This is a genomic window from Haladaptatus halobius (genome assembly GCF_020618475.1).
Taxonomy (GTDB): domain Archaea; phylum Halobacteriota; class Halobacteria; order Halobacteriales; family Haladaptataceae; genus Haladaptatus; species Haladaptatus halobius.
On the sequence record NZ_CP085335.1, the window covers coordinates 2,456,521 to 2,510,663 of the forward strand.

The following is a 54,143-nucleotide window of genomic DNA, read 5'->3' on the forward strand; positions in this document are numbered from 1 at the left end:
TCGCGGCGACGCGACGCACCTCCCGTTTCCCGACGACTCCATCGACGGCGTGGTATTCGACGCGCCGTACGGCAGACAGTCGAAGATCGCCAACCTCGAACTGGACGACCTCGTCGCGGGGGCGCTCGCGGAAGCGCACCGCGTCGCGCCTCGCGCGGTGGTCGTCGGCGACCGCTCGTGGACGGACGAAGCGCGCGAGGTGGGCTGGCGCGTCGAACACGAGTTCGAGCGCCGGGTGCATCGGTCGCTGACGCGGTACGTCGCGGTGCTCTCTCGATAGCGGATTTCCGAATCGCGTACATCTTTTATCCCCGGCGCGAATCCACGCCCATGGAACAGTATCTCTCGCTCGTGGACGACGTGCTTCGGGAGGGGCGGTACAAGCCCAACCGAACCGGCGTGGACACGATTTCGACGTTCAGCCAGCACTACGAGGTCGACCTTCGGGAGGGCTTTCCCCTCTTGACGACGAAGCGGATGGACGGCTTTCGCTGGGACTCAATGCTCCACGAACTCCTCTGGTATCTCTCCGGCGAGGAACACGTCCGCAATCTGCGCGAGAAGACCGGCATCTGGAACGAGTGGGCCGACGAAGAGGGGAACCTCGACACCGCCTACGGTCGCTTCTGGCGGCGGTTCCCGGTGCCCGAGGAGGGGTTGCCGGGCGAATCGTGGCCCGAGGACGGCCACCGCTGGATGAACGACGAGGGAACCTTCGACCAGATCCAGTACGTCGTTGACGGCCTCCGCGAGAATCCGAACTCGCGGCGGTTCGTCGTCTCGGCGTGGCATCCGGCGAACGCCGCCGTCTCGACGCTTCCGCCCTGCCACTACACCTTCGTGGTGAACGTACAGGGTGAGACGTTGAACCTCCACCTCACACAGCGCTCGGGCGACGTGGCGCTCGGCATCCCCTTCAACGTCGCGGCGTACGCCCTGCTGGCGACCGTCCTCGCACGTCAGACCGGCTTCGAAGTCGGGAAGTTCGCCCACACCATCGTGGACGCCCACATCTACTGCGGCGAGGGCGAGCGCGGCGAGTGGTACCGCGACAACCTCGTCGACCTGCAAGCGCGGCTGGCCGACGTGAGCGCGAAGTCGGAGTTCGAGGAAGTGTGCGGGTGGCTCGAATCGACCTCCCCCACCGAGGACGAGGAGGGCTTCGACCACGTCCCCGGCCTGCTCACACAACTTTCGCGCGAACCGAAGTCGCCGCCCGAAATCGAAATTTCGGCGAATTCGCTCTCCGAGTTGACCTACGACGACATCGCCCTCCGGGAGTACGACGCACACCCCGGACTTCGCTTTCGGGTGGCCGAGTAATGCGACTCGTCCTCGTCGCCGCGGTCGCGGCGAACGGCGTCATCGGACGGGACGGCGACATGCCGTGGCACTACGCCGAGGACTTGCGCCACTTCAAGGAGACGACGATGGGCCACCCCGTCGTCATGGGACGAGCGACCTACGAGAGCATCGCGGCGCGAATCGACGGCCCGCTGCCGGGTCGGACGAATATCGTGCTCAGTAGGTCGATCCCGAATCTTCCGGAGGAGGTCGTGCTCGTTCACGGCGTCGACGAAGCGATCGAGGTTGCGGCGGAGTTGGACGACACCGCCTTCGTCGTCGGCGGTGCGACGATCTACGAGCAGTTCTTTCCGCACGCAGACGAGATGATTCTCACCGAAATTCGCGAGGAGCACGAGGGGGATACGGAGTTCCCGGAGTGGGACGCGGACGAATGGCGAGAAGTCGAACGAGACGGGCGCGGAGCGTTCGATTTCGTGCGGTACGAGCGTCGCTGATCAGGCGCTACTTCGTCGCCACTGGATTTTCGGGTTGGCCCACGCGACCAGCGCGCCGACGAGCAGTGCGATCAGCCACGTGCCTATCGCGGTCGATTGGTTCGCGGTCACGCTTTCGACACCGAAAACCATCCACAGGACGACCGTGGCAATCCAACTGACGATACCAAACGCCCAGACCTGCTGGTACGAAACCGGAAGTCGGTCGGTGGCGACGAGGACGCCGACGACGAGTCCCGGCAAACACCAGAGGAGAGCAACCTGCCAGAGGGCGGGACTCTCGACGAGGAGAGGCGTGAACACGCTGAGCGGAAGCGAGAGCATCAGAATGCTTCCGACGACGATGCCGATCTGTTCGAGGCGGCGGGGGAGGGACATACCGAGAGGTCGTCACTGCGTAGAATAAGCCTTCTGTTGACTACCCCGGCGGCGCGGGCGGCCCGAGCGCGACGAGATACGCGATGCCGCCGATGACGACGCTCGCCAGAAAGCTGACGACGACGTGAACTACGGTGACGAAGCCCGCGGTGCGCCACTTCAGTCGGTAGACGACGTGGAAGATGGTGAGGTCGAGCACGAGCGCCAGTAGAAGCACGACGGGCGGAAAGTACCGCTGGAGGAGAAAGGGGAGCGCCGCGACGGGCAGGCCGACCGCCAGCGCGTGCGTGAACGGTACGCTTCCGAGGACGTTTCGCGCGGCGACGTGGCCCGTCAGCGTGAGAAAGGCCGCAAGGAGGAGATACGTTCCGACGATAGGCGTCAGTTCACCCAGCAGTGGCATGGACGAGAATCGGAAACGAGGCAGCTTGTGCGTGGCGATGTCATTCCGGTGGGACGGAGCCGGCCGAGTCGGTCGGAATCGAACGCAGTGCGCGCCGAAGCGCACAGACTCGAAAGGAGAGAAGAGACGAGTTACTCCAGCAGACCGAGTTCTTCGAGACGCGAGACGATCTTGTCGACCGCTTGCTCCGCGTCCTCGGGTTTCTTGCCGCCCGTGATGACGAGCTTACCGGAGCCGAACAGCAGTGCGACGACTTCGGGTTCGTCGAGACGGTAGACGAGTCCGGGGAATTGCTCGGGCTCGTACTCGATGTTCTCCAGACCGAGGCCGATAGCGATAGCGTTGAGATTGAGATTGCGGCCGAGGTCGGCGCTGGTGACGATGTTCTGGACGACGATCTCGGGATCCTCGTTGACTTCGATGTTCAGCTCGCGCAGCTTGTCGAAGACGATTTCGAGGCTCTCGTGAACGTCGGCGGTACTCTTCGCACCGGTACAGACGATCTTTCCGGAACGGAAGATGAGTGCGGCCGATTTGGGATTCTGGGTACGGTAGACGAGTCCGGGGAACTGCTCGGGGTCGTAATCCGCGCCCTCCAAGTCCATAGCGACACTCTGAAGGTCGAGTTCCTGCCCGATGCCCGTCGAGGCGACCACGTTTTCAATGTTGATGGTTTCCTTGGGGTCGGTCATAGCGCGACTTAAATGTCGTATTTAAGGTTTATAAAGGTTGGTAGTCTCTGCTGACACGACTCGGACGACCTTTATGAGCACTCTCGGGACGGAATCGCGATGTCGGAGTTTCGTTGGTCGGTTCATCGTGATAGGGTAGCGGTCACCATCGTCCGTATCAGAAAAGCACCACGGACGGCGGTAAACCACCGAGAAACTCCGCTTGGTTGTCTTAGAGCTACCCGATGGATAGTCGCTCCCTCGACAGAGCTACGTCGCTACGTCGAACCGACGAGCAAAGGCCGCCGTAACCAGACCCAGCGAGAGGACGCCGAGAGCGAGGTGAACGACGACTGCGACGCTCACTCCTTTTTCCGCGCTGACGACAGCGGCCTTCATTGGCCAGTAAAGCGGATCGATACCGGCAACGTACTCCATCGGTTCGGGAAGGACGGGAATAGCGAGCGCAGGGAGGACGACTACGAGCCCGAGCAGTTTGTTGATAGCCAGCCCTTCGATGGAATCCCGTGCGAGGCTCGCAAAGAGGAACGTGACGGCAGGCCCCGCCAACGCCGCGATCAGCGCGACGCTGCCGACGGCAAGCGGCGGGACGTCGACCAAGCCGAACAGGGCGACCGACAGCACCACGCCGACCACGCCGAGTAGGTAGGCGGACAGTCCACGATAACGGAGGTAGCCACTGCGAGTGAGCGGAGAAGCGACCAGCGCCGACAGCGTCCCCTGTTCACGATCTTCGAGGACGAAAAAGCCGACGACGAATCCGTAGATGTACGGCGGGAACGCGACGAGGAAGGCGAGTGCGACTGGAAAGTACGCTGAGAGGTCGAGACCGGGGACGTACCGACGGTCGGCCACGGGTAGAACCAGGCGAGCGAAGACCCCCAACGCGAGTGGGCCGGTCGCGGCGAGGAGGAGGATCGGATCTCGAACCCAATTCCGGGTATCGGCGAGCGCCATTCCGCCGATAGAACCGCCCCGTTCGGTCACCCACGACGTGAGTCGATTCGGTTCATGGGCGGAAGCAGCCGGACGTTTCCCGCCACCTTGCACGACGTGGTACCGGAATTGGCGGCGAGCAAGGACGTACGCGACGGCGTTCCCGAGTCCCAGATAGACGAGGGCGTAGGTGACCGTCGCTAGCCTATGCCCACTGAACGCGCCTTCGACGAGGACGAGCGTCGGCTGGATCGGGAGGAGGTAGTATACCGGCGTCTCGAAGACGCCGAGATACCCGGCGAGCGGTGCATAGAGGATCGTCCCGTAGAGCACCGCGCTGAAGAAGTAGCGGTTTATCGTATCGAACCGAGCAACGGCGGCGATACCGACGAGAACGAACAACGACGCGGTCGGCGCGACTCCCGCGAGCAGCAGTGCGAAGTCGACCCCCGTGGGATGCACGAAGGCGACGACCACCGTCGACGCGAGCGCGGCGAGCGCCGTCAGGGAGATCGTCTTCGAAACGATGTATCCGCGAATGCCGAGTGGCGTGACGACGAGCGCATCGAGTACACCTTCCCGCTTCTCGATCAGGACGAGCGCCCCGATAAAGTAGAAGCCGAGAACGGCGGTATCGGTGACGACGACGAGGACGAGCGCAGGCTCCACGAGGTCGGCCGGGAGGTTGCCGAGGATGAGGAGGTAAAAGAGCGTCACCACCGCGTAGACCGCGTAAAACCCGTAGCGAACCTGTATCCAGATGTCCCACGAGAGCATCGAACGGAGCGTCGGTACCGCCCTCCCGATGGTTCGTATCATACGAGTGGCTCGCCGGTTACTTCGAGGAAAACATCTTCGAGCGTCGCCTCCTCGGTGTGGATGGTCTCGACACGCTCCTCGGCGATGATGCGTCTGAAGCCGGCGGCGGCGACGAGATCGTCGAGCGCGAAGCGTTCCGCGACCACCGTACCGTCGCGGCGATAGGTGACGCGAAGGGTTCGTGAGCCGTATTCGCGTTTTAAGGCGCTCGGGGTGTCGACGATCGGCATCCGACCGTCTACGAGGAAGGCTACACGGTCACAGAGCTGGTCGGCGACGGTCATATCGTGCGTCGTCAAGAAAATCGTCTTTCCTTCACCGGCGAGTGAAGCGATCGTGTCCTTGACGATCTTCGCGTTCCCCGGATCGATGCCGCTCGTCGGTTCGTCGAGAAAGAAGAGTTCCGGATCGTGCAGTAGCGCACGGACGAAGTTGAGGCGCATCTGCATCCCTTTCGAGTAGGCTCTGACGGGTCGGTCGATGGCGTCTCCAAGACCGACGAGGGACAGAAGTTCCTCGTCGTCCCTGATCTCGCCTTCGTGGAGCGAGGCGAACAGGGCCAGATTTTCGCGTCCGGTGAGCTTCAAGTAATGGTTCGGCGATTCGCCGGAGACGCCGATACGGTCGTAGTACTCCCCGTTCCACTCCCGGACTTCGCGGTCAAACACCCGGACAGAGCCATCGTAGTTGTCGAGGAGTCCCGTGAGAACGTTCTGGGTCGTGCTCTTGCCCGCGCCACTCGGCCCGAGGAAGCCAAACACTTCCCCCGCCTCGACTTCGAAGTCGAGGCCGTGCAGCGTAGGCGTCTGAGACCCCGGATACGAGAAATAGAGGTCTCGCACGGAGATCATCGTGTTCACCGATTGAGCCGGAGTCCTTAAAAAGGTAGATTGTGTCGGGTGGTTTCGACGGAGCCCGCAGGCCGAAATTGCGCAGACCTTAACAGTACGCCGCCCCAATCGACCGATAATGACCGATAATCGAAGTCACAGGTTCTCGGAAGGGGAAGGCTTCGGCGACCCGTACGACGAGTTCGACTTAGACCCGCCCGAACTGGAAGTGAATCCGGACGAGGTCGACCCCGTCGATTCCCGCGTCGTCACCGATATGTTAGATCGGCAGGCGATTCCGCGCGACCGCGTGTCCGTCGCAGACCTCGTGGAAGTCGGCCTGAGCTACATGCAGATAAACCGCTTCGAGCAGGCGACCGAGACGTTCGAGCGCGCGGCGCGCTACGCCGAGGAAGATTCGCTCGAAGCGCAGGAAGCGTGGGTGAACAAAGGTGCGGCGCACGGCCAACTTGAAGAGTGGGACGAGGCCATCGGCGCGTATCAGGAAGCCCTGCGAATCGACGACGACAGCGAACACGCCGCCACCGCGGAGACGAATCTTGCCTACGCCCTCTGGGAGTCCGGCCAGAGCGAACAGGCGCTCGAACACTCCGAGCGCGCGGTCGAGATCGACCAGCGATTCCCGCAGGCGTGGTTTAATCGCGGCTTCTTCCTGCTTGAACGCGGCCTCGCGGAAGACGCCCTAAACTGTCTCGACAACGCGATTCGGCTCGGATTCAGGAACGCGCAGGTCGTCGAGGAGAAGGCGCGCGCGCTGGAAGAACTGGGCGAGGACGAGGAAGCGGAGCAACTCGCAGAGGAAGCCGAGGAGATGCGCAAGCAGGCGGAGCAAGAGCTGGTCCAGGAATGATCCTCAGGGAGCGCGAGACGCAGGAAGGGTTGTTGGTCGCCGTCTGCGACGACGACGTGCTCGGCGAGACGTTCGAGGCGGAGAACGTGTCGCTCACCGTCACCGAGGAGTTCTACGGCGGTGACGAGGTGGACGAGAACGAGGTCGTGGCTAGCCTCGCGCGCGCTAGCGTGGCGAACATCGTCGGCACAGAATCCGTGGCGCTCGCGGTCGAGGAGGGATTCGTGGACGAAGCGAACGTCCTCGACCTCGACTCGACCCGGCACGCGCAGTTCCTGCGGATGTAGTCTTCGCCGAACCGAATTCAGCGAAGGTAGGGTACGAGCACGGTACCTACGATCGGTTCGGATGAGTGAGATGGTACAGCAGTTCGTACTCGCCGACGCTCCGTTCGTCTTCGAGGGTCTCTTTCATCACTTCCTTGTGTTCCCGGTCTATCTCGTGCGTCGAGTTTTCGAAGGCCTCGTACGCCCGCCGCGCGTCTTCCGACTCCATGTAGTAGACCAGAAAGTCGCCATCGTTCGTTTGCTCGATGAAGGCGGACTCGCTGTACATTCCTTCGCTCTCGTACGTCTCGACGGCCTCGTCCTCGCGCCTTCGAATCTCGGCCATCCACTCCTTCAGCCGCCGCGTCTTTCCCCTTTTGATTTTCTGTTTCATCATCACGACGTCGACCATGACCGAGGGGACTGGAACGAGCCGTATATAGATACTGATCTGACAGAAAACGCGCCGAACGGTGACGAAGCGCATATCGGTATCGGAACCACCGACTCGGTACGCACGGTTTCTGCGGACGTCGCTAATCGAGGAGCGCCGGGACGTTCACCGCGACCAGACAGAGCAGCGACCCGACCGCGACGCCGCCGCCTACGGTCGCTAATCCGGTATCGAACGCGACCGCGAGTAAGGCGTGGAACGCACCGACGAACGCGAGGCCGATGAAGAGTAGACTCGCACCGAGTCGCCGTTTCGAGACCATACGAACGCGAGGGGCTGGAGCGCCTTAAGCCGCGTTGCCCCGGACGTAACCGGAACCGGTTTCGCTCGTCTCGTCGGACCGAAGGAGTGTTTTGACTCGAACACCAAGCGAATGGTAATGGAAACTCAACAGACAGATGCGCTGGACGTGGAGCGCATTCGGAGAGACTTCCCGATTCTCCAGCGTGAGTTCGACGGAGCGCAGTTGGTGTATCTCGACAACGCGGCGACGACACAGACGCCGGAACAGGTCGTCGAAACCATCTGTGACTACTACCGGAACTACAACGCGAACGTCCACCGCGGCATCCACCACCTGAGCCAGGAAGCGTCCATCGCCTACGAGGAGGCTCACGACCGCCTCGCCGAATTCGTCGGCGCGAGCGGTGGGCGCGAGGAGATGGTGTTCACGAAGAACACGACCGAATCCGAGAACCTCGTCGCCTACGCGTGGGGCCTCGAAGAACTCGGCCCCAGCGACGAAGTCGTCCTGACCGAGATGGAACACCACGCATCGCTCGTGACGTGGCAACAGATCGGCAAGAAGACCGGTGCGGACGTGAAGTACATCCCCGTCGACGAGCAGGGGTATCTCGACATGGACGCCGCGGCGGAGCTGATCACCGACGACACGAAGATGGTGAGCGCGGTTCACGTCTCGAACACCCTCGGGACGATCAACCCCGTCCGGGAACTGGCCGACCTCGCGCACGACCACGACGCCTACATCTTCGTTGACGGCGCGCAGGCGGTGCCGAACCGCCCCGTCGACGTCGAAGCCATCGACGCCGACTTCTACGCCTTCTCCGGGCACAAGATGGCCGGGCCGACCGGAATCGGCTGCCTGTACGGCAAGAGACACCTCCTGGAGGAGATGGAGCCGTACCTCTACGGCGGTTCCATGATTCGCAAGGTGACCTACGAGGATTCGACGTGGGAAGATCTGCCGTGGAAGTTCGAGGCCGGGACGCCGGTCATCGAGCAGGGCGTCGCGCTCGCCGCCGCGGTGGATTATCTGGAGGATATCAGCATGGAGCGCATCCAGCGCCACGAGGAGCAACTGACCGAGTACGCCTACGACCGCCTGATCGAGGAGGGCGACGTGGACATCTACGGACCGCCGGGCGACGACCGGGGCGGCCTCGTCTCGTTCAACGTCGACGGCGTCCACGCCCACGACCTCTCCAGCATCGTGAACGACCACGCCGTCGCCATCCGGGCGGGCGACCACTGCACGCAACCGCTCCACGACAAACTCGGCGTCGCGGCCTCGGCGCGGGCGTCGTTCTACCTCTACAACACCCGCGAGGAAGTCGATAAGCTGGTCGAGGCGGTCGACGACGCCCGGCAGCTGTTCGCGCAGTAACGCTCCGTCCAGCTCGATTCATCGTCTTTTTTCGGATATTGATTCGTCGTCGACTCTTCGTCCTCCCGGCGGACGATGGACGAGCGAAGCCCTCGCTTCGCTCTGCGTGTTCGGTCACGATTCGAACACTTTTTATCGCCGACGGAGTTGGTACGAAACGAATGACGAACCGAGGGTTGGTCGAAGCGGTTCGCAGCCGAGCGAAGACCTACTTCGAAGACGTCGCCCCCACCCACGACTGGCACCACGTCCGGCGAGTCGCTACGCTCGCGGAGACCCTCGCCGCGGAGTACGATGCGGACGAAACTGTCCTCTTTGTCGCAGTGTGGCTCCACGACATCGGGCGAGGGCGGGAAGACCGAGGGGAAATCGACGACCACGCCGAGTGGGGTGCGAGGGAAGCGAAGCGAATTCTCGCCGATTTTGACCCCGCCCGCGAAACCGTCGAAGCCGTCCAACACTGCGTCCGGGCGCACCGCTTCTCGAACGACGTGGAACCCGAGACGCTGGAGGCGAGGCTGCTCTCCGACGCCGACAACTTGGACGCCCTCGGCGCGGTTGGAATCGCGCGGAACTTCTGCTACAGCGGCGAACACGGCAAGCCGTTGCACGACCCCGACCGACCGATAGAAACGGACGACACCGCAGCCGGTTCGACCGCCGTCAACCACTTCCACAAGAAGATACTCCGGATTCCGAAGCGGATGCACACCGACGCAGGCCGGAAACTGGCCGACGAGCGCCGGGCGTTCGTCGAGCCGTTCGTCGACCGTTTCGAGCGTGAAGCGACCGGGGAGCGCTGACGGAGCCGCCGACGAGACCTGAAAACTTTTCAGCTCTCCAGCGGACGACGTTCTATGGACTCCGACGAACGAGCTATCGCCCCGGAGGAGGCGTTCTCCCTCCTCGGGAACGACACCCGAATCGGCATCGTTCGGGCACTCTGGGAGGCCGACGAACCCCTGTCGTTCTCCGAACTTCACGACCGGGTCGGACTCCGCGATAGCGGCCAGTTCAACTACCACCTGAACAAGCTCGTCGGGCTGTTCGTCCGGCAGAAAAACGGGAAGTACGAGCTTCCGTTCGCCGGGCATCGGGTCATCGGCGCGATTCTCTCCGGAACGTACACCCACACGGGGTATCCACGACGTTCGAACTCGATACACGGTGTATCGAGTGTGGCGGGACGCTGGAGGCCGAATACGAGGAGGAGATGGTCACGGTTCGCTGTCCCCTCCTGTGACGAACGCCGGTCGACGTTCGGATTTCCGCCGGGAGCCTTCGAGGGTCGAAACGTCGAAGACCTCCCTAGAACATTCGAGCGGTGGCTCCGCAACGCGTTCTCGGTCATGGCCGACGGAATCTGCCCGAACTGCTCGGGACGCACGGTCGGGTCGCTCGTCACCGACTCGGAACACCTCGACGACGACCAAGCGGCCAGAGTCGAGTTCGTCTGCGAACGCTGCGGCGATTACGCGTCCGGCAACGTCGGAACGTATCTCCTCCAGCATCCGGCGGTCGTCGCGTTCCACTACGACCACGGCATCGACCTCGGCCGGGATTCCGCGTGGGAACTCGAATGGCTCGGCGAAGACGACGCCCGAATCGTCTTGGACGATCCCCTGTTGGTCGAGTACACCGTCGAACTCGGCGGCGACGAACTCGAACTAACGGTCGACAGCGGCCTGAACGACGCCGTCGAAGAGATGTAGACAACCGAACAGAAGCGCGTTTCGGCTGGCGACTTTACAGAAGTGTATTTCTGATAACATATATTCGGGGCGGATACCTGTTCCTTTCCATGCACTCCGTATTCAGAAATCGGGCGTTCGCCCGCCTCTTCGCGGGGCGGTTGATAACGAACGCGGGCGACAGCGTCTACACCGTCGCGGCGATGTGGCTCGCGTTCGAACTCGGCGGGTCGTCGTTCTACGCCGGACTGGCGGGCTTTCTGACCATGCTCCCGCAGACCCTCCAATTTCTCGTGGGGCCGTTCGTCGACCGCTGGCAGCTTCGCCGAATCCTGGTTGCAACGCAGGTCGCACAAGGGATACTTGTCCTCTCCATCCCGCTCGCCGCCGCGACGGGCCGGCTCTCGGTCTGGGTCGTGCTCGTCGTGATGCCCGTCGTCTCGCTCTTAAACCAGTTCGTCTATCCGGCACAACAGGCCGCGCTCCCTCGAATCGTCGAGAAAGAAGAACTCGTCGAGGCCAACTCGGCGTTCTCGTTCGCCTATCAGGGCGTCGACTTCGTCTTCACCGCACTCGGCGGCGTCCTCGTCGCGTTGGTCGGCGCGGTGTCGCTCTACCTCATTGACTCGGTAACGTTCGCCACCGCCGCGCTCGTCTTCCTCACCGTTCGCGTCCCCCCGGCCGAGAAACCGGACGGCGGAGACGAGAGCGTCACCTCCGCCGTGGACGACTATCTCACCCGACTTCGGGAGGGAGTCCGCTACGTTCGCGGGTCGGTACTCGTCTGGTTGCTCGCCGCTAGCCTCGTCGTCAACTGCACCGTCGGCATCATGATGTCCGTACTCCCGGCCTACGCGAACGCGAACGGCGGCCCCGACGCCTACGGGTTCATGCTGGCCGCCGTCGTCGGCGGGCTGCTCGTCGGGTCGCTCGCGGCGACGCCGCTGAAACGGTTCTCGCTCGCCGGCCTGAGCGTCGCCGGGTTCGCCTTCGGCGGGGTCGTGTGGCTCGCCGCGGTCGCAGTCGGCTGGTTCCCGGCGACGGTGGGGCTGTTCTTCGTCGCGTGGATTCCGGTCGGCGCGACGAACGTCATCTTCGCCGCGATGATACAGTCCGTCGTCTCCGAAGACTTCATGGGGCGCGTGGCGTCCGTGAACGCCAGCGCCTCCGCGGGCGCGATGCCCATCGGGGCGCTCCTCGGCGGTGTCGCAGGCGACGCCGTCGGAAGCGGGGTGGTCGTGACCAGCGCGGGGTTCGGTTTTATCTTCCTCTCGCTGTACTGGCTGGCACACCCCTTGCTCCGCGGCCTGTCGGCGGTCGAGGACATCGAAGGCGAGCGATACGGACTGGCCCGCCCGACGCGAGCCGAATCGTCGGAATCCTTTTAGGCCGGACTCACCTACTCCGATTCAACTATGAGCATGGGTTCGGACATGTACCGGCAGCAGATTCTCGACCACTACCGGAATCCGCGCAACTACGGTGAGCTCAGTGAGCCGAGTTTCACCCACGAAGGAGTCAATCCATCCTGCGGCGACGAGCTCGAATTCGACGTGGTGCTCGAAGACGACGGCGAAACCGTCGAGCGCGTCGCGTTCCGGGGTGACGGCTGTGCCATCAGTCAGGCCAGCGCGAGCATGCTCTCCCAGAAGCTTCCCGGGATGACGCTCGCCGAAGTCGATTCGATGGACAGGGACGACGTCATCGACATGCTCGGGGTGGAGATCAGCCCGATGCGAGTGAAATGTGCGGTGCTCGCCGAGAAGGTCGTCCAGGACGGCGCGGAGATATACGAAGGGGAAAAGGAACTCGACCGAACGACGACCGAAGAGTAGGTCTCGAATCTCGATAAATGTCGTTTCAATGCGGCTCTCTTCTCGTTCACTACCCTCTCGACTAGAGTGGCAAGTCCGTCACTAGCCGGCGAGGTCGTAGTAGTCGGCGAACACCTCGACCGTCGCCTTCGAGAGGGCGAGGATTATCGGCCCGACGAACAGTCCGATAGCGCCGAAGAGGTACGCCGCGCCGAACACCCCGACGAGGACGGTGGCCGAGTGGAGCGAGGACGCCCGGTCGATGACGAGCGCCCGCAGGTAATCGTCGGTGGCCGCGACGACGGTCATCCCGTAGACCACCAACAACACCGCCGCGAGCGGCCGACTGAGCGTCAACAAGTAGACGGTCGCACCGCCCAACACGGGCGCGACGCCGATTATCGGAACCATCGCCAGAAACATCATCACCACCGTCCAGAAGACGGCGTTCGGAACGCCCGCGACGAAGAGGCCGATTCCGGATACGAACCCCTGTACGATGGCGACGAAGACGTGCCCCTTCAACACCGCCCACGTCGCGTCCTCGGCTTCCACGTACAGTTCGTCCTGAACGGGTCGCGCGAGCGGCGTGACGCGCTTCGCCCACCGCACGAACTCATCGCCGTCCTTGAGGAGGTAGTAGAGGAGAAACAGGAGTAGGAGAAGCCCGAGAACGGCGTGCAGGCCGGAGCGCACGAACCGCGAAGTCCGGTCGGTCGCCGCGGAGGCGAGTCGGTCGAGGAGCCGGCTCACCACCGTACCGATCTGGATTTCGAGACCGAGTCTGCGCCGGAGCAGTTCTTCGAGCGGTCGAAACGCCGGTAGCTCCTGCGTCGAGGTCGGGACGTTGCCGACCTGTTCCAGCGCGGTTCGGAGGAACAGTCCGTCGGAACAACGACGAGCGCGACCGAACAACAGACGAGCGCGAACGCCGCCACGCGCTGGCCGACGACGGGGGCGAGCCGTCGCTGTGCCGGATAGAGAACGAAGCCCAGTAACATCGCCGCGAGAACGTAGCTCAGAAACGGTTCGACGATGAGAACGGATAGCGCGACGAGGATACTCGTGAGTACGACGGCGAAGCCGGTACGAGCGCGCATATCCCACGGCTAGGGCCTGTCGGCGAAAAGGCTGCGGGCCGGTTCGTCGGTCGCCGTCTATTCGGGCTTCAGCCCGCCGTCCTGCACTCGCATGACCGCCTCGCCGTCTGCGAGGTTCGGCGCGTCCACGAGGCGGACGATACGCTTGTCGCCCTTCGACTTGCGGAGGTACATCCGGAACGTCGATTTGTGACCGAGGATGTTGCCACCGATAGGCTGGGTCGGGTCGCCGAAGAACGAATCGGGGTTGGAGGAGACCTGATTCGTCACGACCATGGCGGTGTTGTAGAGGTTGCCGACCTTGTCCAAGTCGTGGAGGTGTTTGTTGAGCTTCTGCTGGCGCTCTGCGAGCTGTCCACGACCGACGTACTCGGCGCGGAAGTGCGCCGTGAGGCTGTCTACGCAGAGGAGACGGACGGGCCACTCGCTCTCTTCGTGCTCTCCGGCGAGCTCTTGAGCCTTCTCCGCGAGGAGCATCTGGTGGTTGGAGTTGAACGCCTTGGCGACGTGAATTTTGTCGAGGAAGTCGTCGATGAGTTCGTCCATCGCTCCGTCGTCGTCGGGCGAACCTTCGATCTCGCGGTCGTCCATCGCGGCCTGAATGGCCTCCTCCGGAAGTCCGCGAACCATATCGTCGATGCGCTCCGGGCGGAACGTGTCTTCGCTGTCGATGAAGATGCTGCTACCGCCGAGACCGCCCTGCTCGCGGGGGAGTTGGACGTTCACCGCGAGCTGGTGGGTGACCTGCGACTTCCCGGCACCGAACTCGCCGTACACCTCCGTGATGGACTGCGTCTCGACGCCGCCGCCGAGCAGTTCATCCACCTCGTCTATCTGCCAGCTGAGTTTGCCGATTCGCTCGCGCCGTTCGAGCACCTGCGAGCCAGTTTCGAAGCCGCCGATGTCGGCTTCCTTTCGCGCGGCTTGGATGATATCCGCGGCGGTGCTCTCGCCCACGTCGGCGGTGTTGCCGAGTTCGCCGGGGCTGGCGACCGCGAGACTCTGGTAAGAGTCGAATCCTGCGTCGTTGAGCTTTTCTGCCGTCGCCGGGCCGACGCCCGGCAGTGCTTCGAGGTCTACGTCTGCCATCGTAGTCGCTCATTGTGCTCCCCATCATATAAACCTCCGTTAACACCAGAGTGAAAGTGAAAAGGGGTAGACGAGAGCGAGTGCTCGAATCGAAATGGAAGGGTTTAGATACGAAGACGCAGCGGCATGCGAACTACTCCCACGGGTGTTCGCCGGAGCGGTCGGGCCAGAGGGGATACCAATACTCCTTGTCGGACTCTATTTCGAGTTCTCCGTCTAGATTACTCTCCAGTTTGAACTCCGCGGAGGAGTCGCGGTCGTGGTCGGACTTCGGCGCGAAGGGATAGTACGCCCCTCTGCGGAACGAGTACACCCAGTAGACGTAGTTTCCGTCGCGCCGAAATCCGAAGAGCGCGGCGAGTAGGCGCGACCCGTAGCCCTCCTCGACGAACGTATCCGCGGCGAAGTGGAGGCTGGTCACGAGGTCTTCGAAATCGTCGTCTTCGAGAACGACCCACGAGTAGCCGTGGTCGTCCTCGTACGCCCGCGCCTCCGTTCCGGTTTCCTCCTTCCCGGCTTCGAGGATGGCGTGCACCTCGTCCACCGCTCCGCGGAAGTCCGTGCTGTCGACCTGCGAGAAACAGAGAGCGGCCATCCCGACCGGTTCGTATCCGAGGTCGGCCTCCATCGTGATGTAGGCCGTGCTCATGCCAAAGAGGTCTTCGGGGTCGGCGTCCCGTCCGGCGTCCGTTTCGGCGCGAATCCCGAGCACTTCGCGGAGTCCGTCCAGCAGTCCCATATCGAGGGATACGAGCGCGAGAAGAAAAAGGGGGACGATAGCTAACCGCCACTCGATAAAGCGAGTCGAGCGCGAGAAGAAAAAGCGACGAAGTGAACGTTACCGTCGGGAAAAAGCCGCGAGCACGACCCGGTCGCGCTCGCGTGGACTATCCGCACGTGGTCGCAGGCCGTACGAACGGGATAAGTTCTGGTCTTCGTCGTGAGAGCCTCATCGAAGCGTCCGGAAAGATGATTTCACACGGTATCTTCGAGCCTTTCAGCGACGTCGTGAAATTTCCACAAGCCGGAAAAGAGGCACTCAAGTCGGCATCTGAGCCATCCGCTGAAACCAAAATTACTACCATTAGCGAAAGCGTTTGGCTTTGTTGAATCTCTCGACGAACTACCGTTTTGAGCCGATGCGGTCGTGTGTATTCAGTCGAGAGGCGGTGTATTCAGCGTCAGAACCGACACCTCTGATGGTCGCTGAAACGGGCGTCCGCTGGAAAGGGAGTCCGAGGAAGTACAGTCCCGGTTCCTCGTCTACCACGCCCCGATCGTGAATCGGATAGTCGTTCGCGTTGAAAGCCAGTCCCGGTAGATCGATCCACTCGAATTTGGGTCGGAACCCCGTCGCCCAGACCACCGCATCCACGTCAAGGACGTGTCCATCTTCGAGGCGCGGTTTCCCGTCTGTTACGCCCTCCGTCCGGGCCACTCGTTCGACGCCGCTCTGACGGATGTCGGCAGGCGTGAGACGGATCAGTGGGTCACCGCGTCCCTGACTGCGTTCTTTTATCTTCTGACCGATCCACGTATCAACAGTGAATACGCTACCGAACAGCCACCAGAAGAGTCGGGAGTTGAATACGTCGGAAGGGATGTGACCAGTGTCGCGACCTGACAGCCAAGTACGACGACCAGCGCCAGCAAGCTCGACAGCAATCTCGGCTCCCGAATTCCCGGCACCGACGACGAGGACATCACCAGCGGGGAGCCAGTCGGGGCTCTGGTAGCGACTTGAGTGGAACCGAGCGATCGAGGGGTCAAGTTCTTCAGCGAATTCGGGAATATGCGGATGCTGAAACGGCCCCGTCGCCACGACAACATTGGTTGCAGTCAACCGATTAGATCTAGTTTCTAGCACGTAGCGGTCGTCGCTCCGAGTGAGTGACTCAACTTTCGTATCGAGGCGCACCGGGAGATCGAGTTCGGCGGCATACGTCTCTAAGTAGTTGGCCATCTCGTCCTTCGTCGGGAAGTAGTCGTCGAGTGCTGGGAACGATAGCCCCGGCAGACTGCTGTTCCGGGCCGAGGTGAACAATCGTAACGAATCCCATCGATTGCGCCACGTATCTCCGATGCGTTCGCTGGCCTCCAGGATGAAGAAGTTGCGCTTTTGTTCCGCCAAGTAGTATCCCATGGATAGACCAGCCTGCCCGCCGCCGATTACGACGGTATCGAAATCCGGTGAAGATTCACTTTCCATGTGCAGCCTTACTCCGTCAAAAAGGTGCGCTCTTGTGAAGAACCTTTAGTGGTTGTGATAACGGAGCGTGCGCTATCTCACGAGAACCACGGGTCGATCCGATGACTATGTGCTGACTAAACTCCGACCGATCTATCTCGATGATGAAATCGACAGACTACTTGCCATCAACAAGTGCTTCACAAAGCAGCAGAAACGTGCGGTGGCTGACGAGGCGACCTCGTTCGCCGAAGAAGGCGTTCGGTTCAAGGCCTGTCGAAGTGGCACGGAGAAGTTCAACTTCCTCACCGACGACTTCCTTTCGGGCGTCGGAACGGTTCCGGCGGTCGGCGGCGAACTCGCGAAATTACAGGCCAACGGGTACACCTACGTCGGGACGCCTTAGAAGGACTCCATCTCGCGCTCCAGATCGCGGAGTCGCTCGACCCGGCGTTCGGTGCTCGGGTGCGTGCTGAACAGTTTCCCGATGAACCCGCTCCTGATGGGGATGATGAAGAAGGCGTTCATCTCCGCCTCCTCGCGCAGGTCTTCTTTCGGAACCTTATCCATCCGACCGTCGATGGTCATCAGCGCCGAGGCGAGCGCCGAGGGCTTGCCGGTGATGGTCGCCCCGCCCCGATCCGCGGCGAACTCGCGGTAGCGCGAGAGCGCCCGGATGAGGATGTAGCTGACGATCCAGACGACGAGCGACGCGAGGATGGCGACCCAGATGGGTGCCTGATTGCGCCGGTCTCCGCCGCCGAACAGCCAGCCCCAGCGGACGACCAGGAAGGCGATGGTCGAGAGGAACGACGCGATGGTCATCACCATCATGTCGCGGTTCTTGACGTGCGCGAGTTCGTGGGCGATGACGCCCTCCAGTTCCTCCTGATTTAGCGTCTGCAACAGTCCGGTCGTCACGCAGACCGCGGCCTTCTTCTGCGAGCGTCCGGTGGCGAAGGCGTTCGGAACCCGCTGGTCGGACACGGCCACCTTCGGCTTCGGCAGGTCGGCCTGCTGGGAGAGGCGGCCGACCATGGCGTGGAGTTGCGGATACTCCTCCTCGCTCACTTCCTTCGCGCCCATGCTCCACAGGGTGAGCCGGTCGCTGAAGAAGAACTGGCCGAGCGAGAATCCGCCCATGATCAACAGGATAAACAGGAATTTCACTCCGACAGCCCACAACACGCCGATAAACACGATGTACAGCGCGAACAGCAGGAACATCGTCAGGCCCATCCTGGCTCGAAGTCCCCAGTCTGCTTTCCACTTCATGCCCCAATCTAGGCATTCCGACCGTTTATAAGTATTCGTCGTACATGCGAGAAAGTAGCACGCCCGGCGAACGAAAAAGATTCGGGTCGTCCCAATCTTGTTGTTCAAATCTGGATGAAAATGCGACGGAGAGACGCCAACGCCGTCGAAGCAGATGATTCCTCCTCCGGCGAGCCAGAATGTTTACCCACGAACGCGGAGTACGAGCGACCATGTTCGTAGACGAACCAGCGAGGGTACGGCGATGACCGAGACGGTTCTCGTCGCCGGGAGTCTCGACCGGACCGCCCGGTGGCTCGCGGTTCATCTCGCCGAACAGGGGTGGGACGTGACCTGCGTCGGTCTCTCCCAAACGGAACGGGAACTCGAAGAGTATCGGGGGCTTTCGTTTCGCACCGCCGACCTGACCGAACAGGTCGAGATGGCGGACGTCGTTTCGAGCGAAGATCCCGACGCGGTCGTCCACTGGACGCCCCTCCCGTCGCCGGAGCGCCACGCCGGGATGCGCGTCTTCGAGAACAACGTCATCAGCGCGTACAACGTTCTCACCGCGGCGGGTCGGGCGAACGCCCGCGTCGCGTGGGCGTCGAGCGAGAGCGCGTACGGCTTCCCGCTCTCCGGAGCGCCGTCGCTTCCGGAGTACCTACCGCTGGACGAATCGTATCCGCTTCGTCCGGAAGACCCGTACGGCACGTCGAAGGTCGTCGGCGAAGAAATCGGCAGGATGGTGGCTCGCCGGTACGACGTTCCCGTCGCGTCGATTCGCGCGTCGTGGGTGCAGTTCCCCGGAAAGTATGACTGTCTCGACGCCCGTAGTGACCTCGCGGCCGGAGCCGGTAACTTCTGGTCGTACGTGGACGTCCGGGACGTTGCGACCGCGATCGAGTGCGCCATCACGGCGCAGTTCGACGGCCACGAACCGTTTCTCGTCGGCGCGGAAGACAACTACCTCGACCGACCCATCGAGGGCGCCCTCCGCGATTTCTTCGGCGGACTCCCCGACGAGTGCCGAGTCTCGGGGAGCGATTCGGCGCTCTCGACCGAGAAGATTCGGTCGATGCTGGGGTGGCGACCGACCAACTCGTGGCGCGACTCGATGGACGAGAGCGAATCCATTCTCGCGTGAGCGTTCTACAGGTTTAAAAGTGAGAACGCCCTACGCCCGGTAATGACCGAGTCTCGGGAGTTCTGCCCGAACTGTGGTGATCCGCTCTCGGTGGACACCACGGAAAGGGACTATCCGGCGTCCGCGTCCCGCCGAGAGCGAAAGCTCTGTGACGCCTGTTACTTCGACCGATTCGACCTCGTGGACGCCCCGGAGCGTATCGAAGTCCGAGTGTGCGCTCAGTGCGGTGCGGTGTATCGAGGGCGGCGCTGGGTGGATATCGGCGCCCGCGACTACACCGACGTCGCCATCGAGGAGGTGAGCGAGTCGCTCGGGGTTCACGTTGACGCCGAGGACGTGTCGTGGCAGGTCGAACCCGAGCAAGTAGACCAGAACACCATCCGGATGCACTGTTACTTCTCGGGCGTCGTCCGCGGAACGCTCGTGGAAGAAGAGCTGGTCGTCCCCGTCAGAATCTCCCGACAGACCTGCACCCGGTGCGGTCGCATCGCGGGAGACTACTACGCGAGCATCGTCCAAGTTCGAGGTGTCGACCGAACGCCGACGCCGGAAGAAGAGCAGCGCGCACGCGAGATAGCGAACGAAATCGTCGCTGACATGGAGGCGACCGGCGATCGAAACGCCTTCGTCACCGAGATGGACGAGACGCCGGACGGTCTGAACATCAAGGTCTCGACCAACAACATCGGCAAGAAGATATCCAACAAACTGGTCGAAGAGTTCGGCGGCAACGTCTCCGACTCCGAGACGCTCGTCACGGAGGACGAAGACGGCAATGAAGTGTACCGCGTCACCTACGCCGTCCGTCTCCCGCCGTTCACGCCCGGCGACATCATCGACCCGGACGACGACGGGGGGCCAGTGCTCGTCCGGAGCGTGCGGGGGAATCTGAAAGGCAGACGAATCACGACCGGCGAGGAGTACGAAGCCCAGTTCGAGGACGGTCACGCCCCCGACACTCGGAAGCTTGGCACCGTCGAAGACGGCCAAGAGACCACCCTCGTGACGGTGGAAGACGAACACGCGGTGCAGGTGCTCGACCCGGAGACGTTCCGGACGAAGACGATAGCCCGACCCTCGTACATGGACGAGGACGCCGAGACGGTTCCGGTGTTCAAGAGCCGAACCGGACTCTACGTGGTGCCCGATGCGTGACCTCGCCGCGGTGGTCGAGAAATCGCGGGCCGAGGACGCCATCGACGACCTCATCTCGGAAGGCGTCTACGACGACTCACGAAAGGTGTGCGAACACGACGAAGAGACGGTCGAACTCCCCGTAACCCGGAAACCGAAGACGACGCCAGTTCTCGACGTTATCGAGCAGGACACCCCGGAGCGTCGGCGTCCGGATCTCGAAGCTCACCTCCGAGCGCGAGGGTGGTCGGACGACGAACTCGCTCGCGCGCCGAACTCGTGGGCCGTCGTCGGAAGCGTGGTGCTCGTGCAGTTCGGCGACTGTCCCCGGCGAGAGGAGGTCGGCGAGGCGCTCCTCGAACTACACAGCGAGGCCGACACGGTTCTCGCCCGCGGCGGCATCTCGGGCGAACACCGCGAACCGGAGGTGACGGTCGTCGCGGGATCGGGCGACACCGAGACCGTCCACACCGAGCACGGGACGAAGTACGCCCTCGACCTGCGAGAAGTGATGTTCGCCCCCGGCAACCAGCGCGAACGCGCCCGGATGGGGGAAATGGTCGACCCTGACGAGCGCGTCCTCGACATGTTCGCCGGAATCGGCTACTTCACGCTCCCGATGGCCCGCGCGGGTGCGCAGGTGACGGCGGTCGAACGTAACCCGACCGCGTTTCGGTTCCTCCTCGAAAACGCCGTATTGAACGACGTGACCGACCGAATCGACGCGTATCGAGCCGACTGTCGAGACGTGGATGCGAGCGCCGAGCGCGTCGTCATGGGCTACTACGAGGCGCACGAGTACCTCGATACCGCGATGGCGGCGCTGGAATCAAGTGGCGTCCTTCACGTGCACGAGACGGCGCCGGAAAACCAGCTCTGGGAGCGGCCTATCGAACGAATTCGGGATGCGGTCGGCGACCGTGGACGCGAAATCGAAATCCTCGACAGAAGACGCGTCAAGAGCCACAGCGAGGGCGTCTGGCACGTGGTCGTGGATGCGCGAGTCGAGTGACCGAAGATTTATCTCCCTCGAACGATCGTCTTTCGTATGGAAAATCTCCGACAAAAGCTGATTTCGCTGTTTTTCGTCCTGTTGATGCTGAGTTCGGCGGTCGCTTACACCGTCACTCTGCTCTGAGCCAGTAGCCGGCAGACCACCCCGCCTCACCGCCGTCGTAAGTCAGCCGCCACCAGCGGTAGCCCTCGGTATCGACCGGGCAGTCGGTGATGGTTCCCGTCGTCCCCTCCGGAACGACGGCGAGCCGTTCTCCGCCGGGGTCGGCTCTGACGCTCAAATCGGAAGTGGTCTTCGCGGATGAACCGGCGTCGAACCGTGCGTAGAGCACGTCATCCGCCGGAACCCAATTGGGAGTTCCGTCGAAGTCGAGTTTGTACCATTGCGTGCCACCGCGAACGAGGACGCTTCCGGTGGCGGTACCGACCGCTCCCGCAGTCACGTCCGCGGTTTCGGCGCGCTCGTCCGGCCCGTGGCGAACTGCACCGTCGGCGAGCACGCCGGGTTCGACGTCCCATCGGCGGACGAAGCCCTCGTAACGCCCCCAATTCCACATCGACCCCGGGTCGATGTGGCCGCTGATACCGCCGGGTTTCGAGCAGTCGTTGGGGTTCGGAATCTGGTCGTGACCGATGATGCCGCCCTCACCGCCCGTGGCGTCGCAGGGTGCGATGTCGTAGCGCCGGACGCGCTTCGGAAAGTCGAACTCGGTGGCGGCCCAGCGGACGATCTTGGCGGAGACCGCGTAGAGCGTATCGGAAAAGTGCGTCTCGTCGACCCACCCCGAATGTTCGATGCCCAGCGAGTGCTGGTTGTACGGCCAGATTCCGGCGTGCCAGCCGATATCTTCCTCGGCCAGCATCTGCGTGAGTTCGCCCGTGCGATGATCCGCGACGTAGTGCACGCTCACGTTCGCGTCCGGGTTTTGGAACCAGTCGACCGTCCAGTCGGCTTCGCCTTGTGCGACGTGGACAACGAACCATCGGACGTCGAGGTCGGACTCGCGCTCCGCCTCGCTGTAGTTGGATTCGACCGCCGGTGCCCATCGCATCCCCGGTTTCGTCGCCGGGAGTCACGTCGATTTGCTCGCGCTCGTCTAGCCGGAGAAAGCACCTGCGCCCGCGATACCGCCGATGACCTTGAGAATCGTCCGTCTCGTTTCGCTTAGTTCGTTCTGATTCCGGTTGTTGAAGGAATAAATTAGACACCTATTATGGTCGATTTATCGTCCGAACCGTCTACTCCGTCTCCCACACGTCCGCCATCGGACTCTTCCGGTCGCGCGAGCGTCGCGTCTGCGTACGCTCGCGCGTGCCCGACCGGCCGCCACCGCCATCGTCTCGACCGCCACCACCTCCCCTCCTACCACCGCCCGCACCTCCGGCACTGTCGGGGTCGAACTCCGGCAGGTCGGGGTGTGCCATCCCGTCCACCTGTTCTGCGAACCAGTCGGGCATGTCGGTGCGCGCGCGGTCGAACAGTTGGAGGAGGCTGGCGTCGGCGAGGTAGGTCGCGCCGTAGTCGTCAGGAGAGCGAATTACCCTCCCGCAAGCCTGGATGACGGTGCGGAGCGCGGCCCGGTAGTACCACGCCCACTGGCCGTTTTCGAGGCGGTAGGCGACCCGCGAATCGCTGGTGTTCAGGAACGGAGCCTTACAAAGCACCTGCCAGCGCGCGAGATCGCCTTTCAGGTCGAGTGCTTCCTCCATCTTCACCGAGAGGAACACGTCGGGGTCGTCGCTGGCTTTCCACGCTTCGAGGTCGGCGTCGCGGGAGTCGCGTTCGTGGGCGCGCACGCGGTCGCTGACGCCGAACTCGCGGAGTTTCTCGGCGAGTTGCTGCTGGATGTGATAGGAGTGAGCGTGAACGATACCTTTCTCGTCCGGGTGAGTCTGCATGACTCGGACGACAGTTCGCGCGATCTTCGGCAGGGTCTCCTCGCGGTGCTCGTAGGTCATCTTCCCCTGCGTCACGTCGTACAGCGGGCGATTCTCGACGGGGAAGGTGTGGCCCACGTCCACCAGCGCGACGCGGTCGGGGTCAAGACCGACCTGCCGACAGAAAGCCTCTTTGTTCAGGATGGTGGCGGAGAGGAGCGCGAACTTGTTTCCGCGCTCCCAGACGGTATGGGCGAGGTACCGTTCGGGATTCATCGGCTTGATGGTGATGGTGCCACCCTCCCCGTCGGGTTGGTCGACCACCCACTCCGTCGCGCTGTCGGGGTTGCGGTAATCCTCCACGAACCAGTCCAACTCGGAGACGAGTTCCTGGAACCGGTCGCGCCGGGCCGCCTCCGGCGCGGTGAGTTCCGGCTTGGCGATGAGGTCGTCTTTTCGACGCTTGCAGGTTCCTGCGAGGCGTTCGGCGTACTCCACCGCCCTGTCCAGTCCGGTCATCTCGGGAATCTTCAGGTCGTCCCAGATGGGCACCGTGCGGGGGTTCAGGTCGATGGTCGCGTACATCTCCGCCCACTCCGCGAGGCCGTGGGCTTCGTCGACGACGACCACGTCGCGCTTGCGGAACACCTCCGACCCAGCGGTTCGCATGAAGTAGGCGAGCGTCATCGCCGCGATTTCACGGTTGCTGGCGATGGCGCGGTCGGAGAAGTACGGACAGCGATGTTTCACCGAGCAGTCGTACCCCTTCTCGCGGGCGCAGGGCGCTCTATCGACGGGGGTGTCGTGCTCGCCCGGCAGGATACAGGAGTAGTTTCGCTTCCCGCGGATGATCTTCAGGTCGTTCAACAGACTGTCGCTCGCCACGTCGTCCAGTTGGGACACCTGCGGCGTCGTGTAGTACGCCCCCGTCGCGTCGCTCGGCGCGGCCTCGTCCACGCTGCAGGCACACCCCGCGATGGAGCGCGCGAGCAGGGACTTGCCGCTTCCCGTCGGCGCGCGCACCAGCACCACGTCGTTGCCGCTCTCGAAGGCTTCTCGAATATCTCCGAGGGCTTCTCGCTGGTTGCCGCGAAAGGAGGGCGCGAGGAACTCGTCTATAATCCGCTCGGGGTTCACTGTTGGCCCAACGGCGAGGAGGGGCGTAAAACCTGCCGATCTCGTGCAGAACTCTCCTACGCCTCGCCGCCGAGTTCCTCCACGTCCTCCTCCGTCGGATAGTCCGGCAACCGCTCGATACAGCTATAGCAGAGGAAGTGTTCGGTCCCGTCCTCGAACTCCAGCGTCATCCCGCCCGACGACCGCGGATTCGTGTTCCAGAGGTTGGCGATGCCGCCCGCAATGGGCACCGCCGCCCCGCAGCCGTCGCACTCTTCGGTGGCCATGCGTCCCTGTTGTCGTTTGGGGGAGAAAGAACGTTCGGGCGGCTACGCGGTGTGAGAACTGAGATGTATTGGTTTTGTACTTGAACCTACTGTAAACGCATTTCGGGAATCCCCTACTACGATTCCGTCGACCCTGACGTGATAGAGTTCCAGAAAGCTCCCACCGGTCGCGGTCGCTCAGCGACATCTTAGCTCAGCTCACCGCGTTCGCACGGAAAGAGCTTCGCTCTTCCCTGGTCTCGTTCGCTCCTCCGTCGCTCACGAGAACCTCACCGACTAGCTGTCATGGGCGCGTGAAGGTGCGCCCTGCGGGCGCACCCGCGCGAGGGACGAGTGAGCGTAGGGAGCGAGGTGAGGAGCGCAGCGCGGGACGCGAGTCGAGACAGCGGGGGCTTTCGAGGACAACGCTACTGCGGCAACTCATCTATCTCAATATACCGAAGAAGAACGAAATCAAATGCCTGGATTTGCGCGTCTCAGTACGACTGACTGGTGTGCAGACTGCCGGAGGCGTCGTAGACGTAGACGGTGTCGCCGCCGTTGTTCCACACGGCCGAACCGGTGCGAGCCCAGTAGAGGTCGGTCTGAGTGTCCGACCCCGTTCCGGAGTGGAGCGTCACCTGCGCGCCAGGAGCGAGGGTGAAGCCGCTCGGGAAGTCGTAATTTTTCTGGACTTCGTCTTGCACGTACCAGCCGGTCAAGTCGAGGTCGGCATCGCCCGTATTCTCGAAGACGACGTACTCGTCGTTCAGGTTGTTCGTGTCGTCTCCCGACGCGTCCGCGTGAATCTGGGCGACGGAGAGCGATCCGCTTCCGCGGCCCCCGCTGCCGGAACCGCCGTAGGCGTCGAAGAGCGGGAATGACGTGTCGAAGGCCGTGGTCGACAGAATCGCCGAATCGCCGTTGACGTTGTTCGAACCGTCGGTCACTTGGTCGCCGTTGAGTCGTAGGTCGGTGCCGAGCGCGGACGCGAGGTCGTTCAAGTTCGTGCGCGCGCTCGACGGTGCGGTGCCGGCGCCGACGAGAACGACCGCGCCGCCGTCCGCGACGAAGGAGTTGAGCGCGTCGGTCTCCGCCTGCGTGAACGCCGAGACGGGCGTCGTGACGATGACCGCTCGCCAGGTAGAGAGGTCGAAGGTGTCAAGGTCATTCGACTGCTCGAAGGAGAGGCCGACGCCTTCGAGGAATCGCTGGTAGTAGGCGGCGTCGTCATTCGAGAGCGAGTAGCTCGCGTCGAACTGACCGTGGCCGCCGTCGATGAGCACGTCGCCCGTCGTATCAGTGAGGTAATCGACGAGGTTCGTCAGGAAGACGAAATTCTCGTACCCCGACGTGTCGACCGCGAAGCCCTCGGTCTTCTCGTAACTCTCGTCGATGAGGGGACTCCCGACCATCGCCACGTTCGCCGATTCGTCCACCGCCGCCAGCGGGATGTCGCCGCCGTAGGTGTAGCCGCCGCTCTGCGTGGCCGTGCTCTCGGCGTACACCGGAACGCGGGAGTCGGCGACCGCGCCCGAGGACGTGCGGACGCTCGCCGTCGTCGGGAAGAACAGGTCGTCCACCGCGCGGTTGCGGATCTCCGTGGAGTTCTCGGGGTCGCACGCTCCCCAGACGTTGGTGCCGTTCGCGCGTGCGGCGTCCTCCGCCGACCAGAAGCTGTCGTGGTGCGTGAACCCGGAGCCGTAGACGCGGGCGTAGCCGTCCCGCACCGCGTTGCGGTTGTAGAACTCGTCGCGCGAACCGTCGCCGTCGGCGTCGTAGTGGATGTAGCCGAGCACCCGACCGTAGGCGTCGCGCACAGGTTCGTTCTGGTCGAAGGAGAGTTCGACCGTCTTCCCGCCGAGTTCGCCCTGCGCGTAGGTGGTCGCGTTCGAGCCCCACGTTCCGAGGTAGTCCATCGACTCGATGCCTTCCCACTCTTCGGGGCGCTCCGCCGAACTGTTCGCCGACTTCTCGGGCGTGTCGATGCCGAGGATGCGAATGCTCTCGGTCGAGCCGTCGCTGAATTGCACGTCCACGGTGTCACCGTCGGTGACCGAGGTCACGTCCACAGTGTAGGTCTTGCTCTTGTCGAGACCCAGGCCGACGCGATTCGCGAAGTAATCGAATGACATGTTGAACTGATCGGTGATAGGTTTGTAGTCGGCTCCGCCGTTGTTCGACGCGTCGAGAACCTCGTCGTCGTTGAACCGGAACGCCAGTTCGAGGTAGCCCACGACGTCGTTCAGGTTGGCCGTCTCGTCGTAGTCGCCGTAGTCGGACTGACTGTGGAGGAACAGGGAACCGCCACCGGCGACGAAGTCGCCGAGGTCGCGCAGCTCATCGTTGCTAAAGGCGGTGGACGGCGAGGTTATGACCGCCGCGTCGGCGTTCGCGAGGTCGTTCGAGAGATCGGTCGTCACCGTGACGGTATAGCCGTTATTCTCGGCGTAGCTCTCGAAGTTCGAGAACTTGGAGAGGGTGTAGTACTGGCCGTGACCCTCGTCCCAGAGGACGGTTCCGGAGCCGCCGAGTTCGTCGTCCCAGACGTTTAGGACGAACTCCTCGTTGCCCTGCTGCCAGTTGGAACCGTCCTCGACGAGCGTCGAGCCGAATGCGACGACGTTCCAGTCGGCGACGACGAGCGGAATTGCAGTACCACCGCCGTAGAGCGTCGCGTCACCGTTACCGTCGCCGTCGTTGTTCGTGGCGGTGTCCTCGGCCCAGACGGCGACGACAGAGCTGTCGGTCAGTTCGCCGTACGTGTAGTCGAGAAAACTCGACGTCGAGTAACACTCGAGCGGCGAAATTTGGCCCGAAGCGGCCCGTACGTTGGAGCTTACGGTCGCGGTGATGGAACCCGTGGCCGTCGCGGCTGCGAGTGCGGACAGGAATGTGCGTCTTCGCATCGTCTGAAGATAACCGCCATTACGACATGAATTATTCTATTATACCGTCGTACATTACGCGTTCGCGTACTTATGTCTATATACGAATAAATACATCAACACTGTCAGAATCATATCTCGTCGTCGGGGTCGTGTTCGTCGGCCATTCGACCGGCCTCGTTTGCGTATCGTTCCCGCGTCTCCTCGTCGTCCACCGGACCTAACTGCTCCGGCGACACGTCGAGCGCGGCGAGCGTCGGGCGAGCCGACCCGGTGAAACTCGGGAGGGCGCGCTCTTTCCGGAAATACCGCGTTCCGTCGGGCGTCGCGTAAACGAGGATGATGAGGTTCTGCTCGTCGTCCGAGTAGGTTCGCTCGACCAGCCAGACGCGCACGCTGTCGTCCATATCCGTAGTCGTGGGCAGAGGGTCATAATTCCCGCCGCACCGTTTATGCCACTCGATTCCCTACGACTGACGCCATGGAGGTGAACTGCGAGGGGTGTGCCGGTTGCTGTATCGACTGGCGCACCATCGCACCGGAAGCCTCGGAGCACGAGCGCCGAGGGTCGCGCAAACCACTGGACAACGCCTACAATCTCGTCCCGCTCACCCGCGGCGACGCCCGAGCCTTTCTCGACGCCGGGCTCGCCGACGCCCTGACGCCGCGGCTCTGGGAGGACGAGTCGGGCGTCGAGGTAGACGGCGTCGAACTGGCCGCTATCGAGGGCAAGCCCGCCTTCTTCCTCGGACTCCGCAAACCGCCGAAACCGGTCGCACCCTTCGGAACCGACGACGCGGACGATTCCAGCGACTCCGACGCCGTCGTCCCGACGTGGCTCCCGACGTGCGCCTTTCTCGACCCGGAGACGCTTCAGTGTCGGATTCACGACGAAGCGGTGTATCCGACGGAGTGTGCGGAGTATCCGGGCCACAACCTCAAACTCGGCCAGCAGACCGAGTGCGAACGGGTCGAAGCGGCCTTCGGCGGCGACCGCCTGCTGGACGACGAACCGCCGCGCGCGCTCTCGGGGCTCCTCCTCGGCCCACAAGCGATCGGCGAGAAGGTCTTCGTCTATCCCGACCCCGACGAACTGGAGGGAGTCGTCGGTCGCCTGCTCGCGGATGAGTTGACCGACGACGACCGCGCTCGGTTCGTCGCCGCCGCTATCGCCGGGCGACCCGGAACGACGGGCACCGACCGCGAAACGTACGATGACGCGTTGGTGAAAGCGCGCGCGGCGGACTCGTGGGTCGGACGAGCCATCGCCGAGTGGGAGGCGATGGCGGCGGACGACGAGCCGAACCCGTCGGTAGCGAAGCGAGTCGAGGAAGAACGCGGCGCACCACCCACCCCCGGTTGGTGAGTACGTACGAAAACGGCCGAGCTACTGGGACTTTATCTTCTCGAACTGCTTGAGCAGGTCTTCCGCCGAGTCGCCGGAGTCGTACTCCACAGTCCCGTGATAATCCGAGCGTACGTCGTCGAAACTCGCGTCTACGGTACTGTTCTTACGTTCACGGCGCTCGTGCTCATCTTCGTCATAGGCACCCATTGACATGACAACCACACTCATACTTGGCGGCAATCGGTTATTAATGTAACGGATATTCACATCATTCGACTGAGTTGGAAAATCGTCAGACGGAGGCAACGACGCCGTAACACCGCTTGCACAACACGTAAACGCTCACGGTTACTACCGTTCCGCGTGGCAAGCCCGCTCCGCTTTCGCCGCTCTCTGGAGCGGTGGAACGACGACCGCATCACCTCCCAGCTGTACGCGCACCTCGATTCGAAACTCGGTGCGCGTTCGACGACGCCGCATTACATGGAACCGAACGACTTCGACGCGGTTCGGTTCGAGATGGACAACGGCGACGTGGCGCTGTTCGCGTGGGACGACGACCGTGCGTTCTGGCTCGGAAACACCGAAACGCCGCCCGCTCTCTGGCGCACGACGAAGTACACGTTCGACGAGGTGCCGTATCCGGTCGCCCGATGGGGCCAACGCGAACTGCTCGCCGACCTCTCCGTCGAATCCCCGTGGTTAGCCGAGTACGATTACCTCTCGTGGTTCTTCCTGCCGGTTCTCTTCTCGAAAGACGGTAGGGAGACGTCGCGCACGTTCTTCCGCGAACACGCCGCCGGATTTCCGGACGCGACGCGCGACGAGGCGCTCTCGTTCTACGAGCGATTCCTCCGCACCGGCGCGCTGGACGACTACCGCTACACGATGGCTTCGAAACTCGGCACCAGCAAGTACGTCGACGAAACCCGCATGAGTGCTGCGATGAGCGAGTTCACCGTCGGGAAGGTGTTGGTAGACGCGGGCTACGAACTCGAACCCGAGATAGAGGTGACGACCGGACACTCCCTCGATTACCGCGCCAAACCGCCCGATGGCGGCCAGTCTCCGCTCGTCGAAGTCACGCGACCGAAACCCCCCACGCGCAGAGCCGCGGACACGCCCGTCGCCGCCGTGCGCGAGACGGCGGCGACGAAATCGACCGGTCAACTGCGCGAACACGGCGGCGGCGCGGTGCTGTTCGTGGACTGCTCCGGCTTCCGAGACGACGAGTGGTCGGCGGTCGTCGGTGAGCGACCGGGCGTCCGCCATCGACCTGCGGTCGTCTTTCGTGCTCGGCCCGCCGGACGCATCGAAGCGTACAGAAAAGGGTCGGTGCCGCTATCGCTGAACCGAGCGGTCGAGTGGGTTTAGAACGACACTTGCTTCGGACCGACCGTTCCCATCGTCGTCGGGTCGCGGTCGCTGTAATGACGGCGACCGATGGCTTTGTGACTCAGACCGCAGTACATCGCCTCGCGGGCCTCTTGCGGCGACTCGTACGTCTCACCCCCCACGCGACCGAACACGTCGCCGAGCGTCTCGGTTCCGTTCGGGAGATCGATTTCATAGTCGCCGTGGGCGGCGATCAGCTGCTCGGTGTCGGTCGGATACTGGTGCTCGTCGAGCAACTGGTCTGCTTTCTTGAGGGTCATCACGGATAGTCAAACAGCAAAGTTCATTATAAACTTTGTCGGCAAGGGATTACCACGAATATAAGGATGTACAATCAGTATAATCCGGGTACCGCAAATTCCTTCCTGCCGCGCGTCCGAACGAGCGTATGAGCGTCTTCGCGGATCTTCACGTCCACACGACCAACTCCGACGGAGCGATGGAGTTGGATGAAGTTCCCTCCACCGCGCGGGCCGCGGACGTGTCGGTCGTCGCCGTCACCGACCACGACCGGTTGCATCCCGACCTGCCGACGCCCGTCACGTCCATCGAGGGCGTGACGCTCGTTCACGGTATCGAACTTCGGGTCGAAGCGCCCAACGGGCAGCACGTCGACCTGCTCGGGTACGGCGTCTATCCGACACCCGACCTCGCGGACGAACTGGAGCGACTGCAAGCCGACCGCGTCGAGCGCGGCCGGGCCATCATCGACTGCGTCGAAGACCGACTCGGTATCGACCTCGACCTTGAATCGCGCGAGGGACTCGGTCGGCCGCACATCGCACGGGCCATCGACGACCATCCGGACACGGAGTACGATTTCGGGGGCGCGTTCGCCGACCTCATCGGCACCGAGAAACCGTGTTACGTCGCCCGCGACGTGCCGAGCTTCGACCGGGGGGTCGAACTGCTCTCCGAAGCGAGCGGACTCGTCGGATTGGCACACCCCTATCGGTACGACGACCCGAGTGCAGCGCTCGAACTGACGGCCGAACTCGACGCTGTGGAACGATACTATCCCTACGGGCGCGAGGTAGATTCGCGTCCCATCGAGCGCGCTATCGCCGACCACGGTCTCGTCCCGACCGGCGGAAGCGACGCACACGACGACGAGTTGGGGCAGGCGGGACTCTCGAAGGCCGAGTATCGTCACTTCCGAAGCGCGGTGACGCTCTGAACGCAGGGTTCAATTCAATGGAGACCGTAATCCCGCGTATGCGGTGTCACTACTGTGACCGAAAAGCGTCGTTCGCGCCCGAACTGGGCGGCGTGCAGGTCGGCCTCTGCGACACTCACTTCCGCGAACGCTTCGAAGACCTCGCGGAGTCGGAGGCGCTGGCGTCCCTGCGACAGAAACTGGACATCGACCGACCGGACTAATTTTCGAGTTTTGCGGTGAACGTCACGTCCTCGTAGCGATAGCGAGCGTCGTCGCCGAGTGCGGCGAGCGCATCGGCGATGGAGTCCGGGTCGGCCCGGACGCGCACCGTCCCAACGCCGTCGCAGAAGAGGTAGGCGAGGCCCGTTCGGAGCGTCGTCGTGAGGTCGTCCGTGTCGAGCGAGGCGGGGCGGTCGGTCGGGGCGGATTCGCGCGCGAGCACCAGTGCTGCACCGCCACCGGCGACGGTGAAGACGGTGAGCACGTCCCCGTCGTGGTCGGTGCCGAGGACGCCTTCCGGCTCGAAAGGCATCGGAGTCTCCCCGAGGTCGAGCGGAAGTACGTCGTCTCTTTGCTCCGTCTCGGGACTCACAGCCACCACCTTGAAACGTGTCGTCGGAGATTACGGGGGTTCATACCACACTATTGGAGCGGGGATATGAATAAATTCGAGGGTAGAACAAAGAGTGATTTTCGTTACCGACGTTCAGACGCGACCGGCGTCCACGTCGATAGCGTCGACCGGACACACGTCCACGCAGAGCATGCAGTCGATGCACTGCGCCTCGTTGGCCGGATCCGCCTTCTCTTCGCTCTCGGGGTGACCGGGGGAGTCCACCCACTCGAACACGTCCACGGGACAGTCTTCCAGACAGGCTCCGTCGGCGATGCAGATGTCGAAGTCCACTGCGACGTGCGTGCCGTGGATACCGAGCTGCTCTGGTTCGTCGACCGGCCCCCAGACGTCGTGGCCCTCGTGCTCGTCTACTTTCTCGCGGTTCTCAGTGAATTGTGGGTCAATAGCCATCGGTCGTCCACCTGTCCGAAACAACGTGGGAGGGGTACTTAAATCCCCGTTCTGAACTTAAGTGTTCACCTTGACCGAGTTTTTTTAGGTTAGGCTAAAAACGAGTAGGAGCGGCCCGGAGACGCGGGTTCCCGCTTTTCGACCGGCAAAGGGTTTAAATAACAGCTCGCTGTCAGCGGGTAGTTTTACGTCGATTCCTTGCAGAGAAGCCACATGGAGAAAGTTACCATCGAAACGGTCGATGCGCGAATGAGTGCCGCCGACGTGCGACGGGAACTCTCGAAACCCCTCGGCGCCGATAACGTGGCAATCAACTACTACGAACTCGCGCCGGGCGAGAGCTTCGCGTTCGGCTACCACGCCCACGAAGAGCAAGAGGAGGTGTTCTACGTCCAATCCGGCACCGCGACGTTCGAGACGGACGACGGGGAGGTGACGGTCGGGGCGGGCGAGCTCGTCCGGTTCGCACCGGGCGAGTTTCAGCAGGGTGTGAACGAGGGCGACGAGCGCGTCGTCGCGAGAGAGCGAACTGGTGGAGATGCGCCGCGAGTGTTCGGACTGCGGCAGGCGACCCCCGAACACAATCGAGATGACCGAGGACAGGGACACGCTCGTAACGCTGTGTATCGAGTGCGGAGCCGAAACCGGACAGTTCGACTGAGTTCGGTGATCGAGTCGGGGGTGGTTTTTCGGTCTTCCGACGCAGGAATGCGTGTGGAGAAAGTCGCCGTCGAGGAAGTCGAACGGTTCGTGAGCGCGGCGTCGCGCTGGCAGTCGGCGCATCGTAGGAGAGCGAGCGGGGCGAGCGCCTGCGCGACTGCCCCGAGTGCGGCGAACGCGACACTGGATGCGAATGGCCGACGACGAGGATATCATCGAGGTGTACCGTCTCTCCTGCGAGACGGTGACCAGAACGATGGAGTGACGAGAAACCGACGATACGCTGCGCCCGAGTTCCACCCGAAACGATACCCTTCGCCCGCGAAAACCAGTTGCACGCGAAACGGAACTCCCGGAAAACCAATTCGTAACTTCTCCACCCGAAAGGGAGGGGTTCGACAACGAGTCACAAAGTCACCGCCACCGTCGGGATACGCGTCCGAGGAGAGGTCGTTTCAACTCGCAAATCGAAACGGGCGAGTTCGCGCCGGATATGGATTCGACGGGGTAACTCGAACCCCCCTCGTTTCATCTGCACGAGAAGATCCGGCGATACGGGTCGGGAGTTCGAACCGAGGGCGACGGGGGTAGCAAGTCGGATTCGACCGCCGGACGGATCAACCGACGAGATCGCTCCGTCCCGAAATCTACCCGCGTTCGTCCGCGACACCGACCTTTTTCGCCCTTCCGCTCCTCGGTGGCGACATGACAGGGATTCCGTCACCCGGACTGGGCACTTCCGGCAACGATGATTTCGAGCGATGCGCCGAGACCGTCCAAACCGCGCTCAAACTGGGCTACCGACACGTCGATACGGCGCAGATGTACGAGAACGAGGCGGCGGTCGGCACGGGCATCGCTCGCGCCGACGTACCCCGCCGCGAGGTGTTTCTCGCGACGAAAATCCTCCCCGATAACCTCGCGCACGACGACGCGCTCGCAACCGCGGTCGAGAGCCTCGACCGACTCGGCGTGGAGTATGTCGATCTGCTCTACGTCCACTGGCCCATGCGCGCCTACGACGCCGCGGACACGCTTCCAGCCTTCGACCGCCTCTGCGACGAAGGAAAAACCCGCAACGTCGCGGTGAGCAACTTCACGCCCGACCTGCTGGACGAAGCACGGGAGGTTCTCGACGCGCCCGTCGTCGCCAACCAAGTCGAGATGCACCCGCTCTTTCAGCAGGCGGAACTCCGGTCTTACGCCGAAGAACACGACATCGTGCTCGTCGCGTACGCGCCTCTCATGAGGGGCGACGCCGACGACGTGCCCGAACTCTGCGAGATAGCCGAGAAACACGACGCGACGCCGACGCAGGTCAGTCTCGCGTGGCTCCACCGGAAGGAGAACGTCATCCCCATCCCGAAATCCACGGGCGAAGACCACCTTCGAGAGAATCTCGCCGTCCCCGAACTCGATCCCGAGGACGTGGCGGCGATCGACGCTTTCGACCGCGAAGAGCGCCTCGTCAACCCGAACGAGGCCCCGTGGAATCGATAACGTCGCCACGGGTTGTTCGACCGATCAGGGACGCCACTGCGCCGTCCACGAACCGGTTCCGTCGCTCCCCTTCCATTCGACCGCGAGGTCGCTCGCGGAGCGGTCGGCGGAGATGCCGTAGGCTAACCAGCCGCTGTTGCTCCCGCCGGGTTCGACCTCTCGACGTCCAAACCGCTCTAACTCGTACCGGCCGTGTTCCTTGGCGATATCGGCGGGTGCTTCCCGTCTATCGCCGACAAGCAGACGGAAGCTATCCGCTTTCGGTAGTGGTTGGCCCATCCGGAATCGGTTTTCGGCGTAAAGGGTGACGAACGCCCACTGTCGACCGCTACTGGCGTTCACGTCTACCTTCCGACCGTTCTCCCGGACGTACTGGTAGTTGTCCGTCAGAACGATATCTCGAACCGTGACCGCCATCTCCATCGGACTGATGTACGTTTCGCCGACCGAGAGACGTTCGCCGACGAATTCGACGGTGAACGCCTTCCCGAGGTTCGCTATCCGATAGGTCACCGTGGCGACGTACGGGTAGGAGAGTTTCGTCGACCACGTCGTCGTCTTTCCCGGTTCGATCTCCTTCGTCTCGATGGTGCCGGACTGTTGGGAACCTCCTCCGCTCCCCTCCACCCGAATCGGCGACCGAAACGCTGCTGGACTGCGACCGCGGTTCTCGACGGTGAGTTCGAGCGTGAACTGCTCGCCCATGGTGACTCGGTCGGGCACGTTCGCCGAGACGAGTTCGAAGCCGCTCTTCGTGGTCGTCCCGCCCTCCCCGGCGGCTTTCCCCCCGTTCGAGGTCGTCTCACCCGACCCCTTCGTCTTCGTCTTCGGAACCTCCCCATTTCCGCTATCTTTCGGTCCGGAACCGGCACAACCCGCCAAGACCCCCCCGACGAGCACTGCTCCGGACGCCGTCAGAAATCTTCTACGGCGCATGGGTAATTTATCTACGAATAAGTAAATAAAGTCTCTGTAAGACGTTCGTTTCCTGATATCTACGGTATGCGTTCCGACCGGTGGTCGGTGGATGGTGATTCCCGCTACCGAAATCATGCACCGTCGATGCCGAAGAAACGTGCCGTCGGTTCGAAGAGGGTATCCGAATCGGTCACCTAGCGAGCGTGTGTCCCGACATTCGCCCCGACTCGTGTACGACGACGACTGCGGTTTCTGCACGTGGTCCGCGGAGTACGCCGACGCCCACGGCGACTTCGAACTCGTGGGCTTCTCGGAACTCACGCCCGACCAGCGCGCTCGCCTTCCCTCGGAGTACGAGCAGTGCGCTCACCTCCTCACCGACGACCGGGTGTACTCCTGCGGCGAGGCGACCGAAGAGGTGCTCGCACAACTCGACTCCCCGGAACGCTCCGCCGTCGCGCTGTTCCGTCTTCTGCCTGATTCGACCCGCGCCCGCATCCGCGAACACATCTACCGCTGGGCCGCCGACCGGCGCGCGTGGTGGGGGAAATTCCGCAGTCGATAGATTCGGCTACAACACCGCTACAGCGATTCGACGATGTCCCCGACTCGAATCGCACCGTCTTCCACGATGGCGGCGCGAAGCCCGCCGCGATGCACTAGCGCGGAGAGCGTCCCCTCCTGCGTCAGCGACTCCAGATGCGAGCACGGTTCGCAGAGTTCGACACCCTCGCAGACCGCCTCCCCGACCCTGAACCGCTCGCCGACGAGGTGGTTCAGAGCGACGTCGCGGGTCGTCACGTTCCGCCGATGGACACCCGGTTCCAGCGAGATGCCGGACTCCCGCTCGATGGCGGAGAGCGTCTCGGATTCGATGAGCGTGATGTCGTCGCCCGAGAACGTCCCCTGGTCGCTGAAGTAGCGGTCGCCGCGAAGGCCTCGTCCCGCGACCGCTTCGACTTCCTTGACCGCCTCCGTCCGGGCTTCCGCTTCCCGCGCGACGTGAATCGCCTCGACTTCGCCGGTTCCGACCATGCATCCCGGTTGCCGGCCGTCGTTATAAAATCGCGGACGGTGGCGGTTTGGTCAGCGGTCGTCGCTACCATTCCTCCTGCAGCGAGTGGATGGTATTGTACACGTAATCTCGGAAGAAAGCCGCCGTTCGGGCCGCTTCCTGTCCAGTCTGCTGACGTTGAAGGAAGAGCGACCGAAAGTACGAAACCGTGTTGACCATCCAATACACCTTTCGCCGCCGGTCGAATCCGTCCGGAAGCGAACGAACTGATTCGTAGCCCGCACGAAACGACTCGGCTAGCGCCTCACCCGATCGGTTCGAGCCCGCGAATAGGGGAAGGGCCGTCCGCCAGTAATCGTACTCGCCGAGGGCGGCCAGCGCGTGTTCGAAGTCGATAACGCACGTCACCCCGTCACCGTCGGTTCCCACATGTTCAGGTAGGTAGTTGCCGTGACAGAGAACGGGATCGCCCGCTCCGTCGAACAGGCCCGGATGCTCGCGGACGAACGCGAGCGCGTCGGCGGCCACGTCATCGTAGCCAAACGATTCGAGAAAGTCGCGCCGGTCGGCGAGTTCCTCGCCGACCGTTTCGTGCCACGTCTCGTCGGCGTTGAGCGCGAGGTCACCGTCGTCGTTCTGAAGGAATCCCGTCGCCTCGAAGGCCATTTCGTCGTGAAGCATCGCCATGCCAGCGCCCAAGCGATGGGCGCGCGCTTCGTCGAGCGTCCTGTCCTCGGGAACTCCCTCGTCCCACTCCGCGACGAAGTAGTCGTCCCCGACCGCGAGGACGTGCGGCACCGGAACCGACGTGTTCCTTTCGAGGAACTGCATGGCTCTCGCCTCCATCGCCGGGTCGCCCTCGTCGCTCCTCGTCCGTTTGCAGACCGCGCGTTCGCCGTCCACCCGAACTTCGTGCGTGACGTGCGGCGGTACGTCGTGCAGTTTCCGGACGACTTGGTATCGTTCTACGTGCTGTGCGAGTCTCTCGCGTGCGGCGCGTTCGTCTTCTTTCATGATTTCGTCGCGTCACGTGCGACGACCGGCCGAGACGACGGCCCGGTTCGAGCGCGGGCGCTGTCGCTCCGACCGAAAGGATGGACAGGAAGGAATTCGAGAGAAGTATATTTAAATATTACGTCAGTTCAGTCGTCTATTCGAAGGCGGCAATTCCCGTCAAATCCTGCCCCAAGACGAGCGTGTGGATGTCGTGGGTGCCCTCGTAGGTGTACACCGTCTCCATGTTCGCCATGTGGCGCATCGGCGAGTAGTCCGTCGTGATGCCGTTTCCGCCGAGCATCTCGCGGGCGACGCGGGCTTGGTCGCGGGCCATCCGGACGTTGTTTCGCTTCGCCATCGAGACGTGCTGCGGGCGCATGTCGCCGCGCTCTTTCAGCTCTGCGAGGCGGTGTGCGAGCAATTGCGCGATCGTGATCTGAGTCGCCATCTCGGCCAGTTTCTCCTGTTGGATTTGGAAGCGCGCGATGGGGCCGCCGAACTGGTCGCGCTCCGTGGCGTACTCGCGGGCCGTCTCAAAGCAGTCGCGGGCCGCGCCGACTGCACCCCACGCGATACCGAACCGGGCTTGGGTGAGACACGACAAGGGGCCTTTCATCCCTTCGACGCCCGGAAGCACCGCGTTCTCGGGAACCGAGACGTTCTGGAGACCGATCTCGCCCGTGACGGACGCGCGCAACGAGAGCTTCTCGGTGATCTTGTTCGTCGTCACGCCGTCGCGGTCGGTCTCCACGAGAAAACCACGCACTGGATTATCTTCGGCGGAGCGGTCACGCGCCCAGACGACCGCCACGTCCGCGATGGGCGAGTTGGTGATCCACGTCTTTGACCCGTTGAGCACGTACTCGTCGCCGACCCTTTCGGCGTACGTTTCCATCCCCGACGGGTTCGAGCCGTGTTCGGGTTCAGTGAGGCCGAAACAGCCCACCGCCGTCCCCTCGCCGAGGGCGGGAAGCCACTTTTCTTTCTGCTCCTCGGAGCCGAAGGCGTGGATGGGATACATCACGAGCGCGCCCTGCACGCTCGCCATCGAGCGCAGGCCGGAGTCGCACGCCTCCAACTCCTGCATCAGCAGACCGTAGGCCGTCTCGCTCAGCCCCGGCAGGCCGTACCCGTCGAGGTTCGGCGCGTAGAAGCCGAGTTTCCCCATTTCGGGGATGATATCCTCCGGAAACGTCCCCGCCTCGAAGTGGTCGCCGATGTCGGGCGTGACGTGTTCCTCGACGAACTCGCGGGCGGTGTCCCGCACCATCCGCTCTTCCTGTCCGAGGTCGGCCTCCAGTTCCACGTAATCGAGCATGGGAAACTCTCCGGAGGGGAGGCTAAAAAGCGCTCCTACTCCTGACGCGCAACTGCCGACGACTGGCTTCAATCGTGGATAGAGGACATCGGTTACTACTCCCCGGTCGACAGCGTGGAAGAAGTGCTCTAACGAACCCGTGCTGCAGTCTGCACTAACCGCCTCGCGTCACCGTCCGGAAAATCTCGATCAGTCGTCTTTCGGTACCGCGTCGTCTCGCGCCACCGCGATATCGAGGTACGCGTCCGCCTGTTCGGCGTGAACGCCCTTGTCCACGAGTTCTCGCTCCTCGTCGTACTGGACGAGTCCGGCCATCGCAAGCTTCGGGAGTTGCGTGTGCTGGAGCGACATGGAGACGTTGTGGCGGTGCTCGTCGGAGACGAGGTCGATGGACTTGTCCGTCTCCCACGCGGCGACGGTGTCCACGATATCCGCAAGCGTCACCGGCGTCTCTTCGCTCCGCAGACGGTGGAGGATGTAGCGACTCCGACGGGATGCGAGTGCGTTGAACAGAGCGTCCTGTGAAAGCGGAGGGACGTTGGCACTCGGGCCATCGGGCGAAGCGGAAGCGTGAGACGAGTTCTCATCGTCGGTCGTCCGGTCTGACATGAAGTATCACCACGCCCCCGATGGGGGTGACTCTGGTGGTTAAGTATTCAGGTTATTTATGCCAATGTCGACGGTATACCGTCTCTTCTCCGTCATTTCTCCACGCTGATAACGTGGTCGGTGAAGTTCTCGAAGACGAGTTTCGCTTCGGCGGCCGCGGCGTAGTTCTCGTCGTTGATACCGTCTAACACCCGCTGAAGGTGCTCTTCGGGGAGGTCTTTGCCGAGAGTGACCGCCTCGGCGGTGGCCATATCGTATTCGGGGTGGAACTGCACGCCGAACACATTCTCCTTCCGGAAGGCATGGTTGGAGTAGTCGTTCTCCGCGAGCGACGTCGCCCCCGGCGGGAGTTCGACGACCTCGTCGGAGTGGGTCGTAAACGCGACGAATCGGTCGCCGATACCGTCGAACAGGGGCGACTCGCCGGAGTGTTCGACCTCGCGATAGCCGATCTCGTACTCGCCCATGTCGCGGACTTCGCCGCCGAGAACGTCCGCCAGCAGTTGGTGGCCGTAACAGATACCCAACATGGGCATCCCGGTTTCGGCCGCTTCCCGAACCCACTCTTTGAGCGGCGGAATCCACTCGTCGTCCCAGTAGACCGACGCCCGCGACCCGGAGACGACCGCGGCGTCGAAGTCGAAGTTGTCGGGGAGATGACCGTCGGTGGCGTCGAACTCGACGAGTTCCGCGTCGAGTTCGCGCCGGAAGTTCCGCCGCGTATTTGCGTCGCTATGCGCGGCATTTAAAAACGCGATTCGTGGCCGACTCATTCGTACCACTACTAGTAACTCGAACCGTCAAGTGAGTTTCGCTACCGGGAATTTCGCCCGCGCTTTCGCTCTTCACCTCCGCGTTCCTCCACCGCCGATTTTCGCCTCGTCATCCCTTCTCTACCGCTTCTCGTTTCCGTTTCGGCCGGGCGTCGCTGCCCGGAGAGCACGAGTAGGAGTCCGACGCCGACGCCGCCGCCGAGCAGGAGGTACTTCAGAATCCACTCGCCATCAGGAGCGTCGTCTCTCTCCGCGAGTCTGACGACGTAGTAGTTCCCGCCCCGGCGAACGCGTACCGTTCGTCGGTTCGATACCCGTCGTCGGTGAATTCGATGCTGACTCGCTCGTACCGATACGTCGGTTCGCCGAGGTGGAGTGCACCGACGTACAGCGGACTGAGGAGTAGCAGGACACCGAGCGCGACCGAAATGGTTCCCTTCGCGTCCGAGAATCGTCGTATAGCCCTACATTTTCCACGTCCAATAAATGCTTTCCTCGCCCGACGGCCGGTTTTTCGGATGGCCGTCGTCGAACCGCTCGCCGCTCGCTACCCGCCGAATCGCTTGCGTAGTTCGCCTCGGTCGAGTTCGCCGGTCGCGCGTCGGGGAAGCGAGGCGACCAGTTCGACCGCGCGCGGCACCTCGTGGGGCGCGAGTCGCTCCTCCGCGAACTCTCGGAGTTCGCCGGGCGCGACGTCGCCGACGATCACCGCCTTCGGCGCGGTTCCTCCGGTCTCCGAGGCGGTTTCGATGACGCCCGCCGCCTGAACCCCGGAGTGCGACTCGAGGACGGTTTCTATCGCCTGTGGGTGAACTCGCTCCCCCGCGCTCTCGAACGGTTCGTCTGACCGCCCGACGAAGACGTAGCCCCCGTCCGACTGGCGAAACAGGTCGCCGGTCGGAATCCACTCGCCGAACTCCTCGCCGCCGAGGTAGCCGCTCGCGGCGGCCGGGCTTCGAACGGAGAGTTCGCCCGTCTCGCCTTCGACCCGAACGTCACAGTCGGGGAGCGGTCTGCCGACGCGCTCGTCGCTCGGCGTCCCGCGAAGGACGTTCGGGCCGGTCTCCGGGCGACCGTACGCACGAACGATCGGAATCGGGAACGCCTCGCGCACGTCCGGCGGCACGCGGGCGCGCGTCGCCAGCCAGTCGAGCGACGAGAGCTCCGCGTCGGCGTCCGCGTCGGCCAGTTCGCGGAACTCAGTCGGCCCGGCGTCGAAGCAAGTCACCCCGTGGCGCTCGATGGCGGCTAGCGCGCTCTCAGGGTCGAACGCGCGCCGGAGGACGACGCTCCCGCCGACGGTGAGCAGCGGGAGGACGAACCGAAGCAGGCAGTCGGGAAGCGACAGCGGGAGGGGGGCTAGAGCGCGGTCGTCCCTCCCGAGTCCCCAGCCCGAGACGGCAGCGATGCAGTTCCGTTCGACGGCCCGGCCGGACAGGCGAACAACTTCCGCACCGCCCTCGATGTGAAAGAGGAGGCTATCGTCGCCTCGCTCCGGTTCGACCGGCTCGTAGTCGTCGGGGTCGACGTGCTCGAACTCCTCGAACGAGTTGGTGTCCTCGAAGGGCCGCACGAGGTCTCGTTGCGCTGATTCGTGCACCACCAGTTCGGGGTCAATTCGCTCCACCGGACGCGAGATAGTCGCGGGCGTCAGCCGGTGCGAGACGGGTGCGAACACGCCGCCGACCTGCCGGGTGGCGAACAGCAACACGAGCACTTCGACGCGGTTTCGAGAGACTATGACCACTCGGTCTCCGGACTCGACGCCGAGCGCCGCGAGTCGCCCCGCCGCGGACTCGACCCGCCGGGCGAGTTCGGCGTACGAGACGGTCTCCTCGCCGTCCACGATCGCCGTTCGGTCACTCCAGAGGTCGGCGTATCGCGCCAGTAGCAGCGACATACCTTCTGCTGGAACGTGCACGGTGTTAGCAGTTCTGCACTCGGCGAAGGGTTTCGGAATCGTCAGCGACTCCGTAATCCGGTTCGGTGCTATCATCCTATATAAGATACATTGATAAGCAAGGCGACGTTTGATGTTAGACGATTCCCCACGATGGCCACCAAAGACGAAGACGAGCGCGAACGAGTAGTGGAGGGCGAACAAGCGCCGGAGGATGAACAAGCGTTAGGGGAGTGTGAACGGTGCGGCGAGTCGGTCTTGAGCGTCTACATCGAAAACGGCGTCTGTCCGCAGTGTCGAGGCGAGTGATCGACGAATCGGCGGTACGCCGCGGAACGCTTCTACCCCCAACTCTCATCGGCGAGTTACGAGTATCTTAGCTGCGTTCGTCCGCGTGCGCTTCGAGGAACGCGAGCAGTTCGTCGTTGACCTCCTTCGACCGCTCGACGTGGACGAGGTGCGGAGCATCCTCGAACTCCCGCAGGTCGGCGCGAGGTAACCCCTCGGCCAGCGCCCGGCCACCTTCGACCGGAAACACGCGGTCTGCGGTGCCGTGAAGGACCAGCGTCGGCGTCGTAATCTCGTACAATCGGTCGCTCACGTCGAAGGAATCGACCGCCGCGAACTGTGCTCGCTGAGCGGGCAGCGCCGCGTCGTCCGCGAGTCGCCACTCCACGACCTCCTCCAATCCGGCCTCGAACATCTCGCGGCTCACGACCGGACGAAGCGACTTGCGGAGCGCCTCGGGAGTTTTCTCGGCGAGCAGTCGGTCGCGCACGTCGGGGGACGTCCCGAACCGCGACCCGCCAGGGGACGTGCCGACGAGGGTCAACGTCTTCGCCCGCGAGTGCTTGATGGCGTACCGAAGCGCGATCATCCCGCCCAGTCCCGCGCCGACGAGGTGAGCTTTCCTCGCGCCGTGGTCGGACAGCACCGCGTTCAAATCGCCGGCCATCTCTCCGACCGTGTACGAACCGTCTGGGGCGTCCGAGCGCCCCGTTCCTCGATTGTCCCACACCAGCGACTCGAACGGCCCGGCGACGGCGGCGTGTTGCCAGCCCCACTGCCATGCGCCGTAGCCCACATCACCGACGAAGGCGACCGTGTCGTGACCGGCCGGGCCGTCCACCTCGTAGTAGAGCGAGACACCGTCGTGTTCAACGGATGGCATTCCGGCGAGAGCTACGGGGCGCGGGTGTTTCAAATCGTTCGTTTCGACGCTCTCGAGACGACTCCGCGAGAACCGACGCGACGAGGGCAGTCGGCGTATCTCTCACGTAGGCAAGGGTTTTTGAACTAAGACGCGAATATCCCGTATCGTGTCGACAACGAACGAGTACATGCGGTTCTTTCCCTACGACGCTCCCTACGACAACCAGCAGGAGGCGATGGATCGCATCTACAACGGACTGTCGCGCGGGCAGGACGTGGTCTTCGAAGGTGCCTGCGGGACGGGTAAAACCCTCTCCTCGCTCGTGCCCGCGCTGGAGTACGCCCGTGAGGAGGACAAAACGGTGGTCATAACGACCAACGTCCACCAGCAGATGCGCCAGTTCGTCACGGAAGCGCGCGAGATAACCCGAAAGGAACCCCTGCGCGCCGTCGTCTTCCGAGGGAAGGGGTCGATGTGCCACATCGACGTGGATTATCAGGAGTGTCAGGTGCTCCGGGACAATACCTACGAGGTCGTCGATACGGAGCGCGACAAGCAGGAACTCGAACGGCGCCAGAGCGAACTCCTGGAGGAGATGCAGGAGGGCGATTCTGACGCCGCGGACGCCCGAAGCGCCATCATGGACGAACTCGAGCAGATAGCGGAGGAGGTCGAAAATCTCCGAGAGACCAACATCTGCGAACACTACTACAACAATCTCACGGAAGATACTGGCGAGTTCTATCAGTGGCTCTACGACGACGTGCGCACGCCAGACGACATCTACGAGTACGCCGACCAGCGCACGCTGTGCGGCTACGAACTGCTGAAAGACGGCATGGAAGGCGTCGATCTGGTCGTCTGCAACTACCACCACCTGCTCGACCCGACCATCCGCGAGCAGTTCTTCCGGTGGTTGGGCCGCGACCCGGAGGACGTCATCACCATCTTCGACGAGGCGCACAACATCGAGGGGACGGCCCGCGACCACGCCTCCCGAACGTTGACCGAGAACACCGTCGACAGCGCGCTGGACGAGCTACAGGAGAGCGACGATTTCCGGAGCGAGTCGGGCTACAACGTGCTCGCCGCGTTCCAGCGCGCGCTGAAGACGACCTACGAGGACTCGTTCGGCTTCGGCGAGCGCGAGCAGGTCAACGAGAACTGGCGCGACGTGTCGATCGCGAACGACGACAAGCGCGACGACCTCACCCTCAACTTCCTACAGGAGTACACGGGCAAGGGCATCGACGCGGAACTGGACGACGCGCTGGCGCTCGGCAAGGAACTCGACCAGCAGTACGAGGAAGCGTACAAGGAAGGCACCGCGACGACGCGAAAGGAGTGTCAGACGCTTCGGGCCGCGCAGTTCGTCAAATCCTACATGGACGAGGGGGCCGAACTCGGCCAGTATCCCGTCGTCGCGGTTCGGCGCGACGACAGGACGGACGAGGTGTACGGACGCGCGGAACTCTACACCTGCATCCCGCGGGAAGTGACGAAAGCCCTCTTCGACGAAGTGTACGCGACCGTGTTGATGAGCGCGACGCTCCGTCCGTTCGACGTGTTGTCGGACGTGCTCGGTCTCACCGAACCGGTGACGCTGGCGTACGGACTCCAGTTCCCGGAGGAGAACCGCCGCACCTTCGCCGTCGAGACGCCCGCGCTCTTCGCCAGCGAGCGCGGCAACCCCGAGACGCAGGAGACCATCGCGGGTGTGCTGAGCGACACCGTCCGGTTCACCGCCGGAAACACGCTCGTCTTCTTCCCGAGCTACGCGGAGGCGGAGCGCTACCGCGACCTCGTGGACGCTCGAATCGACGAGAACCTCTACTTCGACGAGGCCGGAACCCCCGTGGAAGAACTCCGCCAGCGGTTCACGGCAGACGACGACGGCGTCCTCTTCACCTCGCTCTGGGGGACGCTGGCGGAAGGCGTGAGCTTCGACGGCGACGACGCGCGAACCGTGGTCGTGGTCGGCGTCCCGTACCCCCATCTCGACGACCGGATGGATGCGGTACAGGACGCCTACGACAGGGTGTTCGCCGACCGCTCCGGGCGGGATTCGGGCTGGGAGTACGCCGTCGAGATTCCGACGATTCGGAAGACGCGACAGGCCCTCGGGCGCGTGATTCGCTCGCCGGAGGATTTCGGGATTCGCGTCCTCCTCGATAAACGCTACACCGCGAACAGCGTCCGGGAGATGGGCAAGTACAGCGTCCGAGAGACGTTCCCACCGGAGGAGCGCGAGGAGATGATAGATATCGTGCCGGAGAAGCTCAAGTTCGCCATGCTGAACTTCTTCACCGACGAGGGGGCGTGGGACGGCGAACCGCCGACGCCCTGAGAACGGTGAGAAGTATCAAGCCGGGAGCGAGATCGTCGCGGCGGGTTCTTCGTAGGTCGCGTCCCAGAGCTGCAGTCGCGTGACGTTCCACGCGACGGGGTCGACGTCGCGCTCGGCGAGTCGCCGGGCCACGTCGAGGCTCCCACCGCGAGCCAGCGTCACGTGCGGGACGTAGTCCTCGCCTTCCAGCCCCTCGATGCGGTCGAATTCAGCGACCAGTTCGCGGTGGAGTGCCCGCAAGCCGGGACTCTCGACGGCGAGGTAGACGACGGGGCCTGCTCCACGAGCGGGATGTTCGAAGTAGTCGAGGCCGGAGATGCGCGCTTCGAACGCCGGTTCGCCGACGAGCGCGGTTCGAACCCGCATCTCCAGTCGGTCGTAGTTGCCGTGGTTGCCGAACCGTTTGACGACGAGCGTGCGCCGGTTGCGCACGGTGTCGAACCGGTGGAGCGATGGTCGCAACTCTTCGGCGAGTCGGGCGACCTCGCCCGGAACGGGAACGTTGAGGCTGTACACCGTTCGTTGTGAGAGACCGAAGGGGTATGAGCGTGACGCTTAGCTTTCGTCGCTACTCCGCGATCCTCGGACGATTCTCACCGACCGGTCGCCGTCGGCGCTCTCGAAACTAATCCACTTCCACTCGAACGGAGACCCTATCGATTCGTTCGTCGGCGGACGGCGTTCGCTAATTCGGATTTCGCCATCGGTCAACCCGTTTCCGGTCTGGTCGCCGATATCCGCGAGGGAGAGGTACGCAATATCGCCGGGTTCGAGCAGTTCCGAAAATTCGATCCTGTCCGCGATGCTCACCGAGTCGTTAGCGACGAACACGATTCCCTTAGCGCCCGCCGAAACGACCGCACTACCGGTGTTTTCGACGGCGATGGTACTGGATTCGTGGATCACGCTCACCCGCGGAACACGGCGAGTCCACTCCGGTTTCGTCGGCGGGGAGTCCGTTTCGGAGAATCGATACGAGAAATCGACCGTGGTCGGCCGGGAATCGGTTATGCGGAGTGTTCCGGAGAGTTCGTGGACGAGTCCTCGTTCGTCGACGAACGCGGTCGCCGAGAGGGACTTCACCCCCGGCAGTTCTGTGTGACTTGCCGCTCTGTACCGATACAGCGTAGTCCCGTTTCGAACCGTCGTTCCGTTCAGACGAAATCCGAACTCGTGAGCACCCGTTCCATCCGGGTATCGTTCTCGATGGGTTCCCAAAACGGATGCGTCGAGTCGGCGACGTAATAGTACTCGTCGTCGTCCCGTAGAACGCGCAACATCGTGGTATCGTTCGTCAGATAGCTCCGATAGGGGGTACCAACTCCGTGCAGCGCCGGTATGTCACCTCGCCCGCGCATTCGAACTCGACCGTCCCCGACGTATGCGACGAGGGTCGAGTTCGCCCACTCCAGTGGGCCGGTGCTGTGATTCGGTCCGATGCGAACCTCCTTCCGGTAATTTGTTTCCGCGAGCGCGGATTCGTGGGAGGAGAGCAGTCGCTCCGCGTCGAATATCCACTCGGTGTTTGCGCCGGGCGGCGGATTCGGCGTCGGCTGGGGATTCGTCTTCGGGTTCGGTGACTGTTCCAGCCACGAGAGATAATCCGCACAGCCCGCGGACACGACGAGGAGGGCGAACAAAAGAGCGGGGAGTCGTCGCATTCCGTAAAGTTTCGGTCGGCAGACGATAAGTTCTAGCCAGCAGAAGCGAATCGTTGGCAACCCTTGCCGCGCCGAAAGCTTTTATACGTCTTACGCCGGAAAGATTCGGTAATGTCGCGGACTCGCGCCACCCGGGTTCTCCCCACGGCGAGCGGCGAGTCCATCTCCTTCTGCCCGCGACGACGACCGGGGCTTTTCTAGCCCCACTAATCCCAATTCCCCCTCGACTCTTCGTTCGTTCAACGCGGCACTCACGTGTTACTAACTGGCCTTTAGTCTACTCTCCGAGTTTATTTCTAATATTATTGAGAAGAATTTAAGTGTGTGGAGTCCGTGGCGATGCGTACATGAAAACGGTTGCACTCGCCTTCTCGGGCGGGCTCGACACGACAGTTTGCGTCCCGCTCCTCGAAGAAGAGTACGGGTACGACGAAGTTATCGGCGTCACGGTCGACGTGGGCCAACCCGAAGCGGAGTTCGCGGAAGCGGAAGAGACGGCGGACGCCCTCGATTTAGAACACTACGTGGTAGACGCCAAAGACGCGTTCGCCGAGCAGTGTCTCGACGCGGTGAAAGCGAACGCGACGTATCAGGGCTACCCGCTCGGAACCGCGCTCGCGCGCCCAGTCATCGCCGAAGCGATACTCGACGTGGCGACGGAGAACGACTGCGGCGCCCTCGCGCACGGATGTACCGGAAAGGGCAACGACCAACTGCGCTTCGAGGCGGTCTGGCGCGCCTCCGACCTCGACGTGGTCGCCCCGGTGCGCGAACTCGGTCTGACCCGCGAGTGGGAGATGGGATACGCCGACGAGCACGACCTACCCGTGCAGGGCGGCAACGAAGGCGTCTGGAGCATCGATACGAACCTCTGGAGTCGCTCCGTGGAGGGCGGCAATCTGGAAGATCCCGGCTACGTCCCGCCGGAGGACATCTACGAGTGGACGGCCTCACCCGACGCGGAAACCGAATTCGTCGAGATCGAGTTCGAATCCGGAACGCCGGTCGCGGTCGACGGCGAATCCTACGAAGCGGTCGAACTCATCGAACACCTGAACGAGCTCGCGGGCGAACACGGCGTCGGCCGCACCGACCTCATGGAAGACCGCATGCTCGGTCTGAAGGTACGCGAGAACTACGAACACCCGGCGGCGACGACCCTCCTCAACGCCCACCAATCCCTCGAAGAGCTGGTACTGACGAAGGAGGAGCGTTCGTTCAAAACCCGGATCGACCAGCAATGGGCGGAGAAAGCCTACGAAGGCCTGCTCTCCGCGCCGCTCGTCGACGCGCTCGACGGCTTCATCGACACCACGCAAGAGAAGGTGACGGGTACGGTGACTATCAAGTTCGAAGGCGGGCAGGCCCGCCCGGTCGGCCGCGAGAGCGACAACGCCGTCTACTCCGAGGACGCCGCCTCATTCAACACCGAGACCGTCGGCGACATCGAACAAGCCGACGCGACGGGTGTGGCGAAGTACCATGGGTTCCAAGTACGCCTCGCAAGCGATGACTGACGCGGATAGTTTCGGCGAAGGTGGTGTTGGAGACGGTAGCAGTAGCGGCGGCGACGTGGTTCGCGGCGACCGCTTCAGCGGCGGCCCCGCTCGCGAGTTCCTCTCGTCGCTCGCAGCGGACGAGCGCATCTTCACGGCCGATCTCGCGGTCGATCGCGCCCACGTCGTGATGCTCGCGGAACGGGGCATCGTGGACGACGAGACGGCGGGCGAGATACTCACCGCACTGAACGTGGTCGAGGTCGACGGACACGATTCGCTCCCCGCGGGCGAAGACGTACACGCCGCAATCGAGACCGCGGTGGTCGAGCAGGTCGGCCCCGATGGCGGGAGGATGCACACCGCCCGGAGCCGAAACGACGAGGTGGCGACCTGCATCCGCTACCGCCTCCGCGAGGACGTCCTCACGGCGCTCGACGAGACGCTCGCGTTCAGGACGACGCTCCTCGACGCCGCGGACGTCCACGCCGAGACGGTGATGCCGGGCTACACCCATCTCCAGCCCGCCCAACCCACGACGGTCGGGCACTTCCTCGCGTCCTACGAGCAGGCGGTCGCGCGCGACACGGCCCGCCTGCTGGACGCTTACGGGCGCGTAAATCGGTGTCCGCTCGGGGCGGCGGCGTTCGCGGGGACGCCCTTCGATATCGACCGCAAGCGCGTCGCGGAACTGCTCGGGTTCGACGCGGTGCTGGGTAACTCGATGGACGCTGCCTCGACCCGCGACTTCCTCGTGGAGACGGTCGCCGCGCTGGCGAATCTCGCAACGACGGCGTCCGGGTTGGCGGAAGACCTCGTCGTCTACTCGAACCGGGGCTTCGTGGAACTCTCGGACGACTACGCCTCCACCTCGTCCATCATGCCCCAGAAGAAGAACCCCGACACCCTCGAACTGGTTCGCGCGGTCGCGGGCGACGCCCACGCCGGACTGTCGGGCCTGCTCTCGACGCTGAAGGGACTGCCCCGGGCATACAACCGCGACCTCCAGCGCGCGACCCCCCACGCGTGGGACGCCGCGGACGCCGTGACGGACGCGGTCGAAGTCGCGGTGGGCGCGGTGGCGACCGCGACGTGGAACGAAAGCGCCCTCGAAGAAGCGTCGAGCGAGGGGTTCTCGACCGCGACCGGCGTGGCCGACCTGCTGGCGATGTCGGGGATTCCGTTCCGGACGGCGCACGAGGTGGTTGCGAAAGCGGGCGAAGCGAACTACGACGCCCTCGACTCGGCCGCGCACGAAATACTCGGCGACTCCTTAGCCGAGTTCGTGTCCCGCGAGGAAGTCGAATCGGCGCTCGACCCGGGGACGAGCGTCGCGATGCGTGATTCGCGCGGCGGTCCGTCCTCCGACGCGATGGTCGAAGGCTTGTCCGACGCGGAGGCGGCGCTCGCCGTCGACGAGGAGTCGGTCGCGGCGCTGTTCGAATCGCTCGATAGCGCGGAAGAACTGCTCCAAAACGAGGTGAACGACTATGCCTGAACTACCGCGACCCCCTCGTGGGGTACTACTTGATTACTGAACTTCGACTCGCGGTGGTCGCCTTCTCACGCGCTTAGACGACGGTATTCGGGTTTTATTCATAGTTAAATACGATGGATTTAAGTCCGATGGAGCGATACGGTGAAATACGATGGTAGAATGCGTTGAGTGCGGGGCCGACGTAACCCTGCACGACGATCTGGAAACCGGAGAGATAATCGACTGTCCCACCTGCGGCGTCGAACTGGAAGTCATCGACGTGAACCCGCCAGTCCTCGAGCGAGCGCCGGAGCTCGAAGAGGATTGGGGGGAGTAAATTGCACGTTGGACTCCTCTACTCCCGAATCCGAAAGGATGAGAAGCTCCTGCTCGCCGAGCTACGCGACCGCGGGCACGAAGTGACCAAGATAGACGTGCGGAAACAGGCGTTCGACCTGTCGGACGTGCCGGACACCTTCGCGGGGCTCGACCTCGTGCTCGACCGCTGTCTGGCGACGAGTCGAAGCCTGTACGCCACGCGGTTCTGCGAGGCGTACGGGATTCCCGTCGTCAACGACCCCCAGACCGCGGACGTGTGCGCGGACAAGGTGAAGACGAGCCTCGTGCTCTCGGGCGCGGGCGTACCCACGCCCGAGACGAAAGTCGCGTTCACCACCGACAGCGCCCTCGAAGCTATCGAGTCATTCGGCTACCCCTGCGTACTCAAACCCGTCGTCGGATCGTGGGGACGCCTCATGGCTAAAATCGACTCCCGAAGCGCGGCGGAGGCCGTGCTGGAGCACAAAGCCACGCTCGGCCACTACGAGCACAAGGTGTTCTACGTGCAGGAGTTCGTAGACAAGCCGGAGCGCGACGTGCGCGTGCTGGCGCTCGACGGCGAACCCGTCGCCGCGATGGTACGCCACTCGGACCACTGGCTGACGAACGCCGCGAAGGGCGCGAAGACGGCCGCGTTCGAACTGGACGACGAAGCCGAGACGCTGGTCGAACGAGCCAGCGACGCGGTCGGCGGCGGCCTGCTCGGCGTGGACTTGATGGAGACCGAATCGGGCTACACCGTCCACGAGGTCAACCACACCGTCGAGTTCAAAGCCCTGAACGACGCGGTCGGCGTGGACGTGGCCGCGAGAGTCGTCGACTGGCTCGAAACGAAAGTTCCAAGGGAGGTGGTGGTCTGATGGCCGCCACGACCGACGCGGAGGCGGGGACGACCGCCGAAACGCTCTCGGCCACCGTGGTCGGAGCGAGCGGCTTCACCGGCGGCGAACTGATCCGCCTGCTCGCCGCCCACCCCAACTTCGAGGTGGCGCAGGCGACGAGCAGGGAGTACGAGAACAAGACGGTCGGGTCGGTGCATCCCAACCTCCGCGGGGCGGGTCTGCGATTCAGCGACCCCGGCGACCTCGAATCGGTGGACGTGCTGTTCGCCGCGACGCCCCACGGCGTGTCGATGGAGCACATCGACGAGTTCCGCGAGGCCGCCGAGTGCGTGGTCGATCTGAGTGCCGATTTCCGCCTCGACTCCGAGGCGGAGTACGACGAGTGGTACGACGGCCACTCCTGTCCGGAGTATCTGGACGAGGCGGTGTACGCACTGCCGGAACTGTTCCGCGAAGAACTTCCCGGTGCGGAACTCGTCGCGGCAGGTGGCTGTAACGCGACCGCGACGCTCCTCGGCCTCTATCCCCTTTTCGATTCCGGAATCCTCGACGGGAACGAACAGATAGTCGTGGACGTGAAGGTCGGCTCCTCGGAGGGCGGCACGAGCGCGAGCAAGGCGGGAAGCCACGCCGAGCGCTCCGGCGTCGTCCGCCCCTACGCGCCGACCGGTCACCGCCACGAGGCCGAGATAGAAGCCATCCTCGGAACCGACGTCTCCTTCACAGCCCACGCGGTGGATATGGTTCGCGGGGCTTCCGCGACGAGCCACGTCTTCCCAGACTCGCCCGTCTCGAAGGGCGACCTCTGGAAGGCCTACCGGAACTGCTACGAGGACGAACCGTTCGTCCGCCTCGTCGCGGGCGGGGGCGGCGTCTACCGCTACCCCGAACCGAAGGCGGTCGCCGGAACGAACTTCGCCGAGGTCGGCTTCGAACTCGACCCCGGAAATAAGCGCGTCGTCGTCTTCAGCGCCATCGACAACCTGATGAAGGGATCGGCGGGGCAGGCGGTTCACGCCGCGAACGTCGCACTGGGGTTCGAGGAAAACGCCGGACTGGAGTTTCAGGGGTTACACCCCGTGGGAGCGCCATGAACGAACAATACACCCGGGACGAACTGCTCGCCGCGCACGACCAACTCGCCGACAACGACGCCGACGACGGACTGCGCACTGACGGGGGCGCGATCGAAAACGAAACCGCCCCCGTCGTCGTCAAGATCGGCGGCGCGCGCGCGGTAAATCCCGAAGGTGCGCTCGGCGACATCGCCCACCTAACCGCCAACGGGCAGGACGTGGTGGTCGTCCACGGCGGTTCGACCGCCGTGGACGACACGCTCGAAGCGCTGGGCGAGGAGCCCGAGTACGTCGAATCGACTAGCGGCGTCGTCGGACGGTTCACCGACGAGCGCGCGATGGAGGTGTTCGAAATGGTCATGCCCGGCAAACTCAACACCGACCTGACCGCCGACTTGCAGGCGGAGGGTATCCGTGCGGTCGGCCTCTCGGGCGTCGACGGCGCGCTCCTGACCGGCCCCAGAAAATCCGCGGTCAGGGTGGTCGAAGACGGCAAGCGGAAGATTCGTCGGGGCGACCACTCCGGCAAGATAGAGGAGGTGAACGCCTCGCTCCTCGAAACCCTCCTCGGCGACGGCTACACGCCGGTTGTGACCGTACCGATGCTGGCCGACGACGGAACGCCGGTCAACGCCGACGCCGACCGCGCCGCCGCTGCGATAGCCGGCGCGCTCGGCGCGGAGCTCGTCGTGCTGACGGACGTGCCGGGTCTCCTCGAAGACCCCGACGACGAAGAGACGCTCATAGAGCGGGTCGACAATCCCGACGAGTTGGCGACCGCGAAGGGCGCCGCGGAGGGATTCATGACGAAGAAGGTCATGGCCGCCACGGAAGCCCTCGAAGGCGGCGCGGCGTCGGTCGTCGTCGCGGACGCGAACAACCGCGACCCCATCACTGCGGCGCGGAACGGCCACGGGACACACTTCACGCCCGGTTCGGTGGGGGTGTCGGCGTGACGGGGTTCGTCTACTCCGAGAAGCCGATAACCATCGAGCGCGGCGAGGGGCCGTACCTGTATGCCGACGACGGGACGGCGTACCTCGATTTCGGCGCGAGCTACGCGGTCGCTCCGGTCGGCCACTGCCACCCCGAGGTCGTCTCGGCGGTGCAGGAGCAGGCCGCGGAACTGCTGTTCGTCCAGGGGTCGTACCCGACCCCCTCCCGCGACGCGCTGTACGAGAAGCTGGCGGCGGTGGCTCCCGGCGGCCTCGGAAACGTCTGGCTCTGCAACTCGGGGACCGAAGCGAACGAGGCGGCGCTGAAGTTCGCCCGGAGCGCAACCGGAAACTCGAAGATAGTCGCCGCGAAGCGCGGCTTCCACGGACGCACCATGGGGTCGCTCTCGGTGACATGGAAATCCAAGTTCCGCAGGCCCTACGAACCGCTCGTGCGGGACGTGGAGTTCGTCACTTACGGCGACGAGGACGAACTGGCCGAGGCGGTGGACGACGACACCGCCGCCGTCATCCTCGAACCC

62 protein-coding genes and 2 pseudogenes (2 of these 64 only partly in view) are annotated in these 54,143 nt (G+C 63.4%); 31 read left to right on the forward strand and 33 right to left on the reverse strand.

The features are described from left to right. The 3 genes in view from LIW51_RS14395 to LIW51_RS14405 are tightly spaced (at most 50 nt apart) and all read left to right on the forward strand, a layout consistent with a single transcriptional unit that may run on beyond the window. Positions 1 to 280, forward strand: partial view of a methyltransferase domain-containing protein gene (locus LIW51_RS14395; RefSeq protein WP_227376813.1) — the 3' end only. It extends 689 nt beyond the left edge of the window; only the last 280 of its 969 coding nucleotides appear in the window; the start codon falls outside the window, past its left edge; its stop codon occupies positions 278 to 280. Between the two features lie 50 nt (positions 281 to 330). Then, positions 331 to 1,323: a thymidylate synthase gene (gene thyA, locus LIW51_RS14400; RefSeq protein WP_368411799.1), complete on the forward strand. Its 993-nt coding sequence runs from the start codon at positions 331 to 333 to the stop codon at positions 1,321 to 1,323. Next, positions 1,323 to 1,802 (forward strand): dihydrofolate reductase, encoded by a 480-nt coding sequence (locus LIW51_RS14405; RefSeq protein ID WP_227374799.1) that lies wholly within the window; start codon positions 1,323 to 1,325, stop codon positions 1,800 to 1,802. Before thyA ends, LIW51_RS14405 begins: the two co-directional genes overlap by 1 nt. Here LIW51_RS14405 and LIW51_RS14410 read toward each other — a convergent pair whose 3' ends face one another. The 5 genes from LIW51_RS14410 to LIW51_RS14430 all read right to left on the reverse strand — a co-directional run bounded on the left by LIW51_RS14410 (position 1,803) and on the right by LIW51_RS14430 (position 5,881). After that, positions 1,803 to 2,180, reverse strand: coding sequence for a hypothetical protein (locus LIW51_RS14410; protein ID WP_227374800.1), 378 nt, complete (start codon positions 2,178 to 2,180; stop codon positions 1,803 to 1,805). It abuts the gene before it with no gap. A gap of 40 nt (positions 2,181 to 2,220) precedes the next feature. After that, positions 2,221 to 2,583: a DUF7473 family protein gene (locus tag LIW51_RS14415; protein ID WP_227374801.1), complete on the reverse strand. Its 363-nt coding sequence runs from the start codon at positions 2,581 to 2,583 to the stop codon at positions 2,221 to 2,223. Between the two features lie 131 nt (positions 2,584 to 2,714). Beyond that, on the reverse strand, positions 2,715 to 3,275 hold the full coding sequence (locus LIW51_RS14420) for a TATA-box-binding protein (RefSeq protein WP_227353319.1): 561 nt from the start codon (positions 3,273 to 3,275) through the stop codon (positions 2,715 to 2,717). Between the two features lie 249 nt (positions 3,276 to 3,524). Next, entirely contained in the window at positions 3,525 to 5,030 is a 1,506-nt protein-coding gene (locus tag LIW51_RS14425; RefSeq protein WP_227374802.1) for a fluoroquinolone export ABC transporter permease subunit, read from the reverse strand. Further along, on the reverse strand, positions 5,027 to 5,881 hold the full coding sequence (locus tag LIW51_RS14430; RefSeq protein ID WP_227374803.1) for an ABC transporter ATP-binding protein: 855 nt from the start codon (positions 5,879 to 5,881) through the stop codon (positions 5,027 to 5,029). Before LIW51_RS14430 ends, LIW51_RS14425 begins: the two co-directional genes overlap by 4 nt. Positions 5,882 to 5,999: 118 nt before the next feature. On the opposite strand from LIW51_RS14430, the pseudogene LIW51_RS14435 reads away from it, so the two are divergent. Then, a pseudogene (locus tag LIW51_RS14435) lies at positions 6,000 to 6,728 on the forward strand (tetratricopeptide repeat protein); the annotation flags it as partial. Continuing rightward, complete coding sequence (locus LIW51_RS14440) at positions 6,728 to 7,018, forward strand: DUF424 domain-containing protein (protein WP_227374805.1); 291 nt, start codon at positions 6,728 to 6,730, stop codon at positions 7,016 to 7,018. The pseudogene LIW51_RS14435 and the gene LIW51_RS14440, both read left to right, overlap by 1 nt. A 46-nt stretch (positions 7,019 to 7,064) precedes the next feature. On the opposite strand, the gene LIW51_RS14445 is transcribed toward LIW51_RS14440, so the two are convergent. Continuing rightward, positions 7,065 to 7,409: a DUF6176 family protein gene (locus tag LIW51_RS14445; RefSeq protein ID WP_227374806.1), complete on the reverse strand. Its 345-nt coding sequence runs from the start codon at positions 7,407 to 7,409 to the stop codon at positions 7,065 to 7,067. Positions 7,410 to 7,533: 124 nt separating this feature from the next. Then, positions 7,534 to 7,713: a hypothetical protein gene (locus LIW51_RS14450; RefSeq protein WP_227374807.1), complete on the reverse strand. Its 180-nt coding sequence runs from the start codon at positions 7,711 to 7,713 to the stop codon at positions 7,534 to 7,536. Positions 7,714 to 7,830: 117 nt separating this feature from the next. Between LIW51_RS14450 and LIW51_RS14455 the strand changes: the two genes are divergently transcribed. From LIW51_RS14455 to LIW51_RS14475, 5 genes are all read left to right on the forward strand, one after another. Next, entirely contained in the window at positions 7,831 to 9,078 is a 1,248-nt protein-coding gene (locus tag LIW51_RS14455) for an aminotransferase class V-fold PLP-dependent enzyme (protein WP_227374808.1), read from the forward strand. A 176-nt stretch (positions 9,079 to 9,254) separates the two neighbouring features. Beyond that, entirely contained in the window at positions 9,255 to 9,881 is a 627-nt protein-coding gene (locus LIW51_RS14460) for an HD domain-containing protein (RefSeq protein WP_368411800.1), read from the forward strand. A gap of 54 nt (positions 9,882 to 9,935) precedes the next feature. Continuing rightward, a complete protein-coding gene (locus LIW51_RS14465) occupies positions 9,936 to 10,790 on the forward strand; it encodes an ArsR/SmtB family transcription factor (RefSeq protein ID WP_227374810.1) in 855 nt (284 codons plus the stop codon). 89 nt (positions 10,791 to 10,879) lie between these two features. Further along, positions 10,880 to 12,157 (forward strand): MFS transporter, encoded by a 1,278-nt coding sequence (locus LIW51_RS14470; protein WP_227374811.1) that lies wholly within the window; start codon positions 10,880 to 10,882, stop codon positions 12,155 to 12,157. Between the two features lie 27 nt (positions 12,158 to 12,184). After that, positions 12,185 to 12,604, forward strand: a complete 420-nt coding sequence (locus LIW51_RS14475) for an iron-sulfur cluster assembly scaffold protein (protein WP_227374812.1) — start codon at positions 12,185 to 12,187, stop codon at positions 12,602 to 12,604. 81 nt (positions 12,605 to 12,685) lie between these two features. Here the strand turns inward: LIW51_RS14475 and LIW51_RS14480 are convergent, their stop codons facing one another. The 5 genes from LIW51_RS14480 to LIW51_RS14500 all read right to left on the reverse strand — a co-directional run bounded on the left by LIW51_RS14480 (position 12,686) and on the right by LIW51_RS14500 (position 16,981). Then, complete coding sequence (locus LIW51_RS14480) at positions 12,686 to 13,336, reverse strand: AI-2E family transporter (RefSeq protein ID WP_255766694.1); 651 nt, start codon at positions 13,334 to 13,336, stop codon at positions 12,686 to 12,688. After that, entirely contained in the window at positions 13,333 to 13,683 is a 351-nt protein-coding gene (locus LIW51_RS14485; protein ID WP_227374813.1) for an AI-2E family transporter, read from the reverse strand. The genes LIW51_RS14480 and LIW51_RS14485 overlap by 4 nt, the downstream gene beginning before the upstream one ends. A 57-nt stretch (positions 13,684 to 13,740) precedes the next feature. After that, entirely contained in the window at positions 13,741 to 14,772 is a 1,032-nt protein-coding gene (gene radA, locus LIW51_RS14490; protein ID WP_227374814.1) for a DNA repair and recombination protein RadA, read from the reverse strand. 133 nt (positions 14,773 to 14,905) lie between these two features. Further along, entirely contained in the window at positions 14,906 to 15,511 is a 606-nt protein-coding gene (gene pspAB / locus LIW51_RS14495) for a PspA-associated protein PspAB (RefSeq protein WP_227374815.1), read from the reverse strand. Positions 15,512 to 15,895: 384 nt separating this feature from the next. Next, the gene (locus LIW51_RS14500; protein WP_227374816.1) at positions 15,896 to 16,981 is read right to left on the reverse strand and encodes a flavin-containing monooxygenase; all 1,086 of its coding nucleotides are present in this window, start codon (positions 16,979 to 16,981) and stop codon (positions 15,896 to 15,898) included. 109 nt (positions 16,982 to 17,090) lie between these two features. Between LIW51_RS14500 and LIW51_RS14505 the strand changes: the two genes are divergently transcribed. Then, positions 17,091 to 17,366: a DsrE family protein gene (locus tag LIW51_RS14505; protein WP_227374817.1), complete on the forward strand. Its 276-nt coding sequence runs from the start codon at positions 17,091 to 17,093 to the stop codon at positions 17,364 to 17,366. Here the strand turns inward: LIW51_RS14505 and htpX are convergent. Beyond that, positions 17,363 to 18,235, reverse strand: a complete 873-nt coding sequence (gene htpX, locus LIW51_RS14510) for a zinc metalloprotease HtpX (protein WP_227374818.1) — start codon at positions 18,233 to 18,235, stop codon at positions 17,363 to 17,365. The two genes, LIW51_RS14505 and htpX, sit on opposite strands and share 4 nt — an antisense overlap. 244 nt (positions 18,236 to 18,479) lie before the next feature. On the opposite strand from htpX, the gene LIW51_RS14515 reads away from it, so the two are divergent. The 3 genes from LIW51_RS14515 to LIW51_RS14525 are packed head-to-tail and all read left to right on the forward strand — an operon-like array spanning position 18,480 to position 21,507. Further along, on the forward strand, positions 18,480 to 19,361 hold the full coding sequence (locus tag LIW51_RS14515; RefSeq protein ID WP_227374819.1) for an NAD-dependent epimerase/dehydratase family protein: 882 nt from the start codon (positions 18,480 to 18,482) through the stop codon (positions 19,359 to 19,361). Positions 19,362 to 19,403: 42 nt separating this feature from the next. Beyond that, positions 19,404 to 20,516 carry a 60S ribosomal export protein NMD3 gene (locus LIW51_RS14520; protein ID WP_227374820.1) on the forward strand — a complete coding sequence of 371 codons (1,113 nt, stop codon included), beginning with the start codon at positions 19,404 to 19,406 and terminating at the stop codon, positions 20,514 to 20,516. After that, positions 20,509 to 21,507, forward strand: a complete 999-nt coding sequence (locus tag LIW51_RS14525; protein WP_227374821.1) for a class I SAM-dependent methyltransferase — start codon at positions 20,509 to 20,511, stop codon at positions 21,505 to 21,507. Before LIW51_RS14520 ends, LIW51_RS14525 begins: the two co-directional genes overlap by 8 nt. Before the next feature lie 112 nt (positions 21,508 to 21,619). On the opposite strand, the gene LIW51_RS14530 is transcribed toward LIW51_RS14525, so the two are convergent. The 5 genes from LIW51_RS14530 to LIW51_RS14550 all read right to left on the reverse strand — a co-directional run bounded on the left by LIW51_RS14530 (position 21,620) and on the right by LIW51_RS14550 (position 28,064). Then, entirely contained in the window at positions 21,620 to 22,561 is a 942-nt protein-coding gene (locus LIW51_RS14530; protein ID WP_227374822.1) for an N-acetylmuramoyl-L-alanine amidase, read from the reverse strand. Positions 22,562 to 22,748: 187 nt separating this feature from the next. Continuing rightward, a complete protein-coding gene (locus LIW51_RS14535; RefSeq protein ID WP_227374823.1) occupies positions 22,749 to 24,524 on the reverse strand; it encodes a helicase C-terminal domain-containing protein in 1,776 nt (591 codons plus the stop codon). Positions 24,525 to 24,580: 56 nt separating this feature from the next. Continuing rightward, positions 24,581 to 24,790: a DUF7561 family protein gene (locus LIW51_RS14540; RefSeq protein ID WP_227374824.1), complete on the reverse strand. Its 210-nt coding sequence runs from the start codon at positions 24,788 to 24,790 to the stop codon at positions 24,581 to 24,583. Between the two features lie 476 nt (positions 24,791 to 25,266). Further along, positions 25,267 to 27,678 carry a lamin tail domain-containing protein gene (locus LIW51_RS14545; protein WP_227374825.1) on the reverse strand — a complete coding sequence of 804 codons (2,412 nt, stop codon included), beginning with the start codon at positions 27,676 to 27,678 and terminating at the stop codon, positions 25,267 to 25,269. Between the two features lie 110 nt (positions 27,679 to 27,788). Next, positions 27,789 to 28,064 (reverse strand): DUF7967 family protein, encoded by a 276-nt coding sequence (locus tag LIW51_RS14550; RefSeq protein WP_227374826.1) that lies wholly within the window; start codon positions 28,062 to 28,064, stop codon positions 27,789 to 27,791. A 74-nt stretch (positions 28,065 to 28,138) separates the two neighbouring features. Here LIW51_RS14550 and LIW51_RS14555 point away from each other — a divergent pair, with 74 nt between their 5' ends. Next, positions 28,139 to 29,023 (forward strand): YkgJ family cysteine cluster protein, encoded by an 885-nt coding sequence (locus tag LIW51_RS14555; RefSeq protein ID WP_227374827.1) that lies wholly within the window; start codon positions 28,139 to 28,141, stop codon positions 29,021 to 29,023. 21 nt (positions 29,024 to 29,044) lie between these two features. Here the strand turns inward: LIW51_RS14555 and LIW51_RS14560 are convergent, their stop codons facing one another. Further along, positions 29,045 to 29,218, reverse strand: coding sequence for a DUF5786 family protein (locus LIW51_RS14560; protein WP_227355696.1), 174 nt, complete (start codon positions 29,216 to 29,218; stop codon positions 29,045 to 29,047). Between the two features lie 150 nt (positions 29,219 to 29,368). Here LIW51_RS14560 and LIW51_RS14565 point away from each other — a divergent pair, with 150 nt between their 5' ends. Beyond that, complete coding sequence (locus LIW51_RS14565; RefSeq protein ID WP_227374828.1) at positions 29,369 to 30,379, forward strand: DUF5784 family protein; 1,011 nt, start codon at positions 29,369 to 29,371, stop codon at positions 30,377 to 30,379. Here the strand turns inward: LIW51_RS14565 and LIW51_RS14570 are convergent. Next, on the reverse strand, positions 30,376 to 30,660 hold the full coding sequence (locus LIW51_RS14570) for a DUF5789 family protein (protein WP_227374829.1): 285 nt from the start codon (positions 30,658 to 30,660) through the stop codon (positions 30,376 to 30,378). The genes LIW51_RS14565 and LIW51_RS14570 overlap by 4 nt on opposite strands. A 128-nt stretch (positions 30,661 to 30,788) precedes the next feature. Between LIW51_RS14570 and LIW51_RS14575 the strand changes: the two genes are divergently transcribed. Further along, the gene (locus LIW51_RS14575; protein ID WP_227374830.1) at positions 30,789 to 31,577 is read left to right on the forward strand and encodes a PHP domain-containing protein; all 789 of its coding nucleotides are present in this window, start codon (positions 30,789 to 30,791) and stop codon (positions 31,575 to 31,577) included. A 38-nt stretch (positions 31,578 to 31,615) separates the two neighbouring features. After that, positions 31,616 to 31,780: a DUF6757 family protein gene (locus tag LIW51_RS14580; protein ID WP_368411801.1), complete on the forward strand. Its 165-nt coding sequence runs from the start codon at positions 31,616 to 31,618 to the stop codon at positions 31,778 to 31,780. Here the strand turns inward: LIW51_RS14580 and LIW51_RS14585 are convergent. Together LIW51_RS14585 and LIW51_RS14590 are read right to left on the reverse strand one after the other, a co-directional pair. Then, complete coding sequence (locus LIW51_RS14585; protein ID WP_227374831.1) at positions 31,777 to 32,151, reverse strand: hypothetical protein; 375 nt, start codon at positions 32,149 to 32,151, stop codon at positions 31,777 to 31,779. The two genes, LIW51_RS14580 and LIW51_RS14585, sit on opposite strands and share 4 nt — an antisense overlap. A 114-nt stretch (positions 32,152 to 32,265) precedes the next feature. Then, positions 32,266 to 32,586 (reverse strand): 4Fe-4S dicluster domain-containing protein, encoded by a 321-nt coding sequence (locus tag LIW51_RS14590; RefSeq protein WP_227353289.1) that lies wholly within the window; start codon positions 32,584 to 32,586, stop codon positions 32,266 to 32,268. A gap of 213 nt (positions 32,587 to 32,799) precedes the next feature. On the opposite strand from LIW51_RS14590, the pseudogene LIW51_RS14595 reads away from it, so the two are divergent. The 3 genes and pseudogenes from LIW51_RS14595 (at position 32,800) to LIW51_RS14605 (ending at position 34,746) form a co-directional block, all read left to right on the forward strand. Next, a pseudogene (locus LIW51_RS14595) lies at positions 32,800 to 33,247 on the forward strand (cupin domain-containing protein). Between the two features lie 53 nt (positions 33,248 to 33,300). Continuing rightward, positions 33,301 to 33,837: a hypothetical protein gene (locus LIW51_RS14600; RefSeq protein ID WP_227374832.1), complete on the forward strand. Its 537-nt coding sequence runs from the start codon at positions 33,301 to 33,303 to the stop codon at positions 33,835 to 33,837. 114 nt (positions 33,838 to 33,951) lie between these two features. Then, complete coding sequence (locus LIW51_RS14605; protein ID WP_227374833.1) at positions 33,952 to 34,746, forward strand: aldo/keto reductase; 795 nt, start codon at positions 33,952 to 33,954, stop codon at positions 34,744 to 34,746. Positions 34,747 to 34,770: 24 nt separating this feature from the next. Here LIW51_RS14605 and LIW51_RS14610 read toward each other — a convergent pair whose 3' ends face one another. Then, positions 34,771 to 35,682, reverse strand: a complete 912-nt coding sequence (locus LIW51_RS14610) for a DUF4832 domain-containing protein (RefSeq protein WP_227374834.1) — start codon at positions 35,680 to 35,682, stop codon at positions 34,771 to 34,773. Positions 35,683 to 35,869: 187 nt separating this feature from the next. On the opposite strand from LIW51_RS14610, the gene LIW51_RS14615 reads away from it, so the two are divergent. After that, positions 35,870 to 36,229 (forward strand): DCC1-like thiol-disulfide oxidoreductase family protein, encoded by a 360-nt coding sequence (locus LIW51_RS14615; protein WP_227374835.1) that lies wholly within the window; start codon positions 35,870 to 35,872, stop codon positions 36,227 to 36,229. A 17-nt stretch (positions 36,230 to 36,246) separates the two neighbouring features. Here the strand turns inward: LIW51_RS14615 and LIW51_RS14620 are convergent, their stop codons facing one another. The 6 genes from LIW51_RS14620 to LIW51_RS14645 form a co-directional block, all read right to left on the reverse strand. Next, positions 36,247 to 36,699: an MOSC domain-containing protein gene (locus LIW51_RS14620; protein WP_227374836.1), complete on the reverse strand. Its 453-nt coding sequence runs from the start codon at positions 36,697 to 36,699 to the stop codon at positions 36,247 to 36,249. Between the two features lie 64 nt (positions 36,700 to 36,763). Continuing rightward, complete coding sequence (locus LIW51_RS14625) at positions 36,764 to 37,693, reverse strand: phosphotransferase family protein (protein ID WP_227374837.1); 930 nt, start codon at positions 37,691 to 37,693, stop codon at positions 36,764 to 36,766. Between the two features lie 136 nt (positions 37,694 to 37,829). Then, the gene (locus LIW51_RS14630) at positions 37,830 to 38,993 is read right to left on the reverse strand and encodes an acyl-CoA dehydrogenase family protein (RefSeq protein ID WP_227374838.1); all 1,164 of its coding nucleotides are present in this window, start codon (positions 38,991 to 38,993) and stop codon (positions 37,830 to 37,832) included. Between the two features lie 189 nt (positions 38,994 to 39,182). Continuing rightward, positions 39,183 to 39,602, reverse strand: coding sequence for a DUF7344 domain-containing protein (locus LIW51_RS14635; protein ID WP_227374839.1), 420 nt, complete (start codon positions 39,600 to 39,602; stop codon positions 39,183 to 39,185). Between the two features lie 92 nt (positions 39,603 to 39,694). Further along, positions 39,695 to 40,375: a type 1 glutamine amidotransferase gene (locus tag LIW51_RS14640; protein WP_227374840.1), complete on the reverse strand. Its 681-nt coding sequence runs from the start codon at positions 40,373 to 40,375 to the stop codon at positions 39,695 to 39,697. Positions 40,376 to 40,922: 547 nt separating this feature from the next. Next, positions 40,923 to 42,275 (reverse strand): class I adenylate-forming enzyme family protein, encoded by a 1,353-nt coding sequence (locus tag LIW51_RS14645; protein ID WP_227374841.1) that lies wholly within the window; start codon positions 42,273 to 42,275, stop codon positions 40,923 to 40,925. 153 nt (positions 42,276 to 42,428) lie between these two features. Here LIW51_RS14645 and LIW51_RS14650 point away from each other — a divergent pair, with 153 nt between their 5' ends. Continuing rightward, the gene (locus LIW51_RS14650) at positions 42,429 to 42,584 is read left to right on the forward strand and encodes a hypothetical protein (protein ID WP_227374842.1); all 156 of its coding nucleotides are present in this window, start codon (positions 42,429 to 42,431) and stop codon (positions 42,582 to 42,584) included. 67 nt (positions 42,585 to 42,651) lie between these two features. Here LIW51_RS14650 and LIW51_RS14655 read toward each other — a convergent pair whose 3' ends face one another. Then, positions 42,652 to 43,446, reverse strand: coding sequence for an alpha/beta fold hydrolase (locus LIW51_RS14655; protein ID WP_227374843.1), 795 nt, complete (start codon positions 43,444 to 43,446; stop codon positions 42,652 to 42,654). A gap of 148 nt (positions 43,447 to 43,594) precedes the next feature. On the opposite strand from LIW51_RS14655, the gene LIW51_RS14660 reads away from it, so the two are divergent. Then, on the forward strand, positions 43,595 to 45,775 hold the full coding sequence (locus LIW51_RS14660; protein ID WP_368411741.1) for an ATP-dependent DNA helicase: 2,181 nt from the start codon (positions 43,595 to 43,597) through the stop codon (positions 45,773 to 45,775). A 15-nt stretch (positions 45,776 to 45,790) separates the two neighbouring features. On the opposite strand, the gene LIW51_RS14665 is transcribed toward LIW51_RS14660, so the two are convergent. The 3 genes from LIW51_RS14665 to LIW51_RS14675 are packed head-to-tail and all read right to left on the reverse strand — an operon-like array spanning position 45,791 to position 47,436. Further along, positions 45,791 to 46,291 (reverse strand): 2'-5' RNA ligase family protein, encoded by a 501-nt coding sequence (locus LIW51_RS14665; RefSeq protein ID WP_227374844.1) that lies wholly within the window; start codon positions 46,289 to 46,291, stop codon positions 45,791 to 45,793. A gap of 39 nt (positions 46,292 to 46,330) precedes the next feature. Further along, on the reverse strand, positions 46,331 to 46,993 hold the full coding sequence (locus LIW51_RS14670; RefSeq protein WP_227374845.1) for a hypothetical protein: 663 nt from the start codon (positions 46,991 to 46,993) through the stop codon (positions 46,331 to 46,333). Continuing rightward, the gene (locus LIW51_RS14675; RefSeq protein WP_227374846.1) at positions 46,930 to 47,436 is read right to left on the reverse strand and encodes a hypothetical protein; all 507 of its coding nucleotides are present in this window, start codon (positions 47,434 to 47,436) and stop codon (positions 46,930 to 46,932) included. The genes LIW51_RS14670 and LIW51_RS14675 overlap by 64 nt, the downstream gene beginning before the upstream one ends. Before the next feature lie 347 nt (positions 47,437 to 47,783). Between LIW51_RS14675 and LIW51_RS14680 the strand changes: the two genes are divergently transcribed. The 7 genes from LIW51_RS14680 to LIW51_RS14710 form a co-directional block, all read left to right on the forward strand. Beyond that, a complete protein-coding gene (locus LIW51_RS14680; RefSeq protein WP_227374847.1) occupies positions 47,784 to 48,953 on the forward strand; it encodes an argininosuccinate synthase in 1,170 nt (389 codons plus the stop codon). After that, the gene (gene argH / locus LIW51_RS14685; protein ID WP_227376816.1) at positions 48,946 to 50,430 is read left to right on the forward strand and encodes an argininosuccinate lyase; all 1,485 of its coding nucleotides are present in this window, start codon (positions 48,946 to 48,948) and stop codon (positions 50,428 to 50,430) included. The genes LIW51_RS14680 and argH overlap by 8 nt, the downstream gene beginning before the upstream one ends. Before the next feature lie 151 nt (positions 50,431 to 50,581). Beyond that, positions 50,582 to 50,746, forward strand: coding sequence for a lysine biosynthesis protein LysW (gene lysW, locus LIW51_RS14690; protein ID WP_227374848.1), 165 nt, complete (start codon positions 50,582 to 50,584; stop codon positions 50,744 to 50,746). Position 50,747: 1 nt separating this feature from the next. Next, positions 50,748 to 51,608 carry a lysine biosynthesis protein LysX gene (gene lysX / locus LIW51_RS14695; protein ID WP_227374849.1) on the forward strand — a complete coding sequence of 287 codons (861 nt, stop codon included), beginning with the start codon at positions 50,748 to 50,750 and terminating at the stop codon, positions 51,606 to 51,608. Then, positions 51,608 to 52,684, forward strand: coding sequence for an N-acetyl-gamma-glutamyl-phosphate reductase (argC, locus tag LIW51_RS14700; RefSeq protein ID WP_227374850.1), 1,077 nt, complete (start codon positions 51,608 to 51,610; stop codon positions 52,682 to 52,684). The genes lysX and argC overlap by 1 nt, the downstream gene beginning before the upstream one ends. Then, on the forward strand, positions 52,681 to 53,622 hold the full coding sequence (locus tag LIW51_RS14705; RefSeq protein ID WP_227374851.1) for an acetylglutamate/acetylaminoadipate kinase: 942 nt from the start codon (positions 52,681 to 52,683) through the stop codon (positions 53,620 to 53,622). The genes argC and LIW51_RS14705 overlap by 4 nt, the downstream gene beginning before the upstream one ends. After that, positions 53,619 to 54,143, forward strand: the 5' portion of a protein-coding gene (locus LIW51_RS14710; protein WP_227374852.1) for an aspartate aminotransferase family protein. 609 nt of this gene lie beyond the right edge of the window; only the first 525 of its 1,134 coding nucleotides appear in the window; the start codon lies at positions 53,619 to 53,621; the stop codon falls past the right edge of the window. Before LIW51_RS14705 ends, LIW51_RS14710 begins: the two co-directional genes overlap by 4 nt.

Excerpts from the sequence above, each read along its gene's own strand:
- htpX (WP_227374818.1), bottom strand. The coding sequence starts at position 18,235 with ATGAAGTGGAAAGCAGACTGGGGACTTCGAGCCAGGATGGGCCTGACG.
- lysW (WP_227374848.1), top strand. The coding sequence starts at position 50,582 with ATGGTAGAATGCGTTGAGTGCGGGGCCGACGTAACCCTGCACGACGAT.
- thyA (WP_368411799.1), top strand. The coding sequence starts at position 331 with ATGGAACAGTATCTCTCGCTCGTGGACGACGTGCTTCGGGAGGGGCGG.
- LIW51_RS14605 (WP_227374833.1), top strand. The coding sequence starts at position 33,952 with ATGACAGGGATTCCGTCACCCGGACTGGGCACTTCCGGCAACGATGAT.
- LIW51_RS14520 (WP_227374820.1), top strand. The coding sequence starts at position 19,404 with ATGACCGAGTCTCGGGAGTTCTGCCCGAACTGTGGTGATCCGCTCTCG.
- LIW51_RS14540 (WP_227374824.1), bottom strand. The coding sequence starts at position 24,790 with ATGGCCACCGAAGAGTGCGACGGCTGCGGGGCGGCGGTGCCCATTGCG.
- LIW51_RS14515 (WP_227374819.1), top strand. The coding sequence starts at position 18,480 with ATGACCGAGACGGTTCTCGTCGCCGGGAGTCTCGACCGGACCGCCCGG.
- LIW51_RS14590 (WP_227353289.1), bottom strand. The coding sequence starts at position 32,586 with ATGGCTATTGACCCACAATTCACTGAGAACCGCGAGAAAGTAGACGAG.
- LIW51_RS14545 (WP_227374825.1), bottom strand. The coding sequence starts at position 27,678 with ATGCGAAGACGCACATTCCTGTCCGCACTCGCAGCCGCGACGGCCACG.
- LIW51_RS14680 (WP_227374847.1), top strand. The coding sequence starts at position 47,784 with ATGAAAACGGTTGCACTCGCCTTCTCGGGCGGGCTCGACACGACAGTT.
- pspAB (WP_227374815.1), bottom strand. The coding sequence starts at position 15,511 with ATGGGACTGCTGGACGGACTCCGCGAAGTGCTCGGGATTCGCGCCGAA.
- LIW51_RS14620 (WP_227374836.1), bottom strand. The coding sequence starts at position 36,699 with ATGGTCGGAACCGGCGAAGTCGAGGCGATTCACGTCGCGCGGGAAGCG.
- LIW51_RS14635 (WP_227374839.1), bottom strand. The coding sequence starts at position 39,602 with ATGTCAGACCGGACGACCGACGATGAGAACTCGTCTCACGCTTCCGCT.
- LIW51_RS14440 (WP_227374805.1), top strand. The coding sequence starts at position 6,728 with ATGATCCTCAGGGAGCGCGAGACGCAGGAAGGGTTGTTGGTCGCCGTC.
- LIW51_RS14570 (WP_227374829.1), bottom strand. The coding sequence starts at position 30,660 with ATGACCCTCAAGAAAGCAGACCAGTTGCTCGACGAGCACCAGTATCCG.
- LIW51_RS14405 (WP_227374799.1), top strand. The coding sequence starts at position 1,323 with ATGCGACTCGTCCTCGTCGCCGCGGTCGCGGCGAACGGCGTCATCGGA.
- LIW51_RS14445 (WP_227374806.1), bottom strand. The coding sequence starts at position 7,409 with ATGGTCGACGTCGTGATGATGAAACAGAAAATCAAAAGGGGAAAGACG.
- LIW51_RS14655 (WP_227374843.1), bottom strand. The coding sequence starts at position 43,446 with ATGCCATCCGTTGAACACGACGGTGTCTCGCTCTACTACGAGGTGGAC.
- LIW51_RS14580 (WP_368411801.1), top strand. The coding sequence starts at position 31,616 with ATGCGGTGTCACTACTGTGACCGAAAAGCGTCGTTCGCGCCCGAACTG.
- LIW51_RS14530 (WP_227374822.1), bottom strand. The coding sequence starts at position 22,561 with ATGCGATGGGCACCGGCGGTCGAATCCAACTACAGCGAGGCGGAGCGC.
- radA (WP_227374814.1), bottom strand. The coding sequence starts at position 14,772 with ATGGCAGACGTAGACCTCGAAGCACTGCCGGGCGTCGGCCCGGCGACG.
- LIW51_RS14450 (WP_227374807.1), bottom strand. The coding sequence starts at position 7,713 with ATGGTCTCGAAACGGCGACTCGGTGCGAGTCTACTCTTCATCGGCCTC.
- LIW51_RS14650 (WP_227374842.1), top strand. The coding sequence starts at position 42,429 with ATGGCCACCAAAGACGAAGACGAGCGCGAACGAGTAGTGGAGGGCGAA.
- LIW51_RS14610 (WP_227374834.1), bottom strand. The coding sequence starts at position 35,682 with ATGCGCCGTAGAAGATTTCTGACGGCGTCCGGAGCAGTGCTCGTCGGG.
- LIW51_RS14525 (WP_227374821.1), top strand. The coding sequence starts at position 20,509 with ATGCGTGACCTCGCCGCGGTGGTCGAGAAATCGCGGGCCGAGGACGCC.
- LIW51_RS14430 (WP_227374803.1), bottom strand. The coding sequence starts at position 5,881 with ATGATCTCCGTGCGAGACCTCTATTTCTCGTATCCGGGGTCTCAGACG.
- LIW51_RS14410 (WP_227374800.1), bottom strand. The coding sequence starts at position 2,180 with ATGTCCCTCCCCCGCCGCCTCGAACAGATCGGCATCGTCGTCGGAAGC.
- LIW51_RS14560 (WP_227355696.1), bottom strand. The coding sequence starts at position 29,218 with ATGTCAATGGGTGCCTATGACGAAGATGAGCACGAGCGCCGTGAACGT.
- LIW51_RS14675 (WP_227374846.1), bottom strand. The coding sequence starts at position 47,436 with ATGCGACGACTCCCCGCTCTTTTGTTCGCCCTCCTCGTCGTGTCCGCG.
- LIW51_RS14425 (WP_227374802.1), bottom strand. The coding sequence starts at position 5,030 with ATGATACGAACCATCGGGAGGGCGGTACCGACGCTCCGTTCGATGCTC.
- LIW51_RS14455 (WP_227374808.1), top strand. The coding sequence starts at position 7,831 with ATGGAAACTCAACAGACAGATGCGCTGGACGTGGAGCGCATTCGGAGA.
- LIW51_RS14415 (WP_227374801.1), bottom strand. The coding sequence starts at position 2,583 with ATGCCACTGCTGGGTGAACTGACGCCTATCGTCGGAACGTATCTCCTC.
- LIW51_RS14485 (WP_227374813.1), bottom strand. The coding sequence starts at position 13,683 with ATGCGCGCTCGTACCGGCTTCGCCGTCGTACTCACGAGTATCCTCGTC.
- LIW51_RS14465 (WP_227374810.1), top strand. The coding sequence starts at position 9,936 with ATGGACTCCGACGAACGAGCTATCGCCCCGGAGGAGGCGTTCTCCCTC.
- LIW51_RS14420 (WP_227353319.1), bottom strand. The coding sequence starts at position 3,275 with ATGACCGACCCCAAGGAAACCATCAACATTGAAAACGTGGTCGCCTCG.
- LIW51_RS14550 (WP_227374826.1), bottom strand. The coding sequence starts at position 28,064 with ATGGACGACAGCGTGCGCGTCTGGCTGGTCGAGCGAACCTACTCGGAC.
- LIW51_RS14500 (WP_227374816.1), bottom strand. The coding sequence starts at position 16,981 with ATGGAAAGTGAATCTTCACCGGATTTCGATACCGTCGTAATCGGCGGC.
- LIW51_RS14630 (WP_227374838.1), bottom strand. The coding sequence starts at position 38,993 with ATGCTCGATTACGTGGAACTGGAGGCCGACCTCGGACAGGAAGAGCGG.
- LIW51_RS14640 (WP_227374840.1), bottom strand. The coding sequence starts at position 40,375 with ATGAGTCGGCCACGAATCGCGTTTTTAAATGCCGCGCATAGCGACGCA.
- LIW51_RS14555 (WP_227374827.1), top strand. The coding sequence starts at position 28,139 with ATGGAGGTGAACTGCGAGGGGTGTGCCGGTTGCTGTATCGACTGGCGC.
- LIW51_RS14575 (WP_227374830.1), top strand. The coding sequence starts at position 30,789 with ATGAGCGTCTTCGCGGATCTTCACGTCCACACGACCAACTCCGACGGA.
- LIW51_RS14470 (WP_227374811.1), top strand. The coding sequence starts at position 10,880 with ATGCACTCCGTATTCAGAAATCGGGCGTTCGCCCGCCTCTTCGCGGGG.
- LIW51_RS14625 (WP_227374837.1), bottom strand. The coding sequence starts at position 37,693 with ATGAAAGAAGACGAACGCGCCGCACGCGAGAGACTCGCACAGCACGTA.
- LIW51_RS14645 (WP_227374841.1), bottom strand. The coding sequence starts at position 42,275 with ATGTCGCTGCTACTGGCGCGATACGCCGACCTCTGGAGTGACCGAACG.
- LIW51_RS14475 (WP_227374812.1), top strand. The coding sequence starts at position 12,185 with ATGAGCATGGGTTCGGACATGTACCGGCAGCAGATTCTCGACCACTAC.
- argH (WP_227376816.1), top strand. The coding sequence starts at position 48,946 with ATGACTGACGCGGATAGTTTCGGCGAAGGTGGTGTTGGAGACGGTAGC.
- LIW51_RS14705 (WP_227374851.1), top strand. The coding sequence starts at position 52,681 with ATGAACGAACAATACACCCGGGACGAACTGCTCGCCGCGCACGACCAA.
- argC (WP_227374850.1), top strand. The coding sequence starts at position 51,608 with ATGGCCGCCACGACCGACGCGGAGGCGGGGACGACCGCCGAAACGCTC.